Origin of the sequence: Haloplanus salinarum, assembly GCF_009762275.1 — an archaeon.
Classification (GTDB): domain Archaea; phylum Halobacteriota; class Halobacteria; order Halobacteriales; family Haloferacaceae; genus Haloplanus; species Haloplanus salinarum.
In genome coordinates, this window is the sequence record NZ_CP034345.1 from 2,004,463 (window position 1) to 2,062,133 (window position 57,671).

General features: G+C 67.9%; 45 protein-coding genes, 2 tRNA genes, 3 rRNA genes and 1 pseudogene (2 of these 51 only partly in view). 27 read left to right on the top strand and 24 right to left on the bottom strand.

What is annotated here, in order from left to right; all coding sequences use genetic code 11:
• Positions 1-89: the start of a GTP-binding protein EngB gene (gene engB / locus EI982_RS11695; protein WP_157689874.1), read on the bottom strand. 526 nt of this gene lie to the left of the window's left edge; 89 of the gene's 615 nt are visible here — the first part of the coding sequence; it begins with the start codon at positions 87-89; its stop codon lies beyond the left edge, outside the window.
• Between the two features lie 85 nt (positions 90-174).
• Here engB and EI982_RS11700 point away from each other — a divergent pair, with 85 nt between their 5' ends.
• The 3 genes from EI982_RS11700 to EI982_RS11710 all read left to right on the top strand — a co-directional run bounded on the left by EI982_RS11700 (position 175) and on the right by EI982_RS11710 (position 3,411).
• Positions 175-876, top strand: a complete 702-nt coding sequence (locus tag EI982_RS11700) for a 5-formyltetrahydrofolate cyclo-ligase (protein ID WP_157689875.1) — start codon at positions 175-177, stop codon at positions 874-876.
• Between the two features lie 93 nt (positions 877-969).
• On the top strand, positions 970-1,950 hold the full coding sequence (locus EI982_RS11705) for a bile acid:sodium symporter family protein (RefSeq protein WP_199243604.1): 981 nt from the start codon (positions 970-972) through the stop codon (positions 1,948-1,950).
• 48 nt (positions 1,951-1,998) lie between these two features.
• Complete coding sequence (locus EI982_RS11710; protein WP_199243605.1) at positions 1,999-3,411, top strand: TIGR00341 family protein; 1,413 nt, start codon at positions 1,999-2,001, stop codon at positions 3,409-3,411.
• Positions 3,412-3,494: 83 nt separating this feature from the next.
• On the opposite strand, the gene EI982_RS11715 is transcribed toward EI982_RS11710, so the two are convergent.
• From EI982_RS11715 to EI982_RS11725, 3 genes are read right to left on the bottom strand one after another with little or no spacing between them, the layout of a single operon-like run.
• Positions 3,495-4,505, bottom strand: coding sequence for an NOG1 family protein (locus EI982_RS11715; protein ID WP_157689876.1), 1,011 nt, complete (start codon positions 4,503-4,505; stop codon positions 3,495-3,497).
• A 58-nt stretch (positions 4,506-4,563) separates the two neighbouring features.
• Positions 4,564-5,040 (bottom strand): hypothetical protein, encoded by a 477-nt coding sequence (locus EI982_RS11720; protein WP_157689877.1) that lies wholly within the window; start codon positions 5,038-5,040, stop codon positions 4,564-4,566.
• A gap of 26 nt (positions 5,041-5,066) precedes the next feature.
• A complete protein-coding gene (locus EI982_RS11725) occupies positions 5,067-5,561 on the bottom strand; it encodes a DUF367 family protein (protein WP_157689878.1) in 495 nt (164 codons plus the stop codon).
• An 84-nt stretch (positions 5,562-5,645) separates the two neighbouring features.
• Here EI982_RS11725 and EI982_RS11730 point away from each other — a divergent pair, with 84 nt between their 5' ends.
• Positions 5,646-5,990, top strand: a complete 345-nt coding sequence (locus tag EI982_RS11730) for a nuclear transport factor 2 family protein (protein WP_157689879.1) — start codon at positions 5,646-5,648, stop codon at positions 5,988-5,990.
• Here the strand turns inward: EI982_RS11730 and EI982_RS11735 are convergent.
• The gene (locus EI982_RS11735) at positions 5,987-6,283 is read right to left on the bottom strand and encodes an amphi-Trp domain-containing protein (protein ID WP_157689880.1); all 297 of its coding nucleotides are present in this window, start codon (positions 6,281-6,283) and stop codon (positions 5,987-5,989) included. The two genes, EI982_RS11730 and EI982_RS11735, sit on opposite strands and share 4 nt — an antisense overlap.
• A gap of 67 nt (positions 6,284-6,350) precedes the next feature.
• Positions 6,351-7,736, bottom strand: coding sequence for a serine--tRNA ligase (serS, locus tag EI982_RS11740; RefSeq protein ID WP_157689881.1), 1,386 nt, complete (start codon positions 7,734-7,736; stop codon positions 6,351-6,353).
• An 89-nt stretch (positions 7,737-7,825) separates the two neighbouring features.
• On the opposite strand from serS, the gene EI982_RS11745 reads away from it, so the two are divergent.
• The 4 genes from EI982_RS11745 to EI982_RS11760 all read left to right on the top strand — a co-directional run bounded on the left by EI982_RS11745 (position 7,826) and on the right by EI982_RS11760 (position 12,640).
• On the top strand, positions 7,826-8,725 hold the full coding sequence (locus tag EI982_RS11745) for an MBL fold metallo-hydrolase (protein WP_157689882.1): 900 nt from the start codon (positions 7,826-7,828) through the stop codon (positions 8,723-8,725).
• A gap of 117 nt (positions 8,726-8,842) precedes the next feature.
• Positions 8,843-10,708, top strand: a complete 1,866-nt coding sequence (locus EI982_RS11750; RefSeq protein WP_157689883.1) for a cation:proton antiporter domain-containing protein — start codon at positions 8,843-8,845, stop codon at positions 10,706-10,708.
• An 84-nt stretch (positions 10,709-10,792) separates the two neighbouring features.
• Positions 10,793-12,157, top strand: a complete 1,365-nt coding sequence (locus tag EI982_RS11755) for an ATP-binding protein (protein ID WP_157689884.1) — start codon at positions 10,793-10,795, stop codon at positions 12,155-12,157.
• A 45-nt stretch (positions 12,158-12,202) separates the two neighbouring features.
• Positions 12,203-12,640, top strand: coding sequence for a dCTP deaminase/dUTPase family protein (locus EI982_RS11760; protein WP_157689885.1), 438 nt, complete (start codon positions 12,203-12,205; stop codon positions 12,638-12,640).
• Here EI982_RS11760 and EI982_RS11765 read toward each other — a convergent pair.
• From EI982_RS11765 to EI982_RS11775, 3 genes are all read right to left on the bottom strand, one after another.
• Positions 12,616-12,789, bottom strand: coding sequence for a hypothetical protein (locus EI982_RS11765; protein ID WP_157689886.1), 174 nt, complete (start codon positions 12,787-12,789; stop codon positions 12,616-12,618). The genes EI982_RS11760 and EI982_RS11765 overlap by 25 nt on opposite strands.
• 100 nt (positions 12,790-12,889) lie before the next feature.
• Positions 12,890-14,323, bottom strand: a complete 1,434-nt coding sequence (locus EI982_RS11770) for a methyl-accepting chemotaxis protein (RefSeq protein WP_233255223.1) — start codon at positions 14,321-14,323, stop codon at positions 12,890-12,892.
• A 129-nt stretch (positions 14,324-14,452) separates the two neighbouring features.
• Positions 14,453-15,457 carry an alcohol dehydrogenase gene (locus EI982_RS11775; RefSeq protein ID WP_157691173.1) on the bottom strand — a complete coding sequence of 335 codons (1,005 nt, stop codon included), beginning with the start codon at positions 15,455-15,457 and terminating at the stop codon, positions 14,453-14,455.
• A gap of 136 nt (positions 15,458-15,593) precedes the next feature.
• Between EI982_RS11775 and EI982_RS11780 the strand changes: the two genes are divergently transcribed.
• The 5 genes from EI982_RS11780 (at position 15,594) to EI982_RS11800 (ending at position 21,897) form a co-directional block, all read left to right on the top strand.
• Positions 15,594-17,066: a PAS domain-containing protein gene (locus EI982_RS11780; RefSeq protein WP_157689888.1), complete on the top strand. Its 1,473-nt coding sequence runs from the start codon at positions 15,594-15,596 to the stop codon at positions 17,064-17,066.
• Positions 17,067-17,090: 24 nt separating this feature from the next.
• Entirely contained in the window at positions 17,091-18,983 is a 1,893-nt protein-coding gene (locus EI982_RS11785; RefSeq protein WP_157689889.1) for an ABC transporter ATP-binding protein, read from the top strand.
• 92 nt (positions 18,984-19,075) lie between these two features.
• Entirely contained in the window at positions 19,076-19,393 is a 318-nt protein-coding gene (locus EI982_RS11790) for a hypothetical protein (RefSeq protein WP_157689890.1), read from the top strand.
• A 132-nt stretch (positions 19,394-19,525) separates the two neighbouring features.
• On the top strand, positions 19,526-20,707 hold the full coding sequence (locus tag EI982_RS11795; RefSeq protein WP_157689891.1) for a tubulin/FtsZ family protein: 1,182 nt from the start codon (positions 19,526-19,528) through the stop codon (positions 20,705-20,707).
• A 47-nt stretch (positions 20,708-20,754) separates the two neighbouring features.
• Complete coding sequence (locus EI982_RS11800; protein ID WP_157689892.1) at positions 20,755-21,897, top strand: tubulin/FtsZ family protein; 1,143 nt, start codon at positions 20,755-20,757, stop codon at positions 21,895-21,897.
• Positions 21,898-21,926: 29 nt separating this feature from the next.
• On the opposite strand, the gene EI982_RS11805 is transcribed toward EI982_RS11800, so the two are convergent.
• The gene (locus EI982_RS11805) at positions 21,927-22,487 is read right to left on the bottom strand and encodes a hypothetical protein (protein ID WP_233255224.1); all 561 of its coding nucleotides are present in this window, start codon (positions 22,485-22,487) and stop codon (positions 21,927-21,929) included.
• Positions 22,488-23,168: 681 nt separating this feature from the next.
• Between EI982_RS11805 and EI982_RS11810 the strand changes: the two genes are divergently transcribed.
• The 3 genes and pseudogenes from EI982_RS11810 to EI982_RS11820 all read left to right on the top strand — a co-directional run bounded on the left by EI982_RS11810 (position 23,169) and on the right by EI982_RS11820 (position 24,949).
• Complete coding sequence (locus EI982_RS11810; RefSeq protein WP_157689893.1) at positions 23,169-23,969, top strand: SWIM zinc finger family protein; 801 nt, start codon at positions 23,169-23,171, stop codon at positions 23,967-23,969.
• 408 nt (positions 23,970-24,377) lie between these two features.
• Positions 24,378-24,707 carry a hypothetical protein gene (locus EI982_RS18760; protein ID WP_233255225.1) on the top strand — a complete coding sequence of 110 codons (330 nt, stop codon included), beginning with the start codon at positions 24,378-24,380 and terminating at the stop codon, positions 24,705-24,707.
• Positions 24,685-24,949, top strand: a pseudogene (locus tag EI982_RS11820) (hypothetical protein). The gene EI982_RS18760 and the pseudogene EI982_RS11820 overlap by 23 nt, the downstream one beginning before the upstream one ends.
• Before the next feature lie 104 nt (positions 24,950-25,053).
• Here EI982_RS11820 and EI982_RS11825 read toward each other — a convergent pair.
• The 6 genes from EI982_RS11825 to EI982_RS11850 form a co-directional block, all read right to left on the bottom strand.
• Positions 25,054-25,129: transfer RNA gene (locus tag EI982_RS11825), tRNA-Cys, on the bottom strand.
• Between the two features lie 156 nt (positions 25,130-25,285).
• Positions 25,286-25,407, bottom strand: a 5S ribosomal RNA gene (gene rrf, locus EI982_RS11830).
• Positions 25,408-25,533: 126 nt separating this feature from the next.
• Positions 25,534-28,451 (bottom strand): 23S ribosomal RNA (locus EI982_RS11835).
• 211 nt (positions 28,452-28,662) lie between these two features.
• Positions 28,663-28,734: transfer RNA gene (locus EI982_RS11840), tRNA-Ala, on the bottom strand.
• A gap of 132 nt (positions 28,735-28,866) precedes the next feature.
• Positions 28,867-30,336, bottom strand: a 16S ribosomal RNA gene (locus EI982_RS11845).
• The 16S, 23S and 5S rRNA genes sit together here with 2 tRNA genes alongside, the layout of an rRNA operon.
• Positions 30,337-30,989: 653 nt before the next feature.
• Positions 30,990-31,301, bottom strand: coding sequence for a non-histone chromosomal MC1 family protein (locus tag EI982_RS11850; RefSeq protein ID WP_157689894.1), 312 nt, complete (start codon positions 31,299-31,301; stop codon positions 30,990-30,992).
• A gap of 186 nt (positions 31,302-31,487) precedes the next feature.
• Between EI982_RS11850 and EI982_RS11855 the strand changes: the two genes are divergently transcribed.
• A complete protein-coding gene (locus EI982_RS11855; RefSeq protein ID WP_049937926.1) occupies positions 31,488-31,685 on the top strand; it encodes a hypothetical protein in 198 nt (65 codons plus the stop codon).
• Between the two features lie 39 nt (positions 31,686-31,724).
• Positions 31,725-32,780 (top strand): quinone-dependent dihydroorotate dehydrogenase, encoded by a 1,056-nt coding sequence (locus EI982_RS11860; protein WP_157689895.1) that lies wholly within the window; start codon positions 31,725-31,727, stop codon positions 32,778-32,780.
• Here the strand turns inward: EI982_RS11860 and EI982_RS11865 are convergent, their stop codons facing one another.
• The 6 genes from EI982_RS11865 to EI982_RS11890 form a co-directional block, all read right to left on the bottom strand.
• On the bottom strand, positions 32,781-35,384 hold the full coding sequence (locus tag EI982_RS11865) for a valine--tRNA ligase (protein ID WP_157689896.1): 2,604 nt from the start codon (positions 35,382-35,384) through the stop codon (positions 32,781-32,783).
• Positions 35,385-35,571: 187 nt separating this feature from the next.
• Positions 35,572-37,284: a phenylalanine--tRNA ligase subunit beta gene (gene pheT, locus EI982_RS11870; RefSeq protein ID WP_157689897.1), complete on the bottom strand. Its 1,713-nt coding sequence runs from the start codon at positions 37,282-37,284 to the stop codon at positions 35,572-35,574.
• Positions 37,284-38,828 (bottom strand): phenylalanine--tRNA ligase subunit alpha, encoded by a 1,545-nt coding sequence (gene pheS, locus EI982_RS11875; protein WP_157689898.1) that lies wholly within the window; start codon positions 38,826-38,828, stop codon positions 37,284-37,286. Before pheS ends, pheT begins: the two co-directional genes overlap by 1 nt.
• Before the next feature lie 241 nt (positions 38,829-39,069).
• Complete coding sequence (locus EI982_RS11880) at positions 39,070-40,653, bottom strand: tryptophan--tRNA ligase (RefSeq protein ID WP_157689899.1); 1,584 nt, start codon at positions 40,651-40,653, stop codon at positions 39,070-39,072.
• Position 40,654: 1 nt separating this feature from the next.
• Positions 40,655-41,692 (bottom strand): tRNA-intron lyase, encoded by a 1,038-nt coding sequence (endA, locus tag EI982_RS11885; RefSeq protein ID WP_157689900.1) that lies wholly within the window; start codon positions 41,690-41,692, stop codon positions 40,655-40,657.
• Between the two features lie 45 nt (positions 41,693-41,737).
• Positions 41,738-42,466: a topoisomerase DNA-binding C4 zinc finger domain-containing protein gene (locus EI982_RS11890; protein WP_233255227.1), complete on the bottom strand. Its 729-nt coding sequence runs from the start codon at positions 42,464-42,466 to the stop codon at positions 41,738-41,740.
• A gap of 232 nt (positions 42,467-42,698) precedes the next feature.
• Here EI982_RS11890 and EI982_RS18425 point away from each other — a divergent pair, with 232 nt between their 5' ends.
• The 3 genes from EI982_RS18425 (at position 42,699) to EI982_RS11900 (ending at position 45,931) form a co-directional block, all read left to right on the top strand.
• Positions 42,699-43,007 (top strand): hypothetical protein, encoded by a 309-nt coding sequence (locus EI982_RS18425; protein WP_199243607.1) that lies wholly within the window; start codon positions 42,699-42,701, stop codon positions 43,005-43,007.
• Positions 42,893-43,261 (top strand): HAD family hydrolase, encoded by a 369-nt coding sequence (locus tag EI982_RS11895; RefSeq protein WP_199243608.1) that lies wholly within the window; start codon positions 42,893-42,895, stop codon positions 43,259-43,261. The genes EI982_RS18425 and EI982_RS11895 overlap by 115 nt, the downstream gene beginning before the upstream one ends.
• A gap of 93 nt (positions 43,262-43,354) precedes the next feature.
• Positions 43,355-45,931 carry a PAS domain S-box protein gene (locus EI982_RS11900; RefSeq protein ID WP_157689902.1) on the top strand — a complete coding sequence of 859 codons (2,577 nt, stop codon included), beginning with the start codon at positions 43,355-43,357 and terminating at the stop codon, positions 45,929-45,931.
• A gap of 97 nt (positions 45,932-46,028) precedes the next feature.
• Here the strand turns inward: EI982_RS11900 and EI982_RS11905 are convergent, their stop codons facing one another.
• Positions 46,029-48,407 (bottom strand): DEAD/DEAH box helicase, encoded by a 2,379-nt coding sequence (locus EI982_RS11905; RefSeq protein WP_157689903.1) that lies wholly within the window; start codon positions 48,405-48,407, stop codon positions 46,029-46,031.
• A gap of 90 nt (positions 48,408-48,497) precedes the next feature.
• Positions 48,498-49,952 carry an MATE family efflux transporter gene (locus EI982_RS11910; RefSeq protein ID WP_157689904.1) on the bottom strand — a complete coding sequence of 485 codons (1,455 nt, stop codon included), beginning with the start codon at positions 49,950-49,952 and terminating at the stop codon, positions 48,498-48,500.
• Positions 49,953-50,051: 99 nt separating this feature from the next.
• Between EI982_RS11910 and lipA the strand changes: the two genes are divergently transcribed.
• From lipA to gcvPB, 6 genes are all read left to right on the top strand, one after another.
• The gene (lipA, locus tag EI982_RS11915) at positions 50,052-50,981 is read left to right on the top strand and encodes a lipoyl synthase (RefSeq protein WP_157689905.1); all 930 of its coding nucleotides are present in this window, start codon (positions 50,052-50,054) and stop codon (positions 50,979-50,981) included.
• A gap of 147 nt (positions 50,982-51,128) precedes the next feature.
• Positions 51,129-52,121 (top strand): alpha-ketoacid dehydrogenase subunit beta, encoded by a 993-nt coding sequence (locus tag EI982_RS11920; RefSeq protein WP_157689906.1) that lies wholly within the window; start codon positions 51,129-51,131, stop codon positions 52,119-52,121.
• Positions 52,118-53,719: a dihydrolipoamide acetyltransferase family protein gene (locus tag EI982_RS11925; RefSeq protein WP_157689907.1), complete on the top strand. Its 1,602-nt coding sequence runs from the start codon at positions 52,118-52,120 to the stop codon at positions 53,717-53,719. The genes EI982_RS11920 and EI982_RS11925 overlap by 4 nt, the downstream gene beginning before the upstream one ends.
• Positions 53,720-53,794: 75 nt before the next feature.
• Entirely contained in the window at positions 53,795-55,012 is a 1,218-nt protein-coding gene (ilvA, locus tag EI982_RS11930; RefSeq protein WP_157689908.1) for a threonine ammonia-lyase, read from the top strand.
• Positions 55,013-55,123: 111 nt separating this feature from the next.
• Positions 55,124-56,452 carry an aminomethyl-transferring glycine dehydrogenase subunit GcvPA gene (gene gcvPA / locus EI982_RS11935; protein WP_157689909.1) on the top strand — a complete coding sequence of 443 codons (1,329 nt, stop codon included), beginning with the start codon at positions 55,124-55,126 and terminating at the stop codon, positions 56,450-56,452.
• On the top strand, positions 56,449-57,671 hold the 5' portion of the coding sequence (gene gcvPB / locus EI982_RS11940) for an aminomethyl-transferring glycine dehydrogenase subunit GcvPB (RefSeq protein ID WP_157689910.1). It continues 247 nt past the right edge of the window; only the first 1,223 of its 1,470 coding nucleotides appear in the window; it begins with the start codon at positions 56,449-56,451; its stop codon lies beyond the right edge, outside the window. Before gcvPA ends, gcvPB begins: the two co-directional genes overlap by 4 nt.

Here is a 57,671-nt window from a genome sequence, read left to right on the forward strand (position 1 = left end):
CCGGTCAACTCGCGCATCAGCGTCGACTTGCCGACGTTCGACCGGCCGACGAGGACGACCTCGTCGCGGTCCGGGCGGTCCTCGAACATACCCCTGATTGGTGGGTCGCGCGGTTAAAGTCGGCGTGTCGGGGCGCACGGGTAGACGTATGGGCGCTCGCCGCCGTGACCGACCATGGACAAGGACCGGATCAGGGAGCGCGTCTGGGACGACCTGGAGGAGAGCGGCGAGGCACGGTTCCCGTTCCCGCCCCACGGCCGCATCCCCAACTTCGCGGGCGCCGACGACGCGGCGGCGCGACTGCGGGCGACCGACGAGTGGGCGGCGGCGGACGTCGTCAAGGCGAACCCCGACGCGCCCCAGTTGCCGGTGCGGCGGGCGGCGCTCCGTGACGGGAAGACCTGCTACGTGGCCGTGCCCCGGCTGCGCGACGAGCGGGCGTTCCGCCGGCTGGACCCCGCTATCGACGACTACGACGACGCGACCACCGTCGGCGGCATCGAGGAGTACGGAACGCCGGTCGGGCCCGCGGGGATGTCGTCGGTCGACCTGATCGTCAGCGGGAGCGTCGCCGTGAACGGGGCCGGTGTACGGATCGGCAAGGGCGAGGGGTACAGCGACCTGGAGTTCGCCGTCCTCCGGGCGTTCGACCTGGTCGACGACGGGACGACGACGGTCACGACGGTCCACGACCGCCAGGTGATCGAGGGCGACCTCCCGACCGCGGCCCACGACGTACCGATGGACCTCGTGGTCACGCCGTCGCGGACGGTCCGAACGGACACTGGTGCGAAGCCGACCGGGGTCGACTGGGACGCGCTCCCGTCCGAACGGGTCGCGGAGATGCCGCTGCTGGAGCGACTGCGGCCGGAGTGAGGCGGGGACCTGACAGCTGTATGTCGGGAGTGTGTGGCCGTCGGAGGCGGAAATAGTCAGAGCTATCCGGGCCACTACACCGACACTTCCGACGTGAACTTCACCGACCGACTCTCTCGTATCAGCCGACTGGCAAGCAAGTACTTCGTCGTCTGGGTCGTGCTGGCCTCGGGCGCGGCGCTCGCGAACCCGGCGCCGTTCGTCCCCGTGCTGGACTACGTCACCCCGCTGCTCGGCCTGATCATGCTGGGGATGGGGCTGACTCTCCAACCGGCGGACTTCGAGCGGTTGATCGCCCGTCCGGTGGACGTGGGCGTGGGTGCCGTGACACAGTGGCTGGTGATGCCGCTCGCGGCCTACGCGCTGTATCTCGTCCTCGATCTGCCCGACGCCGTCGGGCTCGGCCTCGTCCTCGTCGGCGCGGCGCCGGGCGGCACCGCCTCGAACGTGATGACCTACCTCGGCCGCGGCGACGTGGCCCTGTCGGTCGCGATCACGACGCTGACGACGCTCGCCGCGCCGGTCGTCATGCCCGCGTGGACGCTGTTCATCCTCGGCGAGAGCGTCGACGTGACCTTCATGGAGATGTTCACGAGCATCGTCCAGATCGTCATCATCCCGGTCGTCCTCGGGTTCGCGATCCGCTACGTCCTCGACCGGAAGGCGCCCCGGGCCGCCGAGGTTGGCGTCGACGTGTTCCCGGTGATCAGCGTGGCCGCCATCGTCGCCATCGTCGCGGGCGTCGTCGGGGCCAACGTCGAGAACATCCGCACGGCCGGGGCGTTGGTCGTCCTCGCCGTGGTCGCACACAACGGGATCGGCCTCGGTGCCGGCTTCGGTGTCGGCCGCGCCGCGGGTATGTCCGAGGACCGCGTGCGCACCTGCACGTTCGAGGTGGGCCTCCAGAACAGCGGACTGGCGGTGGCGCTCGCCACGTCGCTGTTCTCGCCGGCGGCGGCCCTGATCCCCGCCCTGTTCAGCGTCTGGCACAACGTCACCGGCCCGGCGCTGGCGAGTTACTTCACCTGGCGCGAGGACGCGGCGGCGAACGTCGACGCCGCGACGGCCGACTGAACCGGGGCGACGACAGGCTATATGCCGGCGGCGGACGGACGTGGGTCCGTGCGACTCGTCCAGGTCATGGTTCCGCCGGGGAAACGCGACGCGGTCCTGCGAACCCTCGACGACGAGGGTATCGACTACGTCGTCGCCGACGAGACCAGCCACCGGGAGTACACCGCGTCCGTCACGTTCCCGCTCCCGCAGGCGGCGGTCGAGCCCGTCCTCGAACGCCTCCACGAGGCGGGGCTTGATCGCGAGGCCTACACCGTCGTTTTGAACGCCGAGACGGTCATCTCTCGGCGGTTCGACGACCTCGTCGATCGCTACGAGGAGGGCGACGAGAACGGCGACCGGATCGCCCGCGAGGAGCTCGCGGCACGGGCGCGGTCGCTGGCGCCCAACTGGCGCACGTTCGTCGTCATGACCGTCGTGAGTTCGGTGGTCGCCACCGCCGGCCTGTTGCTCGACTCCGCGGCGGTCGTCGTCGGGTCGATGGTCATCGCGCCGCTGATCGGCCCGGCGATGGCGACGAGTACGGGCTCGGTCGTCGACGACCGCGAACTCCTCCTCCGAGGCGTGAAACAGCAGGTCGCCGGCGGCGTCCTGGCCGTCCTCGCGGCCGCGGCGTTCGCGGTCGTGTTGCGAGCAACCCACGTCGTCCCGCTGGAGGCGGCGGACGTGTTCGCCATCAACGAGGTGCGGGAACGGCTCGTCCCGGACGTCCTCTCGCTGGTCATCGCGCTGGGGGCCGGCGTGGCGGGCGCGCTGAGCCTCTCGACCGGCGTCTCGACAGCCCTCGTCGGCGTCATGATCGCCGCGGCGCTCGTCCCGCCAACCGCCGTCGTCGGCATCGGCCTCGCGTGGGGGTCGCCCCGCACCGTCACCGGGGCGCTCGTCCTCGTGCTCGTCAACTTCCTGTCGATCAACTTCGCGGCGCTCGCGGTGCTGTGGGCGACGGGCTACCGCCCGAAGGGGTGGCTCCGCCACGAGGAGGCGCGGGTCGCGACGCTGAAACGCATCGCCGCGCTCGGCGCCGTGCTACTCGTCCTCTCGACGCTGCTCGCGGGCATCACGTACAGCACCTACCGCACCGCCACCTTCGAGGAGGAGACTCGTGTCGTCGTCGACGACGTCCTCGGCGACCACGCGTCCCTCGAACGCGTCTCGCTCAGCGTCACCTACGAGGAGACGTTTCCGTTCACCCGACCCGAGCAGGTGACCGTCGTCGTCGGCCACCCACCCGGGGTCGACCCGCCGACGCTGGCGGGCCGCTTCGCCGGACGGATCGACGCGGTCACCGACACGCCCTTCCGGACCGACCGACCCGTCGCCGTCGAGGTGCGATACGTCGTCGTCGAACGGTCGACCGCGGCAGAGGGGACCGACGCGACGGCGCGCCTCTCCGACGACCCGCCCCGCGCCGCTGCCGAGCGCGCGTCGCCCGGCGCGAACCGAGCGACCGCGTGGCGGTGACCGCGAGCGTCGACGTGACGTACGGGGCCGCGTAGGGCGCGACTCGTCGCGACGGACGAAGAGCCGCCGCGGGCGGACGCGTACTACCCCGAGCGGGAGGGCAGGTCGGGCTCCCAGTCGACCGTCTCGACGGCCAGATCGAGGACGGCGTCGACGTTCTCGTCCTCGGTGACGCTCATGTAGGCGTCGGCCTCGACGTCGCGCGAGCGGTCGCTCTTGTTACAGACGGTGAGGACGGGCGCGTCGAAGCGGTCGACAGCGGCGTCCCGGAGGGCGAGCTGGGCGTCGAGGGGGTAGCCACACGATCCGCTGGCGTCGACGACGAACACGACGGCGTCGGCGAGGTGGGTCAGCGCGCTCACGGCCTGGTTCTCGATGTCGTTGCGCTCGTCGGCGGGACGGTCGAGCAACCCCGGGGTGTCGATGATCTGATAGCGGATGTGGTTCCGCTCGAAGTGACCGATCTGGATCCCCCGGGTGGTGAAGGGGTAGCTCGCGATCTCGTTGTCGGCGCGCGTGACGCCGTTCACGAACGACGACTTGCCGACGTTGGGGTAGCCGGCGACGACGATGGTCGGCTCGTCGGGGCGGATGTCGGGCAGGTCACGGAGCGCGTTGCGCGCCTCGCCGACCCGCAGGAGGTCCGCCTCGACCTCCTCGACCACGTCGGCCATCCGCGCGAACGCCTGTTTGCGGTGTTTGCGTGCCGTCTCGGGGTCGGTCTTCCGGAGCTTCGTGTTGTACTCCCGCTGGATCGTCTCGACCTGACGGCTCGCCCACGTCACCTCCGAGAGGCTGGCCCGGAGGGCGTCCAGCCCGACCTGTTCGGCGCCGTCCTCGCCGGTTCTGGCGTCCAACTCCCGTCGCAACACCGCGTCCGCGAGCTCCCGGTAGAACGGATCGACGACGCCGAAGTCGGGCCACTCGGTCACCACGTTCTCCAAGTTGTCCGAGAGGATGTTTCCCGCCGTCTGCAGCATCGACTGCTGGGCCTCCAGGCCCGACTTCGCACGCCCGGAGCGGGCCGCCCGCGAGAACGCCTTGTCGATGAGCTCCTCCGACCGGGGCGTGGTCGGCAGGCCTTCGAAAATCATTGTCGACGTTTCGACACGGGCGGATAAAAGGTCGTCCGTTCGGGGCCGCCTCGCCGTCTCACCGGGCCGACGGCGCGACGGCGGACTGGTCGTCGTCCGGTCGGCGGGGACGTGCGCGCCAGCCCTCGACGCCGGCGGCGACGAGGAGCAGTCCGCCCGCCGCGAGCAGGAACGGCTCGGCGCCGAGGACGAACCGGGTCGACCCCCCGCCGTACGTCGACACCGTCACGTAGAGACCGGGATCGAGGGCGTAGTGCAGGACGGCCCGGGCGGCGTAGAACAGGACGACGCCGCCCGCCGCGACGGGGACGACGGCGAGGCGTCGCCACCGGTGGGCGGCGGCCGCCCCGACGACACCGATGAGGGCGAGCCGAGCGAGCAGCCGCTCCTCGTGGTTGAGGCCGCCGTCCCAGCCGGTCGTGACTGTGCCTTCGTAGCCCGGTGCGACGTGAACGAGCCCCTGGTGGATGCCGATCACGACCGCCGCGAAGCCGGCGGCCGCGACGGCGACGGGGACCAGTCGTCGTGACCGCATACCGTCGACTCGGGGGCGAACGGACATCAAGCTTGTCGGTCCAGATACTCCCCCTGGACGGCCACCACCTCGGCCGAGTCCGCGCAGTCGGCGTACCGCCGCAGGGGTTCGTCGTTGAGTTCGAGGAACGTCTCGCCCCACGTGAACTTCGCCAGGAGTCGCTCGGCGTGGGGTCGGTCGCCGAGGATGACCAGCCCCGCGGCGAGGGCCTCGACCGTGGTCAGCCGGAACGGCTTGCCGAAGTTGACGGGGTTGGCGGCGACGAGGTAGGGGAGCGCGCGGTGCTCGCCCGGAATCGAGAAGCGCGCCTGCCCGGCCGACTCCCACGAACAGTCGAGGGCGACCAGCGTCCCCGTCGCGTCGGCGGGCGAGAGCGCCCGCTCGGCGTGGGGGTTGAGCACCACGCCGTACGGCGTCGCCCGGTCCGAGCGGTGCAGGTCGACCAGGTCGAACCGCGCGAGTTTCCGGGCCGTACACTTCTCGGGGTCGTCGTCGCCCTCGTAGCGGACGTGCAGGTCCACGGCGGACGCAGACGGCCGACGGACAAAAACGGCTCGGGCGGGGGCGACGACAACGGTTTTGCCCGTCGCGGTGCACCGGACGGTATGGACGGGAGCGACGGCGGTGGAGCCGAGGCGACGGTTCGGGCGTTCTACGCCGCCATCGACGCCGGCGAGTACGACCGCCTCCGGGGGTTGCTCGCCCCCGAGTTCGTCCACCACCGCCCGGACCGGACCCTCGACGGACGGGAGCGGTTCGTCCGGTTCATGCGGGAGGAACGGCCACGAACCGACACCGAACACGTCCTCGACTCGATGTGTGTCGGGCACGGGGAGACGTTCGCCCGTGGCCGCCTGCGGGCCGAGGGCGACGGCGACCTGTTCGGGTTCGTCGACGTCCACCGGATCGACGGCGACCGGATCGCGTCGCTGTCGACGTACACCGACTAGCCGAGCGATGGGGGCGACTCGTCGTCGCCCGCGGGCGACAGCTCGACCTCGATCTCCAGTTCGCCGTCGGGACCGTCGACGTACTCGACTTCGAGTTCGACGGCGTCGCTGTACGCGAAGTCGAGTTCCCAATCGCCACCGGAGAGTGTCACGCCACCCTCGCCCGACTGAAGCTGTTCGCCCAGGTCGACGAGGAACTCGCCGGCCACGGCCGCGGTCACGTCGTACTCCTCCTCGAAGTAGTCGCCGAGTTCGGTGCTGCCGGTCGCGTCGTCGTCGGGAACGTTCGCCATGGTTGACATACGTCGGGAGAGGATTTAAATTCGCGCCCGGCGCGCTTCACTCCCGCTCGCCCGCGCCTCACTCCCGCTCGCCCGCGCCGACGGCGCTCTCGCCGACCTTCTCGTGCCCCTCGACGATCTCCTGGCCGCCCATGTAGGGGCGGAGCGCCTCGGGGACGGTGACCGTGCCGTCGTCGTTCTGGTAGTACTCGAGGATGGCGACCATCACGCGGCCCACGGCCGTTCCCGAGGCGTTGAGCGTGTGGAGGTACTCCGCCGACTCGTGGCGCTCCGGCCGGTAGCGCAGACCGGCCCGGCGGGCCTGGAAGTCCTCGAAATTCGAGGCGCTGGAGACTTCGAGCCAGCGGCCGCCGCGGTCCGGGCCGTCGTCGGCGTCGGTGCCGGGCGCCCACACCTCGATGTCGTAGGTCTTCGCCGAGGCGAAGGTCAGGTCGCCGGTACAGAGCGTGAGGATCCGGTAGGGGAGGCCGAGGCGCCGGAGGACTTCCTCGGCCTCGTCGACGAGTCCCTCCAGCCGGTCGTAGCTCTCGGCGGGGTCGACGAAGTTGACCAGTTCCACCTTGTTGAACTGGTGGACGCGGACGATGCCACGGGTCTCGGTGCCGTGTTCGCCCGCCTCGCGCCGGAAGTTTGGCGTGTACGCCTGGTGTTTCAGCGGGAGGTCGTCGCTGAGGAGGATGTCGTCGGCGTACATGTTGGTGACGGGAACCTCCGCGGTGGGGCAGAGCCAGAGGTCGTCGTCGTCGTAGTCGTCGGTCTCGGCACCGCCGACGCGGTAGGCGTCCTCCGCGAACTTCGGCAGCTGGCCGGTCCCCTCCATCGACGTCGATTTGACGGGGACGGGCGGGAACAGGTCGACGTACCCCTGCTCGCGGTGGACGTCGAGCATGAACTGGATCAGGGCGTGTTCGAGGCGGGCGCCGTCGCCCTTCAGGAAGTAGAAGCCGGCGCCGGTGGTCTTGGCCCCGCGGGCCTCGTCGATGACGTCGAGGTCCTCACCCAGGTCGTAGTGGGGGGTGACCGTCTCGGGCAGGTCCCGCAGGTCGTCGAAGCCGTGGCGACGCTCCTCGACGTTGTCGCTCTCGTCCTCGCCGACGGGCACGTCCTCGTGGGGGACGTTCGGGAGCTCCATCAGTCCCGCCTCCAGGTCGGCTTCGAGCTCGTCGGCGCGGGACTCGACCTCCTCCAGCCGATCCTTGAGTTCCTGGGAGCGCTCGATGGCCGCCTGGGCTTCCTCCTCTTTCCCCTCGGCTTTCAGCCGACCGATCCGGTCGCTGACCTCGTTGCGCTCGTGTCGCAGGTCGTCGCCCTCGCTTTTGAGCGACCGCCACTCCTCGTCGATCTCCAGGAGCCGATCGAGGTCCACGTCGTCGGCCATCCCCCGGTCCTCGAGGGTTCGACGCACCACGTCCGGGTTCTCCCGGAGATACTGCCTGCTGAGCATTTGGGCGCACTTCTCGGGGCCGAGACAAAACCGTGTCGGGACGTGACGGGCGACAGAACGCTTTTCACCGCCGCCGCCGGGGTTCGTCCATGGCCATCGGCGATCTCGCGTCCGTTCCCGGTACCGACATCCACTACGTCGACGTCGGCGCCTTCGACGTCCCCGGCTACGGCTCCGTCTACCTCGTCGACGCCGAGCACCCGGCGGTCGTCGACCCCGGACTCGGGACGAACGTCGACCTGGTGATCGACGCCCTCGACGACCGCGGGATCGACGACCTCGAATACGTGCTGACGACACACGTCCACCTGGATCACGCGGGCGGGGCCGGGCACCTGCTCGACGCCCACCCCGAAGCGACCGTGTTGACCCACGAGATCGGCGTGCCACACCTGATGGACCCCTCGCGGCTGGTCGCGGGGACGAAAGCCGCCGTGGGCGACCAGTGGCAGTATTACGTCGACCCGAAACCGGTGCCCGAGGACCGCATCGAGTCGCTCGCCGACGGCGACACGGTCGACCTGGGCGACCGGGTCCTCGACGTGGTCCACGCCCCCGGCCACGCCCCCCACCAGGTCGTCTTCCACGACCGGGGCGACGACGTCCTCTTCTCCGGCGACGCGGGCGGGATCCGCCCGCCCGGCGCCGACGAACTCTTCCCCACCTCGCCACCCGTCAACTTCGACCTGGAGACCTGCCTCGACGACGCGGCGACCATCGCCGAACGGAACCCCGAGCGGATCTGTTTCGGCCACTTCGGCGACGCCGCCTTCACCCCGGACCTGATGGACGAGTACGCCGAGATCCTCTCGGCGTGGATCGATCGGGTGCGCGAGGTGCGGGCCGACCTCGATACGGACGAGGCCGTGATCGAGCACTTCGCCGAGACGGCCACCCCGGTGGAGCCGTGGGGGGCACGCAAGACGCGGGCCGAATACCGGCTCAACGCGCGCGGTGCCCTCGGCTACCTCGACGCCGACGGGGACTGACCGTTCGGCGCGCGTCGCGGGGCCGGATCGCCCCGGTTTTTGCCGGTTCGTCCGGGGGAAACGGCGGGTTTTATCGGTGTCGCCCCCCCACCGGAGGGACACATGGAGGTGTACTGAATGGCCGGCGGGGGGAACCTCATCACGCTGGTCGCGGCGCTGATCGGGGTCGGGGTCGTCGCACAGATCCTCTCGGATCGCTTCCGCATCCCGAGCGTCGTCTTCCTGCTGGCGTCGGGCGTCATCCTCGGCCCCGAAGTGCTCGGCGTCGTCGGGCCCGAATCCTTCGGCAACGCGCTCTCGGCCATCGTCGGCCTCTCGGTGGCGATCATCGTCTTCGAGGGGGCCTTCCACCTGCGGGTCGGCCGCCTGCGCGAGGCCCCGGCCGCGGCGTTCAAACTGGTGACCCTCGGGGCGGCCATCGCACTCGTCGGGACCACCGTCGTCGTCCACTACGCCCTCGGGACGAGCTGGATGGTCGCCGCGCTGATCGGCGCGTTGCTCGTCGCCACCGGGCCGACCGTCATCGCTCCCATCTTGGAGGTGGTGCCGGTGCGGAACCGAGTCGGGACCGCCCTCGAGACCGAGGGGATCGTGAACGACGTGACGGCGGCGATCCTGGCGGTCGTCATCTTCGAGGCGATCATCCAGGACGTCCGGGCACCGAGCGAACTGTTCGTACTGTTCACGCAGCGACTCGGGAGCGGTATCGTCGTCGGCCTCACCGTCGCGGCCGTCGTCTTCTACGCGCTCCGATATATCGACCTCTCGCCCGGGAACGCGCCACAGAACGCCCGGCTCCTGGTACTCGGTGGGGCACTGGTCGCGTACGGGGCCGCGGAAGCGGTGGCCACCGAAGCCGGCATCGCCGCCGTCGCCACCGCGGGCATCGTTCTCGGGAACGCGGACGTTCCCTACGAGAAGGAGATCACGGCGTTCAAAGGCGACGTGACGCTGATCGTGCTCTCTTTCGTCTTCATCACGCTCGCGGCGTTGCTCCGGTTCGAGTATCTGCTCGCGCTGGGGGTGGGTGGCCTGCTCGTCGCCGCTGTCGTCGCGGTCGTGGTTCGGCCGTTGCTGGTGTTCATCAGCACCGCCGGCGACCGCTTCACCCGCGGGGAGCGCCTCTTCATGAGCTTCGTCGGCCCCCGCGGGATCATCCCCGCGTCGGTCGCGACGCTCTTTGCCGTCGAGTTCCGCGCCGAAGGGATGGGGGCCGAAGCGAACGTCCTCGTCGGCACCGTCTTTCTCGTCATCTTCCTCACGGTCGCACTGGAGGCCGGACTCGCCAGACAGATCGCCGAATTCCTCGACGTGATACCAATGCGTGTGATCATCATCGGCGCCGGGAGCGTGGGTCGAACCCTCGCCCTGCGCCTCGAAGACCGCGGAGAGAACGTCGTCCTGGTCGACCAGGACGTGAACAGCGTCGAACGGGCGCGCAACGAGGGGCTGACCGTTCACCACGGCGACGGCACCGACACCGAGGTGTTGCGGTCGGCCGGCGCCGAGAACGCCAAGATCGTCGCCACGACCACCGGCGACGACGACGTGAACCTGCTGGTCGCCCAGTTGGCCGACTCGAAGTTCTCGCCCGGCACCATCCTGGCGCGCGTGAACAACCCCGACAACGTCGACGCGTTCGAGGATCTGGGGGTGCGGGCCATCTCCTCCGTCGACGCGACGGCGATGGCCTTCGACGACTACATCGAGCGCCCGTCGCTCGTCAACTGGACGAGCGAGATCGGTCACGAGGGCGAAGTCCAGGAGATCGACGTCACCTCCGAGGACATCGTCGGCAAGACCATCTCGGAGATCGGACCGAAGCTCCCCGCCCGGTGTCTGATCGCGCTGATCACCCGCGACGGGAAGAGCATCGTCCCCGACGGCGACTGTCGGCTCGAACACGGCGACCAGATCACCCTGATCGGCGACGACGACGCCGTCTCCGAGGCGCTCTCCGTCGTCCACCCCGACGGGCAGTAAGCCCACGGGAGCGCCTCACACGCCGTAGTACTGCCGTCGCCCGATCCGACGGCCTTAAACGGCTCCCACGAGAACAGGATAGGGATGACCGACCCGGCTCTCGAAGTCGTAGAGTTTCTCCTGACGGCCCACGTCTACACCAACGACCGGAGCCTGGACGAGAACGACCTGCCGCCGCGGTACCGACGCGTGTTCTGGGCGGACGAGGACGCCGAGGACGACGCGGACGACGACGACCCGACGCCGAACGGCGGGATCGAGCGGCCGCTGGTCGTCACCGAGACGACCGCGCGACAGGCGACGGGGGTCGAACACCCCTGGGACGCCGTCTCGGACCTCCTGTTCACCGAGCAGGAGAACTTCTCGGGGCGCATCTCGCTCACCCAGGAGGACATGGCGATCGACTGGCTTGTCGAACGCGCCGACCGCGAGCGCGTCGCGACCAACCCGACGCTCGCGTCGGTGGTCGCCGACCGCGACGACGTCGACGTGACACTCGCCGAGGCGCGCGAGCAGACCCGGCCGATCCACGCCGACCGGGTGTGGATCGACAGCCTGCTCGAGGCCTACTTCGACGAGGACGAGGACGGCGAGATGCTGGATCTCGTGCAGGTCCGCGCCCCCGAGGAGATCGAGATGACCCTCGACGACCTCGTGCTCACGGAGGATCAGGAAGGCGAGATCCAGAAGCTCGTCAAGGCGATCGAACACCGGGAGTACCTGGCCGAGATCGGCCTCCGCGAGATCGGCAAGCTCCTCTTCGTCGGCCCGCCGGGGACGGGGAAGACGACCGCCTCGCGGGCGCTCGCACACGAACTCGGCCTGCCCTTCGTCGAGGTGAAGCTGTCGATGATCACCAGCCAGTACCTCGGCGAGACGGCCAAGAACGTCGAGAAGACCTTCGAGGTCGCCAAGCGGCTCTCGCCGTGTATCCTCTTCATCGACGAGTTCGACTCGGTCGCCAAGACCCGACGCTCGGACGAACACGCCGCGCTCAAGCGAGCCGTCAACACCCTGCTCAAGAGCATCGACGACATCAGCCTCATCCGCGACGAGGTGCTCCTGATCGGCGCGACCAACCACCCGGATCAGCTCGACGCCGCGGCCTGGCGCCGGTTCGACGAGATCGTCAACTTCCCCAAGCCCGACCGCGGGATGCGGGCCGACATCCTCGATGTGATCACACGACGGATGGACATCGCCGAGTTCGACCCGGACTCGGTCGCCGAGCGCACCGAGGGACTCACCGGGAGCGACCTCCGGATGGTCCTCCGGGAGGCGGTGCTGGAGGCGCTCACCGAGGAGCGCACGACCCTCACCCAGGAGGACATCCTCGACGCGGTCGAGGACTTCGAGGAGCGGGACAACCTCAAGAACATGGACATGATCGACGGGGACGCCGACACGCTCGTCGCCGGCGACGGCGGCCACGCGGACCACGACCACTGACGACCCGGCCCGGAACTTTTGTCGACCGCGGCCCACGACTCGGACATGACGGCGCCCGACCTCCGAACGGCCGTCGACGGCCTCCTCCACGAGGAGACGCAGATCCACGAGGACGGTATCGACCTCACCGCCGGCGCGGTGTACGTGGTCGACGACGCGGGCCGGATCGACTTCGGCGGCGGCGAACTCGAACCGGCGCGAACCCGCCCCCACGAGACCCGCACGCGTCGCCCGGACGACGACTACGGCTGGTGGCACCTCGACGGCGGCCAGTACCTGATCGAATACAACGAGTCCCTGACGGCGGGTCCCGCACTACTCCAGACCCGCGAGGCGGTGCTCGAACGCGGCGCTTCCCACCCGACGCGGGTCGTCACGTCGCTCCCGCGGATGCCGCTCTCGGTGAGCGACGGCGGCCTCTACCTGAAGGAGAACGCGCGGGTGTCGACGCTCCGGCCTCACTCCGCCCAGTCGGGGCGGTAGGAGGGCTCGGGGTGGTCGGGGTCGGACCGGACCAGCGACGAGGCGAGAGCCGCGACGGCGAGGAACGGTAGGATCGGCAGGAGAAAGAGGAAACACAGCGCGCCGACTCCCTGCCCGACCCGTGCCATGACCAGTTCGGCGAACGACATACCGAGTGTTGCACGTCGGTCCATAGTCGCCGCGCCGGTAGGAACGGTGGTCACTACCGCGTTTCGGTGACGGCGGATTTTGTCGGAGATCGGCCGCAGGCTAGTGGTCGTCGCCGCGCAACTGGCCGACGCTGCGTTCGATTTCGGCGACCTTCTCGGTCTGGCGCTCGGCGGCGCGAGCCACCTCGGCGACCTCCTCGGCGACCTGATCGGCGCGGTCGCGGGCCTCGTCCACCATGGCGGCGATCTCCTCGGCGCTGGCGGCCTGCTCGTCCATTGCCGTCGACACCTCCTGGATACCGGCGACGGCCTCGCCGACCGCCTCGACGATCTCGTCGAGTTTCGCCATGCTCGACTCGACCTCCGCGACCCCGTCGTCGATCTCCGACTCGGTCGCTTCGAGGCTGTCGACGGTCCCCTCGGTCCGTCGCTGGACCTCGACGATCATCGACTCGATCTCCCCCGCCTGGTCCTGGGCCTCCTGGGCGAGCGACTTGATCTCGTTGGCGACGACCGCGAACCCGTCGCTGTCGTGGTCGGCGCGGGCCGCCTCGATGTTGGCGTTGAGTGCCAACAGGTTCGTCTGATCCGCGATGTCGTTGATCACTTCGATCACCTCGTCGATCTCGTCGACGGTGCCGCTGAGTTCGTCGACGTCGGTGCGAACCTCCCGACTCGACGACCGGACCGACGACATCACGTCGCGGACCTCCCGGCTGACTTCCCGGCCCGACTCGGCGTGGTCCCGGGCCTGTCGACTGGTGTCGGCGACGGAGTCGGCCGTCGAGGCCACCTCCTCGACGGTGGCGCTGAGGTTCGACACCTCGTCGGCGACCTCCTCGGTGCGGTCGGCCTGTTCCTCGGCGATCCCTTCCATCCGGGTGGCGCTGTCGGCGACCTCCTGGGTGATCTCCCGCAGTTCCCGCGTCTGGTCGTCCACGTCCGCCACGAGGCCGTCGAGGGTCGCACCCATCTCGTTCAGCGAGTCGACGACCGTCAACAGTTCCTCGTCGATGTACTCGTCGGCGGTGAACTCGGCGCGGGCGCTCAGGTCGCCGTCCTGGATCGCGTGCATGGCCGAGGTGACCTCTTCGACGAGGTCCTCGATTCGCTGCCGGCGGCGTACCTCCTCGGTGCGGTCCTTGACGAGTTCGACCACGCCCACGAGTTCGCCATCGTCGTACAGCGGCGACGCGCTGAACGTGATGTGTCGGGTGTCGCCGCGCGTGTCGGTGAACGTGCTCCGGTCCTGATATTCGGGGTGGTCGCCGTCGTCGATCCGCTCGACGTCGAACTCCCGGTGGGCGTCGCGGGGGGCATCCAGTACCTTGTCCGCGAGGGTCTTGGCCCGACGGCCGTCCTGGTACCACGCCTCGCCGACCGAGTCCGCCGCCCGCGCGTCGGCCTCGGTACTCCCCGTCAACTCCACCATCCCCCGATTCCAGAGAACGACCTCGTGATCGGCGTCGAGAATGAAGATAGGTGCGCCGATCCGGCCGATTATCGCGTCGAACGACAGGGGGAACTCAGCCACGTGTCGCTCCGATTGTTTGGGTGTGCTCATGGGTCTCGCCGTCGCTAGCGTCCAGAGGGACGTTCGGTCGCATATAATTGGGGGATCGATTATCCAGAATGATACTGGCGTGCCCCCGGCCGGCGCCGGTTAGAGGTCGAGCACCGCGCGGAACCGGGCGTCGTTCTCCATCATCCGGTCGTAGGCGTCGGTCACGTCCTCGAGGGCGAACGTCTCGACGACGGGCGTGATCTCCCGGAGGGAACTGAACTCGAGGGTGTCCTGGGAGTCGCGGGCGTGTCCGGAGCCCCACCCGGAGACGGCACCGCGGGTCGCGACCAGATGCTGGACGTCGGTCGGGACGGGTTCGCCGGGGATGCCGACGACCACGACCTCGCCGTCGGTGCCGATGCCGCCGAGCACCGACTCGATGGCGTCCGCGGAGGGGGCCGTCGAGAGGACGACCCGGGCGCCGCCGAGTTCCTGGAGCGCCTCGGCGGGGTCGCGGTCGGCCGCGTTCACGAAGTGGTCCGCGCCGAGGTCGAGCGCCAAGTCGCGTTTCTCGGGGCTACGGGAGATCGCGACCGTCTCGAAGCCGGCGGCGTGGGCGTACTGGACGCCGAGGTGACCGAGGCCGCCGACGCCGACGACGGCGACGACGTCGCCGGGGCGGGCGTCGCTGTTCCGGAGCGCGTTGTACGTGGTGACGCCCGCACACAGGAGCGGCGCGGCGTCGACGGCCGACAGGTCCTCGGGGACGGCCGCCAGCGCCTCCCCCGGGACGGTCGCGTACTCCGCGTAGCCGCCGTCGAAGGTCAGACCCGTGATCTCGGCGTTCTCACACTGGAGGAAGTCGCCGCGACGGCAGGGATCGCAGGTGAAACAGTGGCCGCCGTGCCACCCGGCGCCGACGCGGTCGCCCTCGCTCCAGGCGGTAACCTCCTCGCCGACGGCGTCGACGTGGCCGACCACCTCGTGGCCCGGGACCCGCGGGTAGCTCACGCCGGGGAACGTCCCCTCGACGACGAAGGCGTCGCTGTGGCAGATCCCACAGGCGTCGACGGCGATACGGACCTCCGTCGGCGCCGGTTCCGGCACCGCTCGGTCGACCACTTCGAAGTCGGCACCGGCCTCGGGGACGACGGCCGCTCGCATCGTCTCTGTCATGTCCGTCAGGACGGGACGGCGCGGGAAAACCCGCACGTTCGGGGCAAGGCCGCCCGCAACCGGCGGTCGGAGCGAACAGTTCTAATACGGTGGCCTCAGAGGGGGGGAACGTGACGTCGATAGCATGGATTCGGGATTGACCCGCGAGGTGCTCGACGCGCTCCCCGCTCGGATCGCAGTGCTGGACGGGACGGGACGGATCGTCGAGACCAACGCCGCGTGGCGCGCGTTCGCCGCGGAGCGCGACCACCCGCTGGTCCCCCGCGACGGGGACGAGGGACGGACGTACCTCGAAACGCTCGCCCGTTCGGGGAACGATCAGGCCTCGACGGTCGCGACGCGGGTCCGGTCGCTCCTCGACGACGACCACGCCGGGACCGAACTCGCGTACCGGGCGGACGCCGACGGCGACGCGCTCCGGATCACCCTCGCGCCGGTGACTCACGACGGCGACCGGTTCGTCGTCCTGCACCACGCGGACCGGGAACGGGAGGGGACGGAGGGGGGAACGGGCGAGCGGATCAGTTCCCAGCTCAAGGAGCGGGCGATGGACGAGGCCCCCGTCGGCATCACCATCTCCGATCCCGAAGACCCCGACAACCCGGTCATCTACGCCAACGCCGCCTTCGAACGGATCACGGGCTACCCCGTCGAGGAGGTCCTCGGGCGAAACTGTCGGTTCCTCCAGGGCCCAGACACCGATCCGGAGACGGTCGCACGGATGCGACAGGCGGTCGAGGACCAGGACCCCGTCACCGTCGAAGTGCGCAACTACCGTCGGAACGACGAGGAGTTCTGGAACCAGGTCACCATCGCACCCCTGTACGACCACGCGGGCGAACTCGCACACTACGTCGGCTTCCAGCAGGACGTGACCGACCGCAAGCGGGCCGAGCGGGACCTCGAAACCGAGCGCGACCGACTCGCGCTCCTCAACCAGATCGTCCGCCACGACATCCGAAACGACATGTCGGTCGCGCTGGGGTGGGGCGGTGAACTCGCCAAGCGGATCGACCCGGCGGACGAGGACGCCTTCGAGCGGATCATGACCGCCGCCACCCACACCAAGGAACTCACCGAGGCAGTGGGGGACCTCGTCGACATCCTGGGGACGGCCGACCCGGAGCTCGAAGCCATCCCCCTGGCGCCGGTGCTCCGGACGGAGGTCGACCGCGTGCGCTCGAACTTCGACTACCGGTCGCAGTCAGTCACGATCCGCGGCGACGACGACCTGCCCACGGTGGACGTGTGGGCCACCCCGATCCTCGCGTCGGTCTTCGGCAACCTCCTCGACAACGCCGTCTTCCACAACGACAAGGCGGCGATCGAGATCGAGGTCGGCGCCGAGGTGACCGCGGAGACGGCCGTCGTCCGCATCGCCGACAACGGCCCCGGGGTGCCCGACGAGCGCAAGCGGGAGGTCTTCGGCCGCGGCGAGAAGGGACTGGAGAGCCCGGGAAGCGGCCTCGGCCTCTATCTCGTCGACAACCTCGTCGACACGTACGGCGGGTCGGTCCGGATCGAGGACAACGACCCCGAGGGGGCCGTCTTCCGTGTCGAACTGCGGCGAGCCGACCCGGAATCCCACAGTACTTGACCGTCCGTCGAGTATCGCGCGTCGATGGCCGACGAACACGGGGGGTTCGAGGACGTCAGCGAGACGCTCGACGGACACCCGATGGTGAACCTGCTGGCCTACGCCCGAGCCTACTGGCCGCGTCTGACCCTCGGCGTCCTCGCCGCCTTCTGTACCCGTTTCGCCCGTCTGGTCCCGCCGATCCTCGTCGCCACCGCCATCGATCGGGTCATCAACGGCCCTGCGGACCCCGGGCTGCTGGCCACGGTCGGCCTGCTTCCGGCCGAGCCCATCGTGGGGCGTGCGGCCCGGGTCGCGCTCCTCGAACGGCTGGTGCTCATCGGGGCGCTCGCCTACCTCCTCCGGTCGGTCACCCGCTTTGCCTCCCGGTACCTCCTCCAGTCCTCGGCCCAGAAGATCCAACGCGACCTCCGCAACGACACCTACGACCACCTCCAGCGCCTCTCGATGGACTTCTTCGTCGACCACCAGACCGGCGCGATGATGTCGGTGCTCAACAGCGACGTCAACCGACTGGAGAAGTTCCTCAACACCGAGTTCCGGCAGGTGATCCGCGTCGTGGCCACCGTCGGCGGCATCGCGGTCGTCCTCTGGCACTACTCGCCGAAACTCGCCGCCATCGCGCTCGCGCCCGTCCCCATCATCGGCCTCGCGAGCGGTCGCTTCCTCACCTGGATCGAGCCACGCTACAAGTCCATCCGGGAGTCGGTCGCCCGCCTCAACACCCGCCTGGAGAACAACCTCGGCGGCGCCGCGGTGATCAAGAGCTTCAACCGCTACGGGTTCGAGCGCGACCGGGTCGCCGAGCGGAGCCAGGACTACCACGACGAGAAGGTCGGCGCCCTGCGGATCAGGCGGGCCTTCTTCGCCGGCCTCCGCCTGCTCACCGGTGTCGTGTTCGTCCTCGTGCTCTACGTCGGCGGCCTCGACAACATCAACGGGGCCGAGGGGGCGCTCACCGCCGGGAGCTTCGCCCTCTTCTTTCTCTACCTCCGGCGGCTCTACTCGCCGATGCGTCGCGTCGGGAAGTCCGCGAACAAGTACCAGCTCGCGAAATCGAGCGCCGAACGGGTGTTCGGCCTCCTCGGGCGGGAGCCGACGGTCACCTCGCCCCCCGATCCGTACCACCCCGACGACGTGGACGGCGACGTGACCTTCGAGGACGTGACCTTCGGCTACGGCGACCGGGCGCCGGTGCTCCGGGACGTCTCGCTTTCCGTCCCCGCGGGCGCGACCGTCGGGCTGGCGGGCACCACCGGCGCGGGCAAGTCGACGCTGGTGAAGCTCCTGCCGCGGTTCCACGACGTCGACTCGGGTGCCGTCCGGATCGACGGCGTCGACGTCCGCGAGTACGACCTCGACGCCCTGCGGGACGAGATCGCGCTCGTCGAACAGAACCCCTACCTCTTCTCGGGCACCGTCGCCGAGAACATCGCCTACGGGGACCGTGCGGCGCTGGCCGCCGAACGGGACGCCGACGACGCCGCCCGGGATCGGGTGATCGAGGCCGCGAAAGCCGCCGAAGCCCACGACTTCGTCACCGACCTCCCCGCGGGCTACGACACGCTCGTCGGGGAACGCGGCGTCAAACTCTCCGGCGGGCAGCGCCAGCGCCTCGCCATCGCGCGGGCCCTGGTCAACGACCCCGCCATCATCGTCTTCGACGAGGCGACCAGCGACGTCGACACCGAAACCGAGGAGCGCATCCAGGAGAGCCTCGACCGCCTCGTCGAGGACCGCACCGCCTTCGTCATCGCCCACCGCCTCTCGACGATCCGCGACGCCGATCGGATCGTCGTCCTCGAGGACGGCGAGATCGTCGAGTCGGGGAGCCACGCGGACCTCCTGGCGGACGAGGGGGACTACGCCGCCCTCTGGCACGCACAGGCCGACGCCCGGACACCCGCCGACGACTGACGTCGTCGGTCGCCTACGGCCACCGGTAGACCGGGACGATCGATCCCTGTGGCACGGATACGCTTATCCCGGTTACGGTCCCAGTAGCGACCATGAGCCGAGCAGTACCCGAAGGCTGGCTGAAGACCGGCCGACGGGAGTACGAGAACCGGACCGTCGAAGTCGAGGTAAAGTTCCAGCCCACGCCGGACCGGAACGGCACCTTCGAGGTGTGGATCGTCGACGAGGAACGGGACGACTCGACCGCCGTCGACAACGTCCAGCCCTCCGAAACCGACGTCCGCGAACTGGCGAAAGACGTGATGGACTCCTTCACCGCGGGCTACGAGGCCGCCGTCGAGGACGGTGCCGACGAGGACGCAGCGATCGAACGGGGTATCGAACGCGCCCTCACCGAGAACCGGGCCTGAAACCGGAGTCCGTACCGCGTCCGGAGCCGTCTCCCCACGGACGGTGCGGTGGATCGAACGGAAACGCCGAGCGCAGCGGCTGTCGAACCAAATTAACTATACCCCTCCGTACAGTCAACACGACCGACGGTTATGAAACTCGCTACAATCGGTGTCGGCAACGCCGGAAGCAAGGTCGTGGATCGGATGGTCGAGTTCGAATCCGAGACCAACCGGAACCTCTGTCGCCACGTCCATGCCATCAACACCGCCCGAACGGACCTCGCGAAGCCCGAATACATCCCCGAAGAGCAGCGCGTCCTGGTCGGCGATACGAACCAGAAATCGAAGGGCCACGGAGTAGGTGGAGACGTGGAGATCGGTGCCGAAGTCATGTCGGCGGATATCGACGAGATACGTCGTGCCTTCGACGACATCGAGATCCACAACGTCGATGCGATCCTCGTCGCCGCAGGCCTCGGTGGTGGTACGGGGAGCGGCGGCGGTCCGGTCGTCATCGACGCCCTCCAAGATATGTACGACGAACCGGTGTACGCCCTCGGTATCCTCCCCGGCGAGTACGAGGGTGGACGCCCGGCGCTGAACGCCGCCCGCTCCCTCCAGTCGTTCGTCAACAAGGTGGACAACTTCATCGGCTTCGACAACGACGCCTGGCGCGCCCGCGACCAGACGATCGAAGAGGGATACGAGGAGATGAACCGCGAGCTGGCAGCCCGGATCGTGACGCTGCTGGCAGCCGGTGAGACCGACGACACGGACGTCGCGGAGAACGCGATGGACTCGAGTGACATCATCCGAACGCTCGCCACCGACGGGGTGTCCTCGATCGGCTACGCCGCCACGGCGGTCGACGCACAGCCCGAAGGCCTGCTCGACAGGTGGGGCGGCGGCGGTGCCGACGACGACCCCCTCGACGACGCCAGCCAGGCGACGAAGATCAAGTCCCTCGTCCGCCGGGCGACCAACTCGCGGCTGACGCTACCGTGTGAGGTGTCGAGCGCCGAGCGGGTGCTCGTCGTCCTTTCCGGACCGCCAGAGGAATTCTCCCGAAAGGGGATCGAGAGTGCCCGCCAGTGGCTCGAACAGGAAGCCGAAACGGTCGAAGTACTCGTCGGCGACGATCCACGGGAGAAGTCATCACAGCTCGCGGCAGCCGTACTCCTCTCGAACGTCTCGGGTGCCTCCCGGATCGAGACGCTTCAGAACCAGGCCGTCGACGCGCAGGAACAGATCGCCGAACAGCAGGCGGCCCGCGAGGAAAAGATCAACGACCTGATCACCGACGAGAACGACGACCTCGACCCCGTCGTCTGAACCGTGTCTCGAACCGCACCCGCTCCGGCCCCGCAACGAGGGCAGCGATGAAACTCGCGCTGGTCGGCATCGGCGGTACCGGGAGCCGTCTCGTCGATACCATCCGCAGTATCGAGGCCGAGGGCGACCGACAACTGTGTTACGGGAACCTGATGACCGTCGATATCTCGCGAACGGTCGGCGACGAGTTCGATCACATCCCGCAGGAACAACACGTGACGATCGGCGACACACACCGCGAGGTCGAGGACGGCGTCGACGGCGACCAGGACCTGGCAGTCGAGATTGCCCGTACCGACTTTCCCGAGATACACCGTGCCCTCGACTCGATCACCATGCGCAAACTGGACGGGATGCTGGTCGTGACGAGCCTCGGCGGGGGCACCGGAAGCGGCGCCGGCGCCGTACTCGTCGAGCGGCTACAGGAGATGTACGACAAACCGGTGTACGTCCTCGGCGTCCTGCCGGGGGCGAACGACGGCGGCGAGGCGGCGTTGAACGCCGCTCGCTCGCTCCGGTCGATCGTGCCGGCGGCCGACAGCACCCTCCTATTCGACAACGACCGATGGGTCGGCACCGAGGCCGAGGCCGCCGAAGATCCGTACGAGCCTGCGAACCGCGAACTGGCGTCCCGAGTCCTGAAGCTGTTCGCCAGGGACGACGCCGATCCCTCGTCGATCGGGGCGAACACCTTGGACTCCAGCGACATCATCCGTACGCTCTCGCCGGGGGGAGTCGCATCGATCGGCTATGCCGCAACCGAACTCGAGGACGGCGGCGGGTTTCTGTCGTGGCTCCGGTCGATCCTCGTCGGGAGCCGAGAGAACGAGACGACGGACGAGCGGACCGACGCGGGAAAGACCCAGAGCCTCGTCCGGCAATCGCTCAACTCACAGCTGACGCTGCCGTGTGAGGTGTCGAGCGCCGAGCGGGTGCTCGTCGTGCTGTCCGGTCCCCCGGACGAACTCTCCCGACGAGGCTTCGAAAGCGCCCGCCAGTGGCTCGAGGAGGAGACGGACACGGTCGAGGTACTCGCCGGCGACGACCCACGACCCGACTCGTCGACCGTCGCGGCCGTCGTGTTACTCGCAAACGTCACCGAGGTGCCCAGGATCGACGCGATACAGCAACAGGCGGTCGAATACGACCGCGATACTGACGAACTTCGGGCACCCGAAGAGTCGACCTGATCGCCCGGCCCGTCGACGGCCGACCACCGTCACCCCCCATCGTCGCGGGGTCGGACTGCGTTCGCGAACGTGACGAGAAGGCCCAGTCCCCACCCGATCGGGACGGCAAGCCCGGACCACATCCCCACGAACGCGATGCCCGATAAGTCGAACTGCTGTCGAATGACGGCACTGAGATCACCGACCACTAGGATATTGTCGAGGATCCACTCGGCCAACGACGTACTGCTCGGCAAGATGATCGCACCCAGCGTGGGCGAAAAGAGTGCAGCCGTCACGGGCGGGAGAAAGATCGCTGCGACGGCGAACGGATACGCCGCGAGAAGCGTCACCCGCCGACTACCGGCGCGGGCGGTTCCCCACGCGAGCCCGGCCGAGACCGTTGCGACCGCGCTTGCCGTGAGCACAGCCTTGAATCCGGCGGCCGGAAAACTCCCCCACGCCAGCGCCGTCAGCGCACTCCAGGCGACGGCCGCGACAGCGACGATAGCGAGCAATCCCAGCCCTGTCGCGACGCGATTGAGCCGTCGAGTCACGTATCGAATCCAAAACCCAACGACTGCGAAGGGATACACGCCGACGATCAGCACGGATCCCAGTACACTCCAGATCCAGAACGCGAGGCGACCCCGTGTCGTGCGGGGACGCCACTGATTTCGAACCGGATGGTTGGCCGAGTGCATCGAGAACAGAAGCTCACGCCAAGCAGTTAGCAGCCGGAAGAAATCGGCTCTGACCGCAGCGACGAGGTCGGATTCCGTCTGCATCGGTCCAAGATAGTCAATCGGATGGTTAACAGTTTTTGTTCGGCTGCGTCGGGCTGGTAGCCATCGCGTTATCCCCTCGTAGGCATCGAATCCGGGGTATCGGATCGATCATCACGCGTCCCCCGCGTCTCGAAACGGTGAGCCGGAGACCGGCTCACTACCGCCCGGGTACCGGTCGGCATCGGCTCGTGTTGTCGTACGAACCCACTCCGACGCTTCGGCCAGCGGTCGACGGCGTCGCCACTGACGGGACTGTCGACGGTGCAGCGCGTGAAATAGAAGTCCGGACCGGCCGAGAAAGCCAAGGGCCCCGAATTAAACAGTGTTTCATATAGTACGAGGATTGAAACGAGGTGAATTTCGGGGGAGCCGTATCTCAAGCCCGAATACGAGTCAATCCGAGAGCGCGGTACTACTGTTGCGGGGACGGCGGTTGACTGTGGTGGAGGCCATCCACACGACCAGGGAACAAAACGACCGCAGTTCCATAGTACGCCTTGACGGATGAACATCGACGCAACGACCATCCGAAATCTGTGTACTGATGCCGTGTTCGAGCGGGGGCAGAAGTACCGCAAGGAGAGACGCATCCAGCGAATCGAACGATTCGACGACGTCGTCACCGCCGTCGTACAGGGATCGTCTCAATACGACGTGACCGTCGAGCTGGGAGAAAAGACCATCGACGCCCGGTGTACGTGTCCCTACGATGATGCTGGCGAGTGCAAACACGTCGTCGCAGTGTTGCTGGACGTTGCCGCCGATCCACCCCGAGACGAGAGCGGACGTGTGGACTCAGTACTCCAAAACGTCTCGGCCGACGGTCTCCGGCCATTCCTACGCGACGTACTCGCCGAACACCCGGATCTCCGTGATCAGTTCCTCGCACGCTTTGCCGACACCAGCAAATCCGTCGAAGAGTATCGCACCGAAATCGAGCACCTGTTCGACCGGCACACACGGGACTATCCGGCCGTCACCGACGCCATCGACTTCTCGCACTTCTTCGAGTTGGCTGAGCAGTACCACGAGCGCGAGCGCTACCTGGAAGCCGCGGCCGTCTATCGCGCGCTGTTCGAGGGGATCGACGATAACGAAAGCCGGATCGACGCCGCATACGACCACTACGCCAAAGCCTTGCAGTCTGCCCTCGACGGATACGTCGAGTGCGTGCTCGCGGCCGATTCTGACCAAGACGAGTTCGAGAAGTATATCGGTGCGCTAGAAGATCAAGCGATGTCGAAGCAATCAGCGAACACCGAGCAGTTCTACCGAGCGATCGGCGACCTCGAAGAGCGACGATGACGGTCCGATCCCCCGCACGGGAAACGATTCGGACGCTCTGCTCCGAACGATCCTTGGAGCAGGGAACCAAAGTCGGACTCGGGAGTCGACTAGAGGCTCCCGACAATTTATGCGCCCACCTGCAAACCAACCTCCATGGGCGGTATCGAGCTACGGAACGGAACACTCATGCTCGAGCGTGAGCCAAATCAGCTCGACGAGTTGGCGATTGGGTTCTCCGAGGTGCTCGATCACTTTGACATCAAGCACGTTTAGCTCGCGGGATACGTTTCCATCCTCGCTGGTCGGGCGCGCTCTACCGAAGACATCGACGTCCTCATCGAACAGATCGACGAGAAGACCACAGACGAACTCGCAGAGACGCTTGACGAGAACGGGTTCTGGGGACCGGCAATACCACTCACATCGATGTACGAGATGCTCGACAACGGGGATAACATCTGGGTCGCGCCAGCGGATCAGATCACGCCGCACCTCGAAGTCAAGTTCGCGCGCGACGAGTTCGACCGCACGTCCCTCGAAAACGCTACAACGGCCCGAATCGGTGGAAAGACAGTTCCGATAGGCCCCTTAGAGCTCCAGATCGCATACAAACTCTACCTCGGCGCGCAGAAGGACGTCGAGGATGCGGTCCACCTCTACGTCCTTTTCGAAGAAAGTCTTAGTGTCCCCCGCCTCGAAGAGTGGGTAACGCGACTCGACGTCGAAGCCGAATATGAGCGACTCAAACGCGCATGAGCGCCTCGATGCGAAGCACGAACGCAACCGTGAGCAGCGCATCGAAGGTGTCAAGCGCTGAGCCGAATACATCGAGTCCGAACCCCCCTGAGACGTGGGGACCACAGCAGAACGCAGTCGTCAACGACCAGCTCGATGCAGCCCAAAGCGTCCAGACGTCGGTTGCCCACCAGCAGCACGTAACGGATGTAGCGGCGGAGATCCTCGAAGCGAGCGACGAGTCCGACGACGATTCGGAGTAGTCGATCCCGTCCTGGAAAACTCCTCTCGATAATCGTACATAACGCCTCGGAATAAGAGGAGTCGCCAAGACGTAGTCGTCTTGGGCTTTAGGGGATCGTGTGAGAGCCAAGGGCCGGATTTGAACCGGCGATGGGCGGCTCTGCAGGCCGCTGCGTTAGGCCGGACTCTGCCACCTTGGCGCAGTCGGTAGTATCGGTGTCCGGCGCTTAAGCCTAGCGGTCGCCGGTCGCGTGATGTGTCCGGAACGGAGCGACCGGCCGTGCGTGGCGGTCGCTGGTCGACGTATGAAAGACGGCGAGCGACAGTGCCGTCGCTCGCCAACGTGAGTATGAGTGGTGAGGCGGCGAATCGGCACTCCCAGAGGGTCGCCCACTCCAGTACTGCCCGATACGCAGGCGGGCTTAACGTCCGTGTTCGGGATGGGTACGGGTGTTTCCCCGCCGCTCTGGCCGCCTTCATGCCGACCGACGGAATCGAACCGTCGCGATGCCAATGCCGGTAGGGTCCAACCGTACGTACGTGCGATCCAGTTAGCGCCTGGACCCGACGGTCAAATCGAATCGGGTCACAGTGCGAAATCCAATGAATGTGGCTCGGACTGTTAGTGCTCGCGGGCTGAACGTCTCGTTGCCTTGACGCGTACACCCCGAGTCTATCTAACTCGTCTTCTACGAGTGTCCTCGGTGGTACCTCTTTTCCAGGTGGGTTTCGAGCTTAGATGCGTTCAGCTCTTACCCCGTGGTGCGTGGCTGCCCGGCAACTGCCTTTTCAGACAACCGGTACACCAGTGGCACCCAGGCGGAGTTCCTCTCGTACTATACGCCTGTTCCCGTCAGGTACCTTCAACACCCCCAATAGATAGCAGCCGACCTGTCTCACGACGGTCTAAACCCAGCTCACGACCTCCTTTAATAGGCGAACAACCTCACCCTTGCCCGCTTCTGCACGGGCAGGATGGAGGGAACCGACATCGAGGTAGCAAGCCACTCGGTCGATATGTGCTCTTGCGAGTGACGACTCTGTTATCCCTAAGGTAGCTTTTCTGTCATCCACGGGTCCCATGAATGAACCTCGTGGGTTCGCTAGACCACGCTTTCGCGTCAGCGATCCTCGTTGGGAAGATCACTGTCAGGCCTCCTTGTGCTCTTGCGCTCTCTTCCGGGTTTCCGACCCGGATGAGGAGACCATCGGGCGCGCTCGATATCTTTTCGAGCGCGTACCGCCCCAGTCAAACTGCCCGGCTACCGGTGTCCTCCGCCAGGAGTGAGAGTCGCAGTCACTACCGGGTAGTATTTCAATGCTGGCTCGGTGGCCCGCTAGCGCGGGTACCTGTGTAACGCCTCCTACCTATGCTGCACAGTAGCGACCACGTCTCAGCGACAGCCTGCAGTAAAGCTCTATAGGGTCTTCGCTTCCCCTTGGGGGTCTCCAGACTCCGCACTGGAACGTACAGTTCACCGGGCCCAGCGTTGGGACAGTGGCGCTCTCGTTGATCCATTCATGCAAGCCGCTACTGAAGCGGCAAGGTACTACGCTACCTTAAGAGGGTCATAGTTACCCCCGCCGTTGACGGGTCCTTCGTCCGATTGTACTCGGTGTTCAGATACCCGCACTGGGCAGGATTCAGTGACCGTACGAGTCCTTGCGGATTTGCGGTCACCTATGTTGTTACTAGACAGTCGGAGCGCCCGAGTCACTGCGACCTGCTCTTCTCCAGAGCAGGCATCCCTTATTGCGAACGTACGGGACTAACTTGCCGAATTCCCTAACGCCGGTTGCTCCCGACGGGCCTTGCCTTTCGCCGGCAGAGCACCTGTGTCGGATCTCGGTACGATCACCACACTCGTCTTTTCACGGGCTCTAGGTACGACCGACTTGCGCTGTCTCGAGAGTCGTCCGCTTCCTGCCATTACGGCTTCCACGGATGTACTCGATTCGACCGGGCGAAAGCCCGGCTCGGTTGTCCCCAAAGCGTCGACTTTCAATGTGTGGCGGTGCTGGAATATTAACCAGCTTCCCTGTTGTCTCGGTCGAGTTACGGCGAGACTTAGGATCGACTAACCCTCGGCTGATTAGCAGTGCCGAGGAACCCTTGCTCGTAAGGCCGTCGGGTGTCACACCCGACTATCGCTGCTACTGTGACCAGGATTATCGTCACCACTCGGTCCACACGAAATCTCTCCCGTGCTTCCGCCCGAGCGGAGTGCCAGCCTACGCGATTGTCCTGTGATGGACACGGGTAGGTCTCGGTGGTGGATTTGAGCCCCGATCATTTTGGGCGCCCCGAACCTCGGCCGGTAAGCTGTTACGCTTTTCTTAGAGGGTAGCTGCTTCTAAGCTCACCTCCCGGCTGTCTAGGGCTCGGGACCACCTTCGATCGCACTTAATCCACACTTGGGGACCTTAACCTACCGCTGGGTTGTCTCCCTTACGGTGCACAGGCTTACCCCGCACACCGGACTCCCACCGTCTGTGGCGTCCGCAAGTTCGGAGTTCGACAGGATGGCCGACTCCTCTCGGAGGCGGGTCATCCAATCGGTCGCTCTACCTCGCGGACTACCTCAGGTGAGGTCATGCTTCGACATGTTTCGGCTGGAACCAGCTGTTGCCGGGTTCGATGGGCCTTTCACCCCTACGCATAGGTCACGGGAGGGTATTGTAGGACACCACCCCTAACGGGCCTCCACGTGCCTTTCGGTACGCTTCACCCTGCCCACGCGTAGATCACCCGGTTTCGGGTCGCATCCGCTTGACTCCCCGCGCTTGAACACGGTGGCCCTGGTCGTAAGACTGCGGCCGTATCGGTTTCCCTGTGCCTTCCCCGATGGTCGGGTTAGGCTCGCCAAGCAAATGCACTCCCTGGTTCGTTTTTCAAAACGCACGACGGAACATCGGCTTCCCACGAGTCCTACTAGAGGGTCGCCCCTCGGTCGTTTGTCGAAGGACCTTGTATGCCCCGTCGCTCGATCGCCAGCTGAGTTCAGGCTCTATTTCAGTTCCCTTCTCGGGATACTTTTCAGCGTTCGCTCACGCTACTTGTTCGCTATCGGTCTCGAGGAGTGTTTAGTCTTCCCAGTTGATGCCTGGGACGTTCACGAGGAATATCCAATCCCCGCTACTCTGGGACTGATTCCCATCGTACTGCAGCCCGATACGGGGCTGTCACCCTGTATCGCGCTCCGTTTCAGGAGACTTCTCGGGTTGGGTCGGATGTTGAAGATCAGCCCGACACCACATGTCTCGTAAGAGATTCGGTTTGGACTGGCCCGCGTTCACTCGCGGTTACTGACGGGATCGCGGTTTGCGTTCTGTTCCTGCTCCTACTGAGATGTTTCAATTCGGAGCGTTCCCCATTGCGCGAGGCAATTGCGAGGGGATTCCCATTCGGAAATCCTCGGTTCTTTCCCTCCATGCGGGTCCCCGAGGCTTATCGCAGCTTGGCACGTCCGTCGTCGGCTCTCGAGCCGAGCCATTCACCAGCTGGCACAGTAGCCAGATTGATGGTTTGTCACACTAGTGACCCGGTTTGACTGTCGGGTCCAGTGGACGCCTGGATCGCACGTACATACGGTCTCATTACGCTCTCGTGGATGCGAGCGCGTTCGACCCTTCCCATCCGCGCTTTCGCGGGATGGTGCATCGGTCTTGCGTGGCCCAACCGAACGCCGTCGTGCACTTAAGGCGTGCGATTCGGGCGTCGGGTGAGCCGGCATGGACCCGCTGGGATTCGAACCCAGGGCGTCCTCCTTGCAAAGGAGGTGCTCTACCGCTGAGCTACGGGCCCGGTCTCCGTGGAGGAGACGCGAGACGAGATGTGTGAGCCTTGGTGGTTCTACGGCGCCCGGTCGGCCCGGTGGCCGAACCGTGGACGGCAGTGGTCGTGGTGGGCCGTCCCGGAGGGACGGTCCCGATCAGTAGGAGGTGATCCAGCCGCAGATTCCCCTACGGCTACCTTGTTACGACTTAAGCCCCCTTGCGGAGCCCAGATTCGACCGAGGAACTCGGCCTCATCCGGACCCCACTCGGGTGCTTTGACGGGCGGTGTGTGCAAGGAGCAGGGACGTATTCACCGCGCGCTGCTGACACGCGATTACTACCGAATCCAGCTTCATGAGGGCGGGTTTCAGCCCTCAATCCGAACTACGACCGAGTTTAGGAGATTACCGTCCTCTTTCGAGGTTGGAACCCATTGTCTCGGCCATTGTAGCCCGCGTGTAGCCCAGCACATTCGGGGCATACTGACCTACCGTTGCCCGTTCCTTCCTCCGTGTTGGCCACGGCAGTCCTCCTAATGTACCCACCCGGGCGAACCCGGTGCTGGCAATTAGGAGTGCGGGTCTCGCTCGTTGCCTGACTTAACAGGACGCCTCACGGTACGAGCTGACGGCGGCCATGCACCTCCTCTCAGCAGCTCTGACAAGGTCATCAACCTGATCGTCATTGCTGCTGTCGATGCTGGTGAGATGTCCGGCGTTGAGTCCAATTAAACCGCAGGCTCCTCCGGTTGTAGTGCTCCCCCGCCAATTCCTTTAAGTTTCATCCTTGCGGACGTACTTCCCAGGCGGTCTGCTTAGCGGCTTCCCTACGGCACAACACCCGCTCGTAGCGGGAGTCACACCTAGCAGACATCGTTTACGGCCAGGACTACCCGGGTATCTAATCCGGTTCGAGACCCTGGCTTTCGTCCCTCACCGTCGGATCCGTCTTCCCGAAGTGCTTTCGCCATCGGCGGTCCGTCCAGGATTACGGGATTTCACTCCTACCCAAGACGTACCCTTCGGGTCTTCCGGTCCCAAGCCACACAGTTTTCACCGGACGCCCGCCAGTTGGGCTGGCGGATTTCCCGATGAACTTGCGTGGCCGGCTACGAACGCTTTAGGCCCAATAAGATCGGCCATCACTCGAGCTGCCGGTATTACCGCGGCGGCTGGCACCGGTCTTGCCCAGCTCTTATTCCAGTACCTCCCTACGGTACTGAAAAGCGAGGACTGTATGCCCTCGCACTCGGGGTCCCCTTATCGCACTTGCGTGCAGTGTAAAGGTTTCGCGCCTGCTGCGCCCCGTAGGGCCCGGAATCTTGTCTCAGATTCCGTCTCCGGGTTCTTGCTCTCACAACCCGTACCGATTATCGGCACGGTGGGCCGTTACCCCACCGTCAACCTAATCGGCCGCAGCCACGTCCTCCAGCGTCGGAACGTTTGCGCGTCCCGGCATTCCAGCGTGGGACGGGTATGAACTATTAGCCTCAGTTTCCCGAGGTTATGGTTCTCTGGAGGGTGGTTTGGCCACGTGTTACGGAGCTATTCGCCACGAGTGTAAACTCGTACGACTAGCATGGCTAAATCGGACCCCGATAGCAATGGCCTCCGGCAGGATCAACCGGAATGGGCTCACTCTTGCGAGTGAGGGGTGGCGGGAAACGTAATGTTTCCGCGTCGTGTAGACCACTGAGGTCCGTGGTTCGGGTCACCGGATCGACCGGGTGACACCGAACCACCAAGGCTCACATCAGATTCCGGCTTACGGCGGACCGCAGGGGTGGAATCCTCATGTTTCGTTCGGACCTGAACCGAGGAGGGCGACCCACATAAGCCCGTTGATCGGGCCCGGGAATCGCCCGGTCGGTCTGACCGGTCCGAGTGAGGCCGAGGGCACCGTCGCCCTCGCCCTTCGCATCACAACCGAACCCCCTCATACACTTAAGGGCGTCGGAAGCGTTCCGCCGCCGGCCGCCGATTTCGGATCGTTCGGATCGGGTCCGAACGTCGAATCGGCGCCGACGACGTGCGTACTACTGTGGAGGCGGGTGGTATAAATAAGGCCGTCGAAGTGGAGCCGCATCGTCAGTCGATTACACGGCACCGTGTCACGAACGTGGTCGTCGAGAGGACGTAGAATGTCGCGCGGCTGGAGACCGGTCGGTCATCCCCCGCGCGTACGGGTGGTCCCGCCGGGGAGCGGCCGCGCGCAGGGACGTGATCGGCGAGCGAACAAAGCCCTGTCGGCACTCGTCGCCCCCGCTCGCCGGCGTGGTCGGCGTCACTCCTCGAGGTGTTCGATACCCTTCTTCGAGACGTTCCCCTTCGTGATCTCCTCGCCCATCCAGTCGGGTTTGTCGTCCGGCGCCTCCTGTTCCCAGGCCCACGCCTCGAAGATGTGGACCTTGTCGGTCCCCTTCTCCCGGAGTCGGATCTCCTCGGCCTCCGCCTCGGCTTTCTCCTCCGAATCCGCCGGTTCGAGGCGACGTGCCGCCTTCAGTGCCGCCTGCCGGGGCATGTTCCCGGAGAACACGCTGTCCTCCTCACCCTCCTCGCGCATCACGAAGTTCCGCTTACCGTCCTCTCGTACCATGATTTTGGACCTCTATGGGAATCGAACACATGACACAACATAAATATACCGGCAAATCGGGTGCCCTGACGGGTTTCGGCGGCTACTATTCGGCCGAACTGCCCACGAATCCGCTCCGGCCGTCACCGTCGGCCGGTAGACAACACTTATGTGTGTCCTGTGGCGAAAGGGGGCTAGACACCCCCGATGGTCCGGAAAAAGAAGCTCAGTCCAAGCGGCGCCAAGGACGAGAACGGCGAGTACCACAACGTCCACGTCAATCTACACGAAGACGAACTCGCCGTGGCCGGGATGGACATCGGCGACGAAGTGTTCGTTCGGGTTCGTGATGGGAAGATCATCATCCAGAAGGCCGATCCGGACGACGTGGAACACGATTTCTGAACCGATGACCGACATCGACGGCAACGGAAGGACGGGGCGATGAGGGCCTACGACCTGTGTAAGCCGCTCCTGTTCGCGCTGCCCGCGGAGACGGCACACCGGGCCACGCACCGACTGCTCCACGCCGCCCAGGGAACGAGCGTCGAGGACCGCCTCCGGGGACGGTACGTCGTCGACGACGACCGCCTGCGGACCGAGGCGTTCGGACTCGACTTCGACAACCCGGTCGGGGTCGCCGCCGGCTTCGACAAGAACGCCGAACTGCCGTCGATCCTGACGGCGCTCGGGTTCGGCCACGTCGAGGTCGGCGGCGTCACGGCCGAACGGCAACCGGGCAACGCCCGACCGCGGCTCTTTCGGCTCCCCGAGGACGGCGCACTGATCAATCGGATGGGGTTCAACAACGAGGGCGCCGACCGGATCGGCGCGCGACTCGCGACCGCCGACCTGCCCGACGCCCCCGTCGGGATCAACATCGGCAAGTCGAAGTCGACGCCCCTGGCCGACGCGGCCGACGACTACCGCTACACCTACGACCGGGTCGCCGACGCAGGCGACTACTTCGTCGTGAACGTCTCCAGTCCGAACACCCCCGGCCTGCGCGAACTCCAGCACCGCGAGTCGTTGGAGCGCATCCTCGGCGGCCTCGTCGACGCCGGCGCCGCACCGCTGTTGGTGAAACTCTCCCCGGATCTGGCGGGCCCGGCCATCGACGAGGCGCTGGCAGTCGTCGACGACCTGGACCTGGACGGAGTGGTCGCGACCAACACCACCGTCGACCGTCCGGACGGCCTGCAGAACCCGAACCGGGCGGAACGGGGCGGCCTCTCGGGCAAGCCCATCGAGGAGCGCGCGACCGGGATGGTCGGGTTCATCGCCGAGCGGACCGACGTCCCGGTCGTCGGCGTCGGCGGGATCACCGACGCCGAAGGCGCGTACCGGAAGATCCGTGCGGGCGCGAGCGTCGTTCAGTTGTACACGGGACTGGTCTACGAGGGGCCGAGCCTCGCTCACGATATCAATCGCGGACTGTGCGACCTGTTGGAACGGGACGGCTTCGACTCCGTCGAGGCGGCCGTCGGCGCCGACCTGTGATCAGTTCCGGACGATGACGACCGTCTCGCCCGCCTCGACCATCTCGCCGTCGCCGGTGTACCGCCGTTCCGCTTCGAGTTCGAACATTTCGGGGTCGAGTTCGACGTCCGCGGCGTGCAGGTGGCCGTCGACGACCTCGTAGTCGCCGTCGGCGATGGCCGCCTCGATGTCCGAGACGCGGTTCCCGAACTCGGGACCGACCAGGGAGTAATCGAGGTCGACGCCGGTCACGACCGACTCGACCGGCGGGTCCTCGGCGACGGACTCCAGTTCGTCGACGTGCATGACCCGTCGGATGTCCTCGGCGAAGGCCGCCACGTCGCCGTAGACCCGCACCGCGTCCACGTCGGCGTTCATCGACAGCTGGTGGTCGGTCTTGTACTTCCGCAGGGCGGCGACGACAGACATCGCCCGCTCCCCGGCCGCGAGGTCGGCCTCCACGCCCAGCGGTTCGGGCCAGTCGGCCGTGTGGACGCTGCCCTCGCTGTACATGTCGCGCCACAGCTCCTCGGTGACGTGTGCGAGGATCGGGGCGAACAGCTTACAGAACCGCCGGTGGGCGACCTGGAGCGTGTACGCCGCCGAGGGATCGTCGCCGTCGTGCAGGCGCTGTTTAGCGATCTCGAGGTAGTCGTCACAGAACGTGTGCCAGAAGAACGAGCGGAGGCTGTCCCGGGCCTTCGAGAACTCCCGACGCTCGAAATGCTCGGTGACGGTCTCGATCCGGTCGTCGAGTTCCGCGAGCATCCAGCGATCGATCTCGCGGAGGTCCGGCCGCCCGAGTCGCTTCTCGGGGGTGAGGTCGTCGACGAGTTTCGACGCGTTCCAGAGCTTGCGCATGAGGCGCTCGCCCGCACGCAGTCCCTTCTCCTTGTACGGCAGGTCGTCGCCGACGGCGCTCCCGGCGGCCCAGTAGCGGGCAGCGTCGACCGGGAACTCCTCCAGCACCTCGTCGGGCGCGACGACGTTGCCCTTCGATTTCGACATCTTCTCCCTGTTCTCGTCGAGCACCATCCCGTTGATCATGACGCTCTCGAAGGGTACCTCGCCGGTGTGTTCGTAACACTTCACGACGGTGTGGAACAGCCAGAAGGAGATGATGTCGTGACCCTGCGGGCGCACGTCCATCGGATAGAGTTCGGGGCGCTCGATCTCCATCTCGCCCGCCTCGTCGTTCCACTCCCAGCCGGCGTTGATCAGCGGCGTCAGCGAGGAGGTAGCCCACGTGTCGAAGACGTCGTCCTCGGGGACGAACGTCTCACAGCCACACTCCGGACAGTCGTCGACCGGTGGGTCGTCCGAGAGGGGATCGACCGGCAACTGCTCGCGGTCGGCCATCACCTCGGTGTCGCAACCCTCACAGTACCACACCGGGAACGGGATGCCCGACGACCGCTGGCGGGAGATGGCCCAGTCCCACTGGAGCCCCTCGATCCAGTTTTTGTACCGTGTGAACATCTTCTCGGGGAACCAGTCCATCGACCGCCCGGCTTCGAGGTACTCCTCGGTCTTGTCGAGCAGTTTGACGTACCACTGCTCGGTGACGAGGAACTCGACTTCCGTCCCGCAGCGCTCGTGGACGTTGACGACGTGGGAGATGGGCCAGCGGTCCAGGAGCGCCCCGGCGTCGTCGAGGTCGGCGACGATGGCCTCGCGGGCCTCGTCGGCCGAGAGACCTTCGTACGTCCCGGCCACGTCGGTCATCGTTCCCGACTCGTCGATGGCGATCCGCAGGTCGAGGTCGTGGGCCTGGTACCACTCGATGTCGTTCTGATCGCCGAACGTACAGCACATCACGACCCCCGATCCCGTCTCCATGTCGACGCGTTCGTCCGCGATGATCGGAACGGTCTGCCCGAAGAGTGGGATCTCGGCCTCCTCGCCGACGAGATACTGGTTCTCGTCGTCGTCGGGGTGGACGAAGACTGCCACGCAGGCCGGCAGGAGTTCGGGCCGGGTCGTGGAGATGGTGAAAGTCTCGTCGCGCCCCGCCACCTCGAACGCGATGTCGTGGAAGTGGGAATCCTGTTCGGAGTCCTCCATCTCGACCTGCGAGATGGCCGTCTCGCAGTCCGGACACCAGATGGCGGGGGCCCGCTGGCGGTACTCCCGACCCTGCTCGTAGAGGTCGATGAAGGAGAGCTGGGAGATACGTTGGACCCGCGGCTCGATGGTCTGGTAGGTCTCGGTCCAGTCGATGGAGATGCCGAGCGCCTGCATCTTCTCCGTGAAGTCCGCCTCGTATTTCGCACAGACGCCGCGACACATCTCCTGGAAGACGTCGCGGTCGTACTCCTGGTGTTGCACCTCGAGTTCGCCCTCGGCGAGGCGTTCGGAGGCGATGCCGTTGTCGTCGTAGCCGAACGGGAAGAACACGTCGTTGCCCTGCATCCGGTTGTACCGGGCGACGAAGTCCTGCAGGGTGAAGCCGTAGACGTGGCCCCAGTGGAGGCTCCCGGAGACCGTCGGCGGCGGCGAGTCGATGGAGAAGACGGTGTCCGGATCTACTGCCCCCTCGCCATCGTAGGCGTAGAGATCCTCCTCGACCCACCGCTCCTGCCACTGTCGTTCGACCGTCTCCGGGTCGTATTCTCCGCTCGGCATTGCTCGCGTGACGCTACCGGAGTGACCGATGTTAAACGCCTCGGTTAGGCCGGCTCGACGGGATGGACACCCCCGGCGTCGACGAACACCGACGGCGACGTCATCGTCGGCGTGGTCGGCGAGCCGGGTCCCGCGCGAAACGTCGCGGAGCTCGAACGCCTCGGCGTCGATATCGAACGGTATTGAGCTACGCCAGCGCGTCCAGCCGGAACTCGAAGGCCGCCACGGGCAACTCCAAGTCGTGTTCGACGAGCACGCGCGGGTGTACCTCGCCGATCACGCCGACGGTCTCGCCGTCGATCACTACCTCGGCCGCGCGGCCGTCGATGAACGTCGGATGGGTCGTCGCGGGGGTCGACAGGTCGGCGTCGAAGTCGTGACACAGCGCCGCCAGCCGCGCCTTGGCGTCCTCGTAGGTGGCGTCGTTGCGGGCCACCACGCCCGCGACGGTACGACGCTCGGCGACGCCGGTGTTCTCGCCGTCGTCGGCGACGGCGGCCAGCCCGACCTCCGCGAGGTCCTGCGGGTAGGCCCGGTGGGTGTTGTTCTCGAGGACCATCAGTAGGGAGGGGAGCGCCCACGTCCGGAGCATCGTGTAGTCCTCGCTGTACGGCTCGGTGATGGTGACCGGCTCGCCCCCGCCGACGACGTCGGTCCCGGGGTCGACGCCCATCCGGTCGTAGTTCTCGGCCTCGGAGATCATATGGAAGTTGAGCAGGTCCTCGAAGCCCAGGCCGACGAGCGAGGTGCGGACCGCGGCCTCGTGGACCGAGCGCTCGTGTCGACCGCCGACGGTCGCGACGTCGGGGTAGGTGGGATCGAGGTCGTTGAACCCGTAGGCCCGCCCCACGTCGTCGATCAGGTCGAGCGGGTGGAGGACGTCCGTGCGGTACGGCGGGATCGACACCTCGTAGGTGACGCCCGCGTCGGCGTCCGACGGCTCGGCGCCGAGCCCCGAGCGCTCGAACAGGTCGACCGTCTCCTCGACCGAGAGGTCGACGCCGAGCATCCCCTCGATGCGCTCGTGGGCGACGGTCTTTTCGTCCACCTCGAAGTCCGGGCGGACCAGCCGGCCGTCGGCGTACTCGACCTCGACCTCCTCGACGGTCGCACCGCGCGCGTCGAGCGCGTAGCAGATGACGTTGCACATCCGGTCGATGGTCCACTGGTCGGTCCCCGTGAGCTCGACGAACAGCTCGCGGGAGTCGGTGGACACCTCGGTCCGGCGGCCGTTGATCACCGGCGGGAACGAGAACAGGCCGATATCGTCGTAGATCGCCGGATAGCGGTCGTACGCCTCGACCAGCGAGGCGTAGGTCTCGCCGGTGGGGTGGTCCTCGAGGACGTCGGCCGGGGTCATCTCCCGGTCGGAATCGAGGGGGACGAACCGGTCGCCATCGGGGGCGACCCCGCGGTAGGTGATGGAGTTGCCGCCGTCTTCGCCGTGGGCCGCGCCTTTCAGCATCGTCAGGTCGTGGATGCCGATGGCGCCCTTGGCGCGCTTGCGACCCATCGTCGCGTGGAGCTTCTCCTGGAGCTGGATCAGGGAGTCGAGGGCGTCGTCGTCCAGGTCGACGCCGCGGATCACCGCGCCCGTGACGTAGGGGCGCTCGTCGGGCGTCGAGTCGTCTACGACGATCGTCCAGTCGGGGTCGTTCGTGTTCGGGACGTAGACGCCGCGGTCGTCGCCGTACTGGTAGCGCAGCGAGCGGGCGACCCCCTCGACGGAGAGGCGGTCGAGGCGGTCGGGGCCGAACTCCAGTTGGAGCTTTCCGTCCTCCGTCTCGCCCTCGAACTCCAGTCCGAGGGCGAACAGGTCCTCCTTGAGCGCCTCGTCGCTCTTCTCGTCGTGACCCGTCAGCTGCCGGAGTTCGTCGGGGTCGACGTCGACGACCGGCATCAGTGCAACACCTCCGTGTTCCGCAGGAGGTCGAGGTCACAGAGCGTCCCGTGGACGTCGCGGATGTCGTCGAAGCCGTACATGAGCATCAGGAGTCGTTCGAGCGCCAGTCCCCAGGCCATCACGTCACACTCGACGCCGAGAGGCCGGAGGACCTCCTCGCGGAACATCCCGCTGTTGCCGATCTCGATGAGCTCCCCGGTCTCGGGGTGGGTGCCGAACAGTTCGAAGGACGGCTCGGTGTAGGGGTTGTAATGTGGCTTGAACTGCAGGTCGGTGATCCCGAACTGCTGGTAGAACTCCTCGAAGGTGCCCATCAGGTCCCGCACCGAGAGGTCCTCGGCCATCACCCAGCCCTCGATCTGGAAGAACTCGAGCAGGTGGGTCGGATCGAGCGTGTCGTTGCGATACACCTTCTCGACGCTGAAGAAGCGCTCCGGAGGTTCGAGGTCGCCGATCTCGTTGCCCGAGAGATAGCGCATGGACAGCGAGGTGGTGTGACCCCGGAGGTCGACCTCGCGGGCGACCTCCTCGGTCCACGGGGAGTGGTACCCCTGCCCGTCGTCGCCGACGCCCTCGAGGTGGGCCGAGCGGACGCGATCCAGCAGGTCCTCGGGGATGTCCCGCACCGGCGGCACGTCGAGCGCGAACTGGTCCCAGTGGGTGCGCGCCGGATGGTCCTGTGGCATGAACAGACAGTCGTTGATCCAGAACTCCGCGTCGGCGTGGGGACCGTCCATCTCCCGGAAGCCCATCCCGACGAGGGTGTCCTTCACGCGCTCGGCGGTCTGTCGGAGGATGTGGACCTTGCCGCCACGCTCCGCGGGGGCGTCGGCCTCGACGTTGTAGTCGGCGAACTCGGCGTCGCGCCACTCGCCGGAGGCGAGCATCTCGGGGGTGAGGCGGTCGACCGTCTCGGCCGCCTCGACGCCCTCCATCAGCGCGGTCACGCCCTCGTCGGTGAGGACGACCGAGCGGACGGCCCGCTCCCGCCGGTCGACGAGTCCGCGCCGGACGAGTTGATCGAGCGCATCGGACGCCTCGACCGACTCGCCGGCCTGCGGCCGGCTTCCCGAGGAGCGTGGCTCCTCGCCATCGACGAGCGACGCGAGCGCCGTCGCCTCCGGGTCGGCGTCAGGGTCGGCGTCCGGGTCGGCGGTGATCTCGCCCGAGTCGACGTCGCCGTACCCCTTGCGGGCGTAGTTGGCGAGGGCGATGTCCACCTCGGGGCCGTCGAGGTCCGCCGCGCCGATGACCTCGCCGAGCGAGACGGCGCCGTCGTCGGCGCCGGCCGAGAGCGCGGCGCGGTAGAGGCGGACCTCGGGGAGGCCGGCCTCGGCGTACGTCTCGCCCTCGTCGGACACCTCGTGGGAGACGGTTTCGGCGGTCGACACCGCGACCAGTCCCGCATCCTCGAGGTCGAAGGCGGCGCCGGTCACCGTCTCCGGTTTCAGCCCCGTCTCCTCGCTCAACCGTTCGATCGTCAGTTCCTCCGTCGCGCTCGCGGCTTCCAACACCGCGACCTGTGAGTCCGGGAGTCGCATTCTTGTTCACGTGCATCCGAGCCGGTCAGTTAGGGGTTCCGAAGCGTTGCCCGCCGAGCGGGCCGATTTCGTCCGCCCGCCGCGGGCGGAGTCCGCCGGCCACCGTCTCAGAGGGCGAAAAAGAAGCCGAACCCGGACGCGGTCGCTTCGCGGGCGAGCGTGTCGGTCGTGGCGGGTTCGGTCGCCATACCCGTTCGATTCGGGCCGTGGGGCAAAAGCGTTCTGCAAGCCGGGGCGCCGGTCAGTGGCCGTCGCCGGGCACGCCGCGACGGTCGGCGTCGAGGTCGATATCCAGGTCGTCGAGCAGGTCCGCAACCTCCGCGCGTTTCTCCTGGTGGTCTTCGAGGAACTCGCGCATGAGTTCGGCGGCCTGCTCCTTGCAGCCGCCACAAAGCCGCTCGCCGCCGACACACTCCTCGTACACCTCGGTCGCGAACTCGTCGTCGTCGCCCGCGAGCAGGTAGGCGTACAGTTCGTAGACGGGACACTCGTCGGCCTCGCCGCCGAGTTCGCGCTGCTTTTCGGCCGTCTCCCGGCCGCCCGTCGTCGCCGCCTTCACCTTGTCGTAGCCGTCCTCGGGGTCGTCGAGCAGGGAGATGTGGGAGGCGGGTACCGACGACGACATCTTCCCGCCGGTCAGCCCGGTCATGAACCGGTGGTAGATGGATGAGGGCGGCAGGAAACCGAAGCCGCCGTGGTCGACCTCCACTTCGCGGGCCAGTTCCTCGGCGGCCGCGCGGTCCATGTCGAAGGCGTCGACGTGTTCGTCGTAGCGGCGCTTCTCGCCCGGCACCGCCTCGATCAGGGCGTCGAAGGCCGCGTCGGTGGCGTTGCGGTCGAGGAAGCGAACGCGGGGGCGGAGCGGTTCCTTGCCGGCCTCCCGGAGTTTCTCGATGGCGGCGTCGCGGTCGGCGTCGGGCGCCATCTCGGCGTCGAGCCAGTCGGCGGCGTCCACACAGCGCACGGGGGCGTCCGAATCGTCGGACAGGGCGGCGTACGCCGCCGCCAGGTGGTCGCGCTCGCCGGCGTCGGCCTCGAAGGAGGCGTACGCCTCGGTCACCTTGAAGTAGCGCATCCGGGCGGCCACGTCCCGCGCGAGGCGCATGTGTGGGTCCTGGTCCGGCCCGACGGGGATGACCGTCGGCTTCGGCTCCTCCAACTGGGGGTAGAGGATGTCCGCCATCTGCGTGACCACCGACTGCATGTGGGAGACGGAGGTCTCGCCGTCGAAGCCGTAGATGCCCTCGAACTCCGCGAAGCGAGCGTTCGATCCGAGTTCGAACGCGAGGTCCTGCACCTCGCGGTTGGTCGACTGCCGGTAGAGTTCGCCCTCCTCGGGGTCGAAGCCGAGCGCGAGCAGGGAGAGCAGGTAGTCGCGGGCGTGTTCGTCGATCTCGTCCCACGAGAGGCCGCGGGCGCTGTGGGCCTCGAGGTCGGCGATCAGGCCGTAGGCGTCGGCACCCCGCTCCTGGTGCCAGATGATCTCGTCGAAGACGAGTTTGTGGCCGATGTGGGGGTCGCCGGTGGGCATGAAGCCCGAGAGGACGGCCGCGTCCTCGCCCTCGCGGAGCGCCCGGGCCACGGGGCGGTAGTCGCGATGGCCGAAGATGACGCCCCGGCGCATCAGGTAGTGGGGTTCGGGCACCTCGCCGAGCACCTCGTCGAAGGCCTCGATGCCGAACTCCTCGAACAGCTTGCGGTAGTCGGAGACGGTGGAGGAGCCCCAGGGGTCGAGCGCCACGTCGTCCGCGCCGCTTGCGGTGTCGCTCCCGCCGTCGGTCGCCTGAGTCGAGTCCGCCGTGTTCTCCGGGTTGTCTCGTGTCATGTTAGGGCGTGAGTCGGGCGACGGAGAGCCAGTCTATCCCCTCGTTCACGTCGGTCAGCGCAAAAACCATTCGCTTCCGGACCCCACCGGCGAGCCGGACGTCGAGCGAGAGGTCGCGGGGCAGGAAGGTGTGATCGGGCGCGACGACGCGGATCAAACGCGCCGAGTGGTCCATCTCCTCGACGGTGGTGAAGGCGTCGTAGGTGCGGAAGTCGGCGCCGAACTTGAACCCGCTCTTCGGGACGCTCCCCGCCGCCCGGAGCGCCGCGTAGGCGCGGAGCCGGCGGTCGAACCGCTCGCCCTCGACGGCCCGGCCGCGCTCGACGACGTGGGGTTCGGCCAGGTCGAGGGTGCCGCGGCGAGCGAGGTACGCCGCCTCCACGAGCGACAGCTGGAGGGGTCCCGTCTCGGCGTTCCGTCCGAGGAGTCGCTGGCCGTAGAACCCCCGGTCGTGGAGCGCCTCGGGCGGCTCCCACACCACCGCCCGGTCGGCGAGGAGGGCGGCGTCGAGGCCGGTCGGCGGGTCGTACCGCTCGCCGCCGTCCGCCTCGCCGGCCGCGTCCGGCCGCGCCGTCTCCAGATACGTGAGCTCTCCCTCCTCGTCGACGACGGCGAGGGTCACGTCGCCGAGGCTGGCGGCGGGGATGGACTCGCGCTCGCCGGCGACGCGAAGCCGGTACGCGACGGCGTCGTCCTCGGGGCCGCTCCCGCGGGGGAAGACGACGAAGTCGGCGCCATCCGGGTGATCGACCCAGCCGTCGCGGGCGGGCGAGAGGTAGAACCCCCGGTCGCGCAGGTCCTTGTACACGACGAAGGCGAGGGCGGCGTCGGTGGCGACGAGGAAGGACCGGAAGTCGAGGCGGTCGTCGCCGTCGACGACGGCGTCGAGGTCGCCCCGAAAGAGGAGGTGTGCGGCTTCGACGGGCGCGAGTTCGATCCGGTTGCCCGAGAGCGGCCGCCCGTAGCCGCGGGCGTCGTAGAACCGCTGTCTGGCGTCGCCGCCGACGCGGACGACGCCGTCCTCGAAGGTCCCCTGCATACCCGGATGGGGGCGCGGTGGGGGTAAAGGGCCTGCGGTGACCGCTCACTCCGAGCGCCGGTCGCAGGTGCCGTCGAGACACCGGCGTCCCGTCGCCGTCTCGAAGACGGGCAGGCCACACGGGCAGTCGTCGACGACGACGCCGGCCGGGACCGTGAACGCCGTCTCGCAGTCGGGGTAGGCGTCACACCCCGCGAGTAGCCGTCCCCGGCGGCGGATGATCCGCAGGTCGTCGCCGCAGTCCGGGCAGGTCCACGCCCGGTCGAACCGCTCGCGGACCGCGTCGTCGAGCGGTTCGCAGTCGCGGTCGATACACACCTCGAAGGTGGCGCCGCGGTCGACACGCATGCGCGGCAGGCCACAGTCCGGGCAGGTTCCGTCGACGACGCTCGCGCCGGCGACGAGCGGGTAGCGGGTGTCGTCGACGACGTCGACGACGGCGCCCCCGGTTCGGACCAGCGGTCCGCCGGAGTCGGGGCTCGTCCCCACGGGTACCCCCGCCTCGGTGACGGGGTAGACCGACCGCCGGATCCGGTCGGCGGTCACCCGAAGCGTCCGGTCGTCCAGGTGGGCGGTGAGGCCGAACCCCGGGCCGTCGGACTCGACGGTGACGGCGTCGGCGCGGGTGAGCCACGCGACCGGCTGGTAGCCGTCGGCGTCGTGGACGAGGACGGTCCGGTCGGGTTTGACGAGGACGAGCACGCGGCCCCGGTGGATCCGGTCGTCGGTCTCGACGGTACAGTCGCCGGCGAAGGCGCGGATGGCGTCGGTCACGGGGCGCGGTGGCGCCGGCATCGGGTGAAAAGCCTCGGACGAAGCCCTTTCGGCGATGGGGAGCGGTCGGCAGGTATGGACGCGGTCCTCTTCGATATGGACGGGGTGATCGTCGATACGGACTGTTGTAACTGTGTACCGGCGGTCGCCGCTCCCGTAATCGGCGACCGCCGGAACTGACTTACAACAGTCCGTAGACACCGAGGGGTTCTGGCGCGCCCGCGAGCGGGACGTGATCCTGCCGGCGGCGGTGGCCGACGGCGACCCCGATCAGGCGGAGATCAGGGGCATCAACTACCGCGAAACGTACGACTACCTGTCCGACAACTACGAGATGGCCGTGAGCCGCGAGGAGTTTCTGGAGCTCTACGAGTCGGCGGCGGCCGACCTCTACCAGCGGGCCGAACTGATCCCGGGCTCCGGGAGTTGCTCGCCGACCTGCGGGCGCGAGGGCTCCGACTCGCCATCGTCTCCTCCAGTCCGCGGGCGTGGATCGAACGTGTCGCCGAGCGATTCGACCTCGACGTTGACGTGCTGCTGAGCACCGAAGACGTCGACGGCCCGGGGAAGCCGGCTCCGGACGTGTACACCGTCGCAGCGGATCGGGTGGGCGCCGACCCCGACGGCTGTGTGGCCGTCGAAGACTCGCCCAACGGCGTCCGGGCCGCGACGCGAGCCGGGATTCTCACGGTCGCCTACGGCAGTGATCCCGAAGCGGCGGAACTGGCCGACCACGAGGCGGCCGACGCCGAGGCGTTGCGGGCGGCGTTCGTCGCTCTCGGCGTCTTAGCGTAGGGCCGCGGAGCCGACGCGGCTCGGTCGGGAGGCGTCAGTGTGCGTACGTTCCATCCCCGTACTATATTGTTGCGGATTGTGTAGCGTCCGCAAATGACGGGTTCGGGGGACTTCGAACGGTGTCGAAGACTCATCGCGGAGTCGAACGACATCGTCGCCGTCGTCGACGCCGACGCGACCGTGACGTACGTGAACGCCGCGGTACGGCGGGTGCTGGGATACGCGCCAGCGGACCTGATCGGCGACGCTGGAACGGCGTACGTACACCCGGACGACCGGGACACCCTCACGGACGCGCTCGAAACGGTGCGAACCGAGCCGGACACATCCCGGAGGGTCGACTGCCGACTCCAACGGGCCGACGGCTCGTGGCGTTGGATCGAGGCGGCCCTGCAGAACCGGATCGACGACGACGTGATCGACGGCATCCTCGTGACCGGCCGTGACATCACCGAGCGCAAGGAGCGCGAGTCGGAACTCGTCACCACCAAACGGCGCATGGAGTTGGCACTCGAAGGGGCGAACCTGGGGATCTGGGACTGGGACATGCGGACCGACGAAGTGTCACGTGACGAACTTTTGACGGAGATGCTCGGTTATACGCAAGCCGAGATGGGTGACCGAATGCGTGGCTGGGAACGGGTGGTGCATCCGGAGGACAGGAAGCGACACGACGAGGCGCTCGCCGCGCACATCTCGGATCGGACGCCGTACTACTGGTGTGATCACCGGCTAAAGACGAAGTCGGGGGACTGGAAGTGGGTGCGAACGATCGGAACGGTCGTCGAACGCGCCGCGGACGGAACCCCGACACGGGCCGTGGGGATACACCAAGATATCGACGACCGGAAGCGTGCCGAGCTGGCGCTCGAGGAGGAGCGGGACATGTTCAAAGAGGGCCCAGCGGTCGTCTTCAAATGGGAAGACGCGGCAGGCTGGCCCATCGAGTACGTCTCGGAGAACGTCGAGGAGGTGCTCGGATACACGCCGGAGGAACTCCGGTCGAGGGATAGCAGGTACATCGACATCGTCCACGAGGACGACCGGGGACGGGTCGTTCGAGAGGCGAACGACCTCGATTCCGAGGCGGTCGACAGCATCACCCTAAACCCGTATCGGGTGATCACGGCGTCGGGTGACGTTCGATGGGTGAAGGAGTACACCAGAGCGGTCGAAAACGAGAACGAAACCACGCACCTTCTCGGGTATCTCGTCGACATCACGGAACGCAAGCGTCGGGAGCGCGAGCTACAGCAGTTCAAAGCGGCCGTCGAACGGAGCGCTCACGCCATCTACATCACCGACGCCGAGGGACGGATCGAGTACGTCAACCCGGCCTTCGAACGGATCACCGGATACGGCGCGGAAGCGGCCGTCGGGGCGACGCCGCGCATCCTCAAATCGGGGGAGTACGACGACGAGTTCTACGAGGAGTTCTGGGAGACGATCCGCTCGGGAGAGCAGTGGGAAGCGGAGATGATCGACGAGCGGGCGGACGACGAGCGGATCGTCCTCAATCAGACGGTCGCGCCGATCACCGACGACGACGGCGGCGTCCGAAAGTTCGTCGCCGTCGCCCGGGACATCACCGAGCGCAAGGATCGGGAGCGGAAGCTCAGGGAGCGGGAACAGAAATATCGGAGCCTCTTCGAGGACACGCGCGACGCGCTCATGGTGTTCGACCGCGACGGCTACCTCGACTGTAACGAACGGGCCCTCGAACTGTTCGGTGTCGACTCCGTCGAGGAGTTCCGGGAGTACACGCCCTGGGCTCTCTCTCCCCCACGACAACCGAACGGGCGGGGCTCGAAAGCGGCAGCGCTTGAACACGTCGAGACGGCCTTCGAGGAGGGGGAAGCGTTCTTCGAGTGGACACACCAGCGCAGCGACGGGACGGAGTTCCCGTCGGAAGTGAAGCTCAGCCGATTCGAGTACGAGGGCCAGCCGGTGCTGCACGCGCTGGTTCGGGACGTGACCGCCCGAAAGGAGTACGAGCGTCGGTTGGAGGAGCAACGCGACAACCTCGACGTCCTCAACCGGGTACTTCGTCACGACATTCGCAACGACCTCCAGGTGATAACGGGCTACGTGGAGATGCTCGCCGACGAGTGTGACGACGCGGCGACGGACGCCCACTTCGAGACGGTCCAGGAGACCGCCGATCACGCGATCGGACTCACGAGGGTCGCCCGCGAGATGGCCGACGTGATGCTCTCGACCGGCGAGGCGTCACGACCCGTCGATCTTCGAGCCGTCCTCCGGAACGAACTCGACGAGGTGCGGTCGACGTACTCGCGGGCGGTCGTCAGCACCGAGACGAGCATCCCACGGACCACGGTCGAGGCGAACGACATGCTGACCTCCGTCTTCAGGAACCTCCTGAAGAACGCGATCCAGCACAACGACGCGGAGACGCCGAAGGTGAACCTCTCGGTGACGGAGGGCGACGCCACCGTCGTCGTTCGGGTCGCGGACAACGGGCCGGGTATCCCCGAAGCCCAGCGGGAGACGATCTTCGGCAAGGGGGAGAAGGGCCTCGACAGCCAGGGAACCGGCATCGGCCTGTATCTGGTCGACACGCTCGTCGAGGGCTACGGAGGAGCGGTCGACGTCGAAGACAGCGACGCCGGCGGCGCGGCGTTCGTCGTCGAACTACCGAAAGCCGAGTGAGACTCCCCCGCCGCTCAGCCACGAACGGCCGTATCGGCCGGGAACGACACCTCGACTCGGGAGTCGAGCTCGTCGGCGTCCGCCCCGAACGCGGCGACTACACCACCCGTACCGTCTGCCCGTCCACGAACGGCCGTATCGGCAACTCCGGGAACGACACCTCGACCCGGAAGTCGAGTTCGTCCGCGTCCGCCCCGAACACCCCGACCGGCACGGTCGTCACGTCCGAGAGGTAAGCCGTCTTCTCGTGCATCTCGACGCCGTTGACGGTGACGCGGACGCCGACGCGGGCGCCGCCGCCGTCGTTGCGCACCCGCACCTCGCACATCTCGCTGTCGCCGGCGGCGACGGCGTCGGGGAGGTCCGCCCACGACACCGAGACGTCGGGAAGGTCGGCGGCCGCGTCGACGATCCGTTCGGCGACGCCCTCGGAGAGCCCCGCGGCCGTGAGTTCGTCCGCGCCGGCGGCGACCAGGTCGGCGGGGCGGGAGTGGCCGCCGGTCGCGAGCGTGCTCGCCCGGCCGGCGCCGACGCCGTCCACGGCGGTGAGCGAGACGGCGTCGCGGCTGACGCCGTGTTCGATCCGGGCCTCCAGCCGTCGGGCGAGGTTGGCCGCCCGGGGGCCGGCAAAGCGGTCGAGGAACTCCCGGAGCGCCGCGAGCAGGCGGAGCGCGTTCCGGCGGATGATCCACGCGTCGCTCCGCAGGTCGGCTGGCACGGAGTCGCTGGTGCTCGCACGGAGGATGGCGAGGACCTTCCGGCCGCCGTCGTCCAGGTGGTCCGTGTCGGCGGCTTCGCCGCCTCCCCGAGGCGGCTTCGACGCCTCGCTCCCGAGCACCGCGTCGACGGCGTCGGCCTCCGACTGTCGGGCCGAGACGGAGTCGAACTCGGCGGCCGCGGCGACGGTTTCGAGGACGGCGTCGGCGTCGATCCGGTCGCGCTCGGCCAGATCGTGGAAGGCCGCGGCGGTCGAGAGCCGGAGGTAGTACTTCGAGGCGAGGCGGCCGAGCGGCGTCGGATCGATGGCGAGGTCCTCGCCCATAGCGACGAATCCGCGGTCGACGAGCGATTCGAGCGTCCCGCGCACCCGGTCGCGGAGACCGTCGAAGTCGTAGGCGGCCGGCTCCGAGGACGCCCGGACGTAGTAGTACGTCGTTTCGAGCCACGAGAGCACGTCGTCGAGGTCGTCGACGGTCCCCATCGCGATCTCGGCGTTGAGGTGGGCGTCGAGATCCGCGGCGAGGTGGGATTCGATCTCGGTACCCTCGCGCAGGAGGCGCCGATAGCGGTCGGCGTCGGAACGGTCACAGACGACCCAGCCGTAGCCCACGTCGTCGTACCCCGGACGACCGGCCCGCCCGAGCATCTGGAGGAGGTCGAGCGGGCTGATGTCGACCTCGCCCTCCAGCGGATCGTGGTACTTGGTGTCGCGGACGATGACACAGCGCGCGGGGAGGTTGACGCCCCAGGCGAGAGTGGAGGTCGAAAAGAGGATCGCGATCTTCCCCTCCCGGAACCAGGATTCGACCCGGTCGCGGTCGGCCTTCGAGAGGCCGGCGTGGTGGAAGGCGACGCCGTCGAGGACGGCCTTTCGGAGGTCGTCGTCGCCCAGTTCCTCGGCGGCCTGGTGGAAGTCGTAATCCCCGCGAGAGCCGACGGGGACGTCCCGCTCGGCGAGTTCGTCGCGGGTCTTGGCCGCGGCGCTGACGGCGTCCTGTCGCGAGGCGACGAACACGAGCGCCTGTCCGTCCTCGCGGACGTGCGGTTCGGCCAGGTCGAGCGCGCGGTAGAGCCGGCGGTACTTGTCGGCGAAGCTGTTCTCGCCGTGCGTGTAGGTCTTCACGCCGGTCTGGAGGTCGACCGGGCGGTAGTCGTCGCCGAAGGCGAAGGTGGCCTCGGGCGGGGCGTCCAGCCAGTCGGCCACGTCGCCGACGTTGGGCATCGTCGCCGAGAGCGCGACGAAGCGGGGGTCACAGAGCCGTCGCAGGCGGGAGACGGTCACCTCCAGGACGCCCCCGCGACGCTCCGAATCGAGGAGGTGGACCTCGTCGATGATCGAGCAGTCCACGTCGGTGACGAAGTCGTAGCGCCGGGAGCCGTGTTTGCGGGTGGCCGAATCCACCTTCTCCGGGGTCATCACGAGCACGTCGGCGTGGCGCGCCCGGCGTGGGTTCAGGTCGCGCTCCCCCGTGACGACGTACACCGAGTAGCCCAGGTCCTCGAAGCGCTCCCACTCGCTCTCCTTCTCGTTGGTGAGCGCGCGCATCGGGGCGATAAAGAGGGCGGTCCCGCCCTCGCTCAGCGTCTTGCAGATGGCGAGTTCCGCGAGCGCCGTCTTGCCGCTGGCCGTCGGCGCCGACGCGACCACGTTGTGGTCGCTATCGACGAGGACGGGCAACGCCTCCCGTTGCATCCGGTTGAACTCCTCGAAGTCGAAGGCGTCGGCGAACTCCGGAACGGCGTCGGCAACCTTCACGCGGTCGGCACCCCCGGTCGGGCGTCGGTCGGGCGGCCGTGGCGGGTCATGTCCGTGTCCGGGGGCCGTGTGGGCAAAGGCGTTTCGTGGTCAGTCCGTGGGCGTCGCGGCGTCGTCGTCGCCATCCTCGCGCCCGCCGTCGTCACCGCCGTCGAACAGTCCCCCTCGCACCGCGTGGACGTAGTAGGCGCCGACGCCGACGGCCGCGGCGACGTTCGACCCCGTGACCGCCCAGAAGACGGCGGGCATCCCCAGGTCGAGGCCGGGCGCGACGGCGACGCCGAAGACGGACGCCGAGGCGGTGGCGGGTAGGGCGAGCGCCGCGACCGGCAGGCGCACCGCCCAGTATTTCAGCAGGTCGGCGACGAAACTCGTCCGGGTGCGGCCCGCGCCGTTGAACCCGGAGAGCAGGAGGTCGACGGCCCCGATGGCGGGGTAGCCGTAGGCGAGGATCCGGAGGTACTGGACCGTCAGCGCGAGGCCGTCGCCGGAGATGTCGGGGACGAACAGGCGAGCGACGGGGCCGGGGACGAGCCACTGGACGACCCCGAGGAGGGCGAGGGCGGCGACGGCGACGCCGACGCCGACGCGGGCCGTGCGGACGGCGCGGTCGGGGCGGTCCGCGCCCACGTTCTGTCCCACCATGCTCTGGGCGGCCTGCGCGATGCCGCGCGAGGGGAGGACGGCGACGCTCGCCACCCGCGCGCCGACGGTGTAGGCCGCGAGGCCGGCGGCGCCGCCGGCGACGGCGACGACGCCGACCAGTACGACGCGGACGCTCTGGCTGACCACCCGCCGACCCGTGATCGGACCGCCGACCGAGAGGAGCGCGCGCAGGTCGGCCCGGGCAGGGGAGAGGTGACGGCGAGAGAGGCCCATCCGCGGCCCGACGGCGAGGGCGACGGCGAGGGCGAGGCCGGCGGCGTAGCCGGCGACCGTCGCCAGCGCGGCCCCGCGGATCCCCATACCCGGGACCGGGCCGCCGCCGAAGATGAACAGCGGGTCGAGGACGACGTTGACGGCGACGGTGGCGACGTTGATGTAGAGCGAGGCCCGGGAGTCGCCGCGGCCGACGAACCCGGCTTCGAGGGCGTCGCTGGCGCCGGCGAGCGGGAGGCCGAGGGCGACGACGCCGAGGTAGAGGGCGGCGGCGGGCGCCACGTCCGGGCCGGCTCCGACCAGCGCGACGAGCGGCCGGGACAGGGTGGCGACGCCGCCGCCGACGAGGGCGCCGAGCGCGAGGGCGAGGGCGACGCCGTGGACGACCAGCCGAAGCGCGCCCTCGTCGTCCTCGGCGCCGACCCGCTGGGAGACGAGGATCTGGGTGCCGACGAAGGGAGTCACCAGGAGGGCAAAGAGCAAGCCGAGGACGGGGATGGTGAGGCCGACGGCGGCGACGGCCGTCTCGCCGATCCGGCCGAGCCAGAAGGTGTCGATCACCTGCTGGGCGACGCGGACGACGTTCTGGGCGACCAGCGGGACGGCGAGCGAGACGAGCGTTCGGGGTACGGAGCCCTCGACGATGGCCGCCCGCCGGTCGCTCATCGGGCACCGGTTCACGAACGACCGATATAGACGTATCGATCACGGAAACCGTCGGGCGGGGAGCCCACACGTTTTTGCCCGGCGGGCCGAAGGGCGAACATGGCACGCAGGCGCAAGCCCGACTGGCTGAAGCAGCGGCCGCCGTCGGGCCAGCGGTTCACGGAGATCAAGGAGACGCTCCGGGACCGGGACCTCCACACCGTATGCGAGGAGGCGAACTGCCCGAACCTGGGCGAGTGCTGGAGCGGGCGGAACGGCCCCGGCACGGCCACGTTCATGTTGATGGGCGACCGGTGTTCGCGGGGCTGTAACTTCTGTGACGTCGAGACGGGCGGGATGGAGCCGCTGGATCCCGAGGAGCCGTCGAAGGTTGCCGACGCCGTCGCCGAGATCGGTCTGGACTACGTCGTCCTGACGAGCGTGGACCGTGACGACCTGCCGGACCAGGGCGCCGGCCACTTCGCGCGGACCATCGAGGCGATCAAGGAGCGCGATCCGGGGATCCTCGTCGAGGTGCTGATCCCGGATTTCCGGGGCGATCGGAGCCTCGTCGACCGGATCGTCGACGCCAGGCCGGACGTGATCGCCCACAACGTCGAGACGGTCGAGCGCCTGCAGTGGCCGGTCCGGGACCGCCGGGCGGGCTACGAGCAGTCGCTGTCGGTGCTCGAACACGTCGCCGACGTCGCGGACGTGTACACGAAGACGAGCCTGATGCTCGGGGTCGGCGAGTACGACCACGAGGTCTACCGCACGCTCGCGGACTGCCGCGAGGCGGGGGTGGACGTGGTGACGCTCGGCCAGTACCTCCAACCCTCGCGCTCGCACCTCGACGTCTACGAGTACGTCCACCCGGACGCCTTCGAGACGTGGCGCCGGGTCGCGGAGGAGGAACTCGGCTTCCTCTACTGTGCCAGCGGACCGATGGTGCGGTCGTCGTACCGCGCCGGGGAGCTGTTCGTCGACGCCGTCCTCCGTGACGGCCGGAGCGTCGACGAGGCGCGCCGCGAGGCACACGCGGCGACCTGACGGGGCGAACGCATAAGACCCGCGGGAGCGAGGGGCCGCCATGGAGGAGTACCCCGCGACGGCCGGCGGCGGTGGGTGGACGGATCGACGGCGCGGACGGCGCGGGGATTCGAACCGACCACGGACACGACGGACCAACGCCCGAATATGAGCACGGAGACACGGAACCTGACCCTGGTACAGGCGGTACGGGACGGGCTCGAAACCGAGATGCAACGGGACGAGGACGTGATCGTCCTCGGGGAGGACGTCGGCAGGAACGGCGGCGTCTTCCGCGCGACCGAGGGGCTCTACGAGACGTTCGGCGGGGATCGGGTGATCGACACGCCGCTGGCGGAGTCGGGCATCGTCGGCACCTCGATCGGGATGGCGGCCTACGGCCTCCGACCGGTGCCAGAGATCCAGTTCATGGGGTTCATCTACCCCGCGTTCGACCAGATCGTCAGCCACGCGGCCCGCATCCGCTCCCGGAGTCGCGGGCGGTTCACCTGCCCGATGGTCGTCCGGGCGCCGTACGGCGGCGGGATCCGCGCGCCGGAACACCACTCGGAGTCGAAGGAGGCCTTCTTCGTCCATGAGGCCGGGCTGAAGGTCGTGGTGCCGTCGACGCCGGCCGACACCAAGGGGCTGCTGGCGTCGGCGATCCGTGACCCCGACCCGGTGATCTTCCTCGAACCCAAGCTGATCTACCGGGCGTTTCGCGAGGAGGTGCCGGCCGGCGAACATACGGTCCCGCTGGGCGAGGCCGCGGTCCGGCGCGAGGGAAGCGACGTGTCCGTCTACACCTGGGGGGCGATGACCCGGCCGACGATGGAGGCGGCCGAGACGCTGGCCGACGAGGGGATCGACTGCGAGGTGGTCGATCTGCGGACGCTCTCGCCGCTGGACCGTGACACCGTCGTCGAGTCCTTCGAGAAGACGGGGCGGGCGGCGGTGGTCCACGAGGCGCCCAAGACCGGGGGGTTGGGCGGCGAACTCACGGCCATCCTCCAGGAGGAGGCGCTGCTCTACCAGGAGGCGCCGATCGAGCGGATCACGGGCTTCGACGCACCCGTCCCGCTGTACGCCCTGGAGGATTACTACCTCCCGTCGCCGACGCGCATCGAGGAGGGGATCCGGGAGGTCGTCGCGTTCCCATGACCGTCGAGACGTTCCGCCTCCCGGACGTCGGCGAAGGGGTCGCGGAGGGAGAACTCCTCCGGTGGCTCGTCGAGCCCGGCGAGGAGATCGAGGCGGACCAGCCACTCGCCGAGGTGGAGACGGACAAGGCGGTCGTCGACCTCCCGTCGCCGTACGCGGGACGGGTGACCGAACTGCACGTCGCGGAGGGCGAGATGGTGCCGGTCGGAACGGGTATCGTCTCGGTCGAGGTCGACGACGGCGAGACGGCCGACGACGAGGCGAGCGAGGGCGACGCGGCCGCCGCGGCGACCGACGACACCGGTGCCCGCCGCGCCTTCGCCGCCCCGAGCACCCGTCGGCTGGCGCGCGAACTCGGTGTCGACGTCGCGCGGGTCGAGGGGTCCGGACCGGGCGGGCGCGTCACCGACGCGGACGTGCGGGCGGCGGCCGACGACGAGGCGGGCGAGCCGACGGCCACCGGGCGGCCCGAACCGCGGTCGCTCGACCCCGACGCGACGGTCGTGCTGTCGGCGGCGGGCGAGCTGGAGACCGAGGGACGCACCCGACGGGAGTCGGCTCGAGCGGTCGAGACGGCGAGCGAGGCGGTCGAACGGCAACGAGAGCGGGACCGGACGGCCCGCGACCGGACCCTCGCGGCGCCGGCGACCCGTGGGCTGGCGGACGAACTCGGCGTCGACCTCGATACGGTGCCGACGGACCGGGAGCGCGACGGCGTCCCGTTCGTCACCGCCGCGATGGTCCGCGAGTACGCGGCGCGGGTAGGGGAGGCGACGGACACGGCCGAATCGGCGGACGCAGCCGAGGGGGCGGCCACCGAAGGGACGGCAGAGACGACGGCGAGCGCGGGGGTCGGCGAGGCGACGGACGACGAAACGGCGGCCGGTAGCGGGACCCCGGAGCCGGGCGAACGGATCCCGTACCGCGGCATCAGGCGCTCGATCGGCGAGCAGATGGAGCGCTCGAAGTATACGGCACCCCACGCCACCCACACCGACGAGGTGGACGTGACGCGGCTGGTAGAGACGAAAGCCGAACTCGAAGCCCACGCCGAGGCCGAGGGCGTCTCCCTCACCTACCTCCCCTTCGTCATGCGCGCGGTGACGCGGGCGCTCCGCGAGTTCCCGCGGGTCAACGCCTCGCTCGACGAGGCGGCCGAGGAGATCGTCTGTCACGACGAGTACAACCTCGGCATCGCGACGGCGACGGACGCGGGCCTCATGGTTCCCGTCGTCGAGGACGTCGACGGGAAGGGACTCCTCGACCTCGCGGCCGAGACGGCGACGAAGGTCGAACGGGCGCGCGACCGGTCGATCGGCCGCGAGGAGATGCAGGGCGGTACCTTCACCATCACGAACGTCGGGGTCATCGGCGGGGAGTACGCCACGCCCATCGTCAACTACCCCGAGGTGGCGATTCTGGCGCTCGGCCGGGTCGCGGAGCGCCCCCGCGTCGTCGACGGCGAGGTGGTCCCACGGTACACCCTCCCGCTCTCGCTCTCCGTCGATCACCGCGTCGTCGACGGCGCGGTGGCCGCCCGGTTCACCAACCGGGTGATGGACCTGCTTCGCAGTCCGAGCCGGTTGCTGGTCGACTGATCGTTCCTACCCCATCTTAAACACCCGTTTGCACCAAGCACGGCACTTATTCAGCCCGTCGACGCAGGCTATGGCATGACAGTCACACTCGCGGACATCGAGGCCGCTCGGGAACGGTTCGACGACCCCGCCATCGTCAGACAGACGCCGATCGAGACGAACCGCTCGCTCTCCGAGATGTCGGGCGCGGACGTCCACCTGAAGATGGAACACCTCCAGCGGACGGGGTCGTTCAAGACGCGGGGGGCGTACAACAAACTGAAGGGGGAGGCCGAGTCGGGGAGCGACAAGCACGTCGTCGCGGCGAGCGCGGGGAACCACGCTCAGGGGGTGGCGCTGGCGGCGACGACGGTGGGGCTCGACTCGACCATCGTGATGCCGGAGAACGCGCCGCAGGCGAAGGTGGACGCGACCCGGAGCTACGGGGCGACGGTCGAACTCCACGGCGCGAACTTCGGCGAGGCGATGTCCCACGCCCGGGCGATGGGCGAGGAGCCGGGGAACCTGTTCGTCCACGCGTACGACGACCCGGCCATCGTCGCCGGACAGGGGACGCTCGGCCTGGAGATCAACGAACAGGTGCCGGACGCCGACACGGTCATCGTCCCCATCGGCGGCGGGGGACTGATCGGCGGCATCAGCACGGCGCTGAAGGCGCTCGACGACGACGTGCGGGTGATCGGCGTCCAGGCGGAGCTGGCGGCGACGGTGCCCGACAGCCTCCAGAAGGGGGTCCCCGTCGACGAGGAGTCGCCGAAGACCATCGCCGACGGCATCGCCACGGGGAGCGTCTCGGCGTTGACCCTCGGCCTCATCGAGGAGCACGTCGACCGGGTGGTGACGGTGAGCGACGACGACATCGCCCGTAGCATCCTCGTCGTGCTGGAGCGGTCGAAACAGTTGGTCGAGGGGGCGGGCGCGGCGTCGGTCGCGGCGCTGTTGAGCGACGACGTGGACGTCGAGGGCGAGACGGTCGTGCCCCTGCTCTGTGGGGGCAACATCGACATGTCGATGCTCCAGACGGTGTTGACACACGCCCTGACGGACCGGAGTCAGCTGCTCCGCCTGCGGATCCGCATCCGGGATCAGCCCGGCGAGATGGGGCGGATCTCGGGCATCATCGGCGACCGGGGCGCGAACATCCGGACGGTGCGTCACGACCGGGCCGTCGGCGACCTGGAGGTGGGCGACGCCTACCTCGTCTTCCAGGTGGTCACGAGCGGCGAGGGCCACGCCAAGAACGTGATGGGCGCCATCGAGGACGCGGGCTACGAAGTCGAGCGCGTGAACTGAGCGACGAAGCTCCCGTCGGCCCCCGACCGGTGCCGGGAACCCACATGATAGACCCGGGAAAACGGCTCACAGCGCCGAATATATACGTCGAGCGTTCCGAGAACGAGTACCATGCCGTACGTGACTCACTCCGAGGCGGAGCGGTCGGAGATGCTCGACGCGGTCGGGGTATCCGATCCCGACGAACTGTTCGACATCCCCGACCCCGTCCGGTTCGACGGCGACTACGGGATCGAAGCACACTCGGAGCGGGAGACGCGGGCGGCCGTCGAGGGGATCCTCGAGGAGTCGGCCGACCTCACCGAGTTCCTCGGCGGTGGACATTACGAACACTACGTCCCGTCGGTGGTCGATCACCTCTCCCTCCGGGGGGAGTTCCTGACCAGTTACACCCAGTACCAGCCCGAGGTCACCCAGGGCTTCCTGCAGGCGCTCTTCGAGTTCCAGTCGCTCGTCGTCGAGTTGACGGGCCTCGGCGTCGCCAACTGTTCGATGTACGACCGCTCGACTGCGCTCGGCGAGGCGGTGTTGCTCGCCGACCGCGTCCGGGCGACGGACGGCGACACGGTGCTGGTGCCCGCGGATCTGCCCGACCGAGTTCGGTCGGTGCTGGAGAACTACACCGACGGCCCGGGGATCACGGTCGAATCCTACCCGACGAGCGGGGGAACGGTCGACGTGGACGGCCTCGCGGAGCGGATCGACGGGGACACCTCGATGGTGTACGCCGCGACGCCGAACGCACGGGGCGTCCTCGAACCGGACCTGGCCGCCGTCGGTGACCTCGCCGACGACAACGACGCGCTGTTCTGTGTGGGCTCGGACGCGGTCGCCCTCGCGCTCCTCGAACCGCCGGCGGCGTACGGCGCCGACGTGGTGGTCGGCGACGCTGGCGTCCTCGGCCTGCCGACGACCTACGGCATGGGACTCGGCCTGTTCGCGTGTCGCGAGGACTTCCTCCGGCAGGTGCCGGGCCGTCTCGTCGGCGCGGGCGAGGACGCGGCGGGCAACCGGGCGTACACGCTGACCCTCCAGACCCGCGAACAGCACATCCGGCGGGAGCGGGCCACCTCGAACATCTGCACCAACCAGGCGTGGCTGGCGCTCCGGGCGGCCATCCACGCGGCGTGGCTCGGCCCCGACGGCCTGGTCGACCTCGCCGAGGAGTCCGTGACGGGGGTCGCGGAGGCCTGCGAGCGGATCGACGCCCTCGACGGGTTCGAGGCGCCGGTCTACGACGGCCACCACTTCCGGGAGGCGCTGGTCGACACGGCGGCGCCGGCGGCGGACGTGGTCGATCACTGCCGGCACGCGGGGCTGGCCGTCCGGACCGTCGAGGACGCGGGCGAGGAACGGCTGGCGGTCTGTGTGACCGACGCCAACCGCGACCGGGTGGACGACCTGCTCGACGCACTCGCGGGCTACGGGGGTGGCGCATGAGCCAAGAACAGCACGAACGTCCCGAGGGAGCGGCCGACGACGCCGACGGGGAGAGCGAGGCCCCCCACCAGCAGGCGCGGTGGTACGACGGCGACCGGTACGAACCGCTGTTGAACGAGAAGAGTACCGACACGGTCGCCGTCGAGTCGTCGCTGCCGGACGACCTGACGCGGGACGAGTTGACGCTGCCGGACCTCGCGGAACCGGAGGTGACGCGCCACTACACCCGGCTCTCGCAGATGAACTACGGCATCGACTCCGGGCCCATCCCGCTGGGGTCGTGTACGATGAAGTACAACCCCGCGTTCACGGAGGACGTGGCGGCCCACCCGGGCAACCGGGTCCACCCCCTGCGTAGCGACGACGACAAGCAAGGGATCCTGCGCCTGCTGTACGAACTGCAGGAGACGCTGGCGACGGTCGGCGGGATGGACGCGGTGACGCTCCAGCCGCCGGCGGGCGCGGCCGGCGAGTTCACGGGCATCCAGGTGGCAAAGGCCTACCACGAGGCCAACGGCGAGGGCGAGCGAAGCGAGGTGATCGTCCCCGAGTCGGCTCACGGGACCAACTTCGCGAGCGCGGCGATGGCCGGCTACGACGTGGTGGAACTACCGTCCAACGAGGACGGCCGGGTCGAGGTCTCGGCCCTGGAGGCGGCCGCGGGCGAGGAGACGGCGCTGCTGATGCTCACCAACCCCAACACGCTGGGGCTGTTCGAGCGCGACATCGCCGAGATCGCGGAGATCGTCCACGACGCGGGCGGTCTGCTCTACTACGACGGCGCGAACCTCAACTCCCTGCTCGGGAAGGCCCGTCCCGGCGACATGGGCTTCGACATCATGCATTTCAACCTGCACAAGACGTTCGCGACGCCCCACGGGGGCGGCGGGCCGGGGCAGGGACCCATCGGCGTGAACGCCGACCTCGCCCCCTTCCTCCCCACGCCACAGGTGCGGGAAGTGGACGGCGACTACGAGGCCTACGAACCCGAACACAGCATCGGCCGGGTCCACGAGTTCACGGGCAACTGGCTGGTGCTCGTGAAGGCGTACGCCTACATCCTCCGGCACGGGGACGCGGGGCTGGAGCGGATCAGCGAGACGGCGGTCCTGAACGCCAACTACCTCGCCGAGCGGATCGAGTACGAGGTGCCCTACGGCCCGTTCCACCACGAGTTCGTCGCGAGCGCTGACGAGGACGCCGCGGACGTGGCGAAGGC

What these genes read in the sequence shown, in the direction of transcription:
- EI982_RS11700 (WP_157689875.1), top strand. Translation starts at nt 175, where the DNA reads ATGGACAAGGACCGGATCAGGGAGCGCGTCTGGGACGACCTGGAGGAG.
- EI982_RS11715 (WP_157689876.1), bottom strand. Translation starts at nt 4,505, where the DNA reads ATGATTTTCGAAGGCCTGCCGACCACGCCCCGGTCGGAGGAGCTCATC.
- EI982_RS11720 (WP_157689877.1), bottom strand. Translation starts at nt 5,040, where the DNA reads ATGCGGTCACGACGACTGGTCCCCGTCGCCGTCGCGGCCGCCGGCTTC.
- EI982_RS11730 (WP_157689879.1), top strand. Translation starts at nt 5,646, where the DNA reads ATGGACGGGAGCGACGGCGGTGGAGCCGAGGCGACGGTTCGGGCGTTC.
- EI982_RS11735 (WP_157689880.1), bottom strand. Translation starts at nt 6,283, where the DNA reads ATGGCGAACGTTCCCGACGACGACGCGACCGGCAGCACCGAACTCGGC.
- serS (WP_157689881.1), bottom strand. Translation starts at nt 7,736, where the DNA reads ATGCTCAGCAGGCAGTATCTCCGGGAGAACCCGGACGTGGTGCGTCGA.
- EI982_RS11745 (WP_157689882.1), top strand. Translation starts at nt 7,826, where the DNA reads ATGGCCATCGGCGATCTCGCGTCCGTTCCCGGTACCGACATCCACTAC.
- EI982_RS11750 (WP_157689883.1), top strand. Translation starts at nt 8,843, where the DNA reads ATGGCCGGCGGGGGGAACCTCATCACGCTGGTCGCGGCGCTGATCGGG.
- EI982_RS11755 (WP_157689884.1), top strand. Translation starts at nt 10,793, where the DNA reads ATGACCGACCCGGCTCTCGAAGTCGTAGAGTTTCTCCTGACGGCCCAC.
- EI982_RS11760 (WP_157689885.1), top strand. Translation starts at nt 12,203, where the DNA reads ATGACGGCGCCCGACCTCCGAACGGCCGTCGACGGCCTCCTCCACGAG.
- EI982_RS11765 (WP_157689886.1), bottom strand. Translation starts at nt 12,789, where the DNA reads ATGTCGTTCGCCGAACTGGTCATGGCACGGGTCGGGCAGGGAGTCGGC.
- EI982_RS11775 (WP_157691173.1), bottom strand. Translation starts at nt 15,457, where the DNA reads ATGCGAGCGGCCGTCGTCCCCGAGGCCGGTGCCGACTTCGAAGTGGTC.
- EI982_RS11780 (WP_157689888.1), top strand. Translation starts at nt 15,594, where the DNA reads ATGGATTCGGGATTGACCCGCGAGGTGCTCGACGCGCTCCCCGCTCGG.
- EI982_RS11785 (WP_157689889.1), top strand. Translation starts at nt 17,091, where the DNA reads ATGGCCGACGAACACGGGGGGTTCGAGGACGTCAGCGAGACGCTCGAC.
- EI982_RS11790 (WP_157689890.1), top strand. Translation starts at nt 19,076, where the DNA reads ATGAGCCGAGCAGTACCCGAAGGCTGGCTGAAGACCGGCCGACGGGAG.
- EI982_RS11795 (WP_157689891.1), top strand. Translation starts at nt 19,526, where the DNA reads ATGAAACTCGCTACAATCGGTGTCGGCAACGCCGGAAGCAAGGTCGTG.
- EI982_RS11800 (WP_157689892.1), top strand. Translation starts at nt 20,755, where the DNA reads ATGAAACTCGCGCTGGTCGGCATCGGCGGTACCGGGAGCCGTCTCGTC.
- EI982_RS11810 (WP_157689893.1), top strand. Translation starts at nt 23,169, where the DNA reads ATGAACATCGACGCAACGACCATCCGAAATCTGTGTACTGATGCCGTG.
- EI982_RS18760 (WP_233255225.1), top strand. Translation starts at nt 24,378, where the DNA reads ATGTACGAGATGCTCGACAACGGGGATAACATCTGGGTCGCGCCAGCG.
- EI982_RS11850 (WP_157689894.1), bottom strand. Translation starts at nt 31,301, where the DNA reads ATGGTACGAGAGGACGGTAAGCGGAACTTCGTGATGCGCGAGGAGGGT.
- EI982_RS11855 (WP_049937926.1), top strand. Translation starts at nt 31,488, where the DNA reads ATGGTCCGGAAAAAGAAGCTCAGTCCAAGCGGCGCCAAGGACGAGAAC.
- EI982_RS11860 (WP_157689895.1), top strand. Translation starts at nt 31,725, where the DNA reads ATGAGGGCCTACGACCTGTGTAAGCCGCTCCTGTTCGCGCTGCCCGCG.
- EI982_RS11865 (WP_157689896.1), bottom strand. Translation starts at nt 35,384, where the DNA reads ATGCCGAGCGGAGAATACGACCCGGAGACGGTCGAACGACAGTGGCAG.
- pheT (WP_157689897.1), bottom strand. Translation starts at nt 37,284, where the DNA reads ATGCCGGTCGTCGACGTCGACCCCGACGAACTCCGGCAGCTGACGGGT.
- pheS (WP_157689898.1), bottom strand. Translation starts at nt 38,828, where the DNA reads ATGCGACTCCCGGACTCACAGGTCGCGGTGTTGGAAGCCGCGAGCGCG.
- EI982_RS11880 (WP_157689899.1), bottom strand. Translation starts at nt 40,653, where the DNA reads ATGACACGAGACAACCCGGAGAACACGGCGGACTCGACTCAGGCGACC.
- endA (WP_157689900.1), bottom strand. Translation starts at nt 41,692, where the DNA reads ATGCAGGGGACCTTCGAGGACGGCGTCGTCCGCGTCGGCGGCGACGCC.
- EI982_RS11900 (WP_157689902.1), top strand. Translation starts at nt 43,355, where the DNA reads ATGACGGGTTCGGGGGACTTCGAACGGTGTCGAAGACTCATCGCGGAG.
- EI982_RS11910 (WP_157689904.1), bottom strand. Translation starts at nt 49,952, where the DNA reads ATGAGCGACCGGCGGGCGGCCATCGTCGAGGGCTCCGTACCCCGAACG.
- lipA (WP_157689905.1), top strand. Translation starts at nt 50,052, where the DNA reads ATGGCACGCAGGCGCAAGCCCGACTGGCTGAAGCAGCGGCCGCCGTCG.
- EI982_RS11920 (WP_157689906.1), top strand. Translation starts at nt 51,129, where the DNA reads ATGAGCACGGAGACACGGAACCTGACCCTGGTACAGGCGGTACGGGAC.
- EI982_RS11925 (WP_157689907.1), top strand. Translation starts at nt 52,118, where the DNA reads ATGACCGTCGAGACGTTCCGCCTCCCGGACGTCGGCGAAGGGGTCGCG.
- ilvA (WP_157689908.1), top strand. Translation starts at nt 53,795, where the DNA reads ATGACAGTCACACTCGCGGACATCGAGGCCGCTCGGGAACGGTTCGAC.
- gcvPA (WP_157689909.1), top strand. Translation starts at nt 55,124, where the DNA reads ATGCCGTACGTGACTCACTCCGAGGCGGAGCGGTCGGAGATGCTCGAC.